This window comes from Frankia sp. RB5, from assembly GCF_059816245.1.
Genome location: NZ_JCBATA010000013.1, coordinates 1 through 57,671, shown reverse-complemented (window position 1 = coordinate 57,671; position 57,671 = coordinate 1). Strand labels below are relative to the sequence as shown.

Annotated in this window: 45 protein-coding genes and 1 pseudogene (1 of these 46 running past the window's edge); 24 read left to right on the top strand and 22 right to left on the bottom strand. The window is 71.5% G+C overall.

From position 1 onward, the window contains the following. Positions 1-852, bottom strand: the 5' portion of a protein-coding gene (locus AC6EXY_RS08980) for a RecQ family ATP-dependent DNA helicase (protein WP_101830875.1). 1,290 nt of this gene lie to the left of the window's left edge; the window shows 852 of its 2,142 coding nt (coding positions 1-852); its start codon is at positions 850-852; the stop codon falls past the left edge of the window. 240 nt (positions 853-1,092) lie between these two features. Here AC6EXY_RS08980 and AC6EXY_RS08975 point away from each other — a divergent pair, with 240 nt between their 5' ends. Beyond that, positions 1,093-2,190, top strand: coding sequence for a hypothetical protein (locus tag AC6EXY_RS08975; protein WP_101830876.1), 1,098 nt, complete (start codon positions 1,093-1,095; stop codon positions 2,188-2,190). Here AC6EXY_RS08975 and AC6EXY_RS08970 read toward each other — a convergent pair. From AC6EXY_RS08970 to AC6EXY_RS08940, 7 genes are all read right to left on the bottom strand, one after another. Beyond that, positions 2,187-3,959: a class I adenylate-forming enzyme family protein gene (locus AC6EXY_RS08970; RefSeq protein WP_243407306.1), complete on the bottom strand. Its 1,773-nt coding sequence runs from the start codon at positions 3,957-3,959 to the stop codon at positions 2,187-2,189. The genes AC6EXY_RS08975 and AC6EXY_RS08970 overlap by 4 nt on opposite strands. A 176-nt stretch (positions 3,960-4,135) precedes the next feature. Continuing rightward, on the bottom strand, positions 4,136-4,975 hold the full coding sequence (locus tag AC6EXY_RS08965) for an ABC transporter ATP-binding protein (protein ID WP_499816566.1): 840 nt from the start codon (positions 4,973-4,975) through the stop codon (positions 4,136-4,138). Then, on the bottom strand, positions 4,975-5,838 hold the full coding sequence (locus AC6EXY_RS08960) for an ABC transporter ATP-binding protein (protein ID WP_101830885.1): 864 nt from the start codon (positions 5,836-5,838) through the stop codon (positions 4,975-4,977). Before AC6EXY_RS08960 ends, AC6EXY_RS08965 begins: the two co-directional genes overlap by 1 nt. A gap of 107 nt (positions 5,839-5,945) precedes the next feature. Further along, on the bottom strand, positions 5,946-7,274 hold the full coding sequence (locus AC6EXY_RS08955) for a branched-chain amino acid ABC transporter permease (protein WP_101830878.1): 1,329 nt from the start codon (positions 7,272-7,274) through the stop codon (positions 5,946-5,948). Continuing rightward, positions 7,271-8,203, bottom strand: a complete 933-nt coding sequence (locus tag AC6EXY_RS08950) for a branched-chain amino acid ABC transporter permease (RefSeq protein WP_101830879.1) — start codon at positions 8,201-8,203, stop codon at positions 7,271-7,273. Before AC6EXY_RS08950 ends, AC6EXY_RS08955 begins: the two co-directional genes overlap by 4 nt. 28 nt (positions 8,204-8,231) lie before the next feature. Further along, entirely contained in the window at positions 8,232-9,401 is a 1,170-nt protein-coding gene (locus tag AC6EXY_RS08945) for a branched-chain amino acid ABC transporter substrate-binding protein (RefSeq protein WP_499816565.1), read from the bottom strand. A 271-nt stretch (positions 9,402-9,672) separates the two neighbouring features. Then, the gene (locus AC6EXY_RS08940; RefSeq protein WP_499816564.1) at positions 9,673-11,082 is read right to left on the bottom strand and encodes a CoA transferase; all 1,410 of its coding nucleotides are present in this window, start codon (positions 11,080-11,082) and stop codon (positions 9,673-9,675) included. 292 nt (positions 11,083-11,374) lie between these two features. Between AC6EXY_RS08940 and AC6EXY_RS08935 the strand changes: the two genes are divergently transcribed. Next, positions 11,375-11,977 carry a DnaJ domain-containing protein gene (locus tag AC6EXY_RS08935; RefSeq protein WP_499816563.1) on the top strand — a complete coding sequence of 201 codons (603 nt, stop codon included), beginning with the start codon at positions 11,375-11,377 and terminating at the stop codon, positions 11,975-11,977. Here the strand turns inward: AC6EXY_RS08935 and AC6EXY_RS08930 are convergent. Continuing rightward, complete coding sequence (locus AC6EXY_RS08930; RefSeq protein ID WP_499816562.1) at positions 11,951-12,970, bottom strand: asparaginase; 1,020 nt, start codon at positions 12,968-12,970, stop codon at positions 11,951-11,953. The genes AC6EXY_RS08935 and AC6EXY_RS08930 overlap by 27 nt on opposite strands. A gap of 164 nt (positions 12,971-13,134) precedes the next feature. Here AC6EXY_RS08930 and AC6EXY_RS08925 point away from each other — a divergent pair, with 164 nt between their 5' ends. Next, the gene (locus AC6EXY_RS08925) at positions 13,135-13,368 is read left to right on the top strand and encodes an FmdB family zinc ribbon protein (RefSeq protein WP_101830882.1); all 234 of its coding nucleotides are present in this window, start codon (positions 13,135-13,137) and stop codon (positions 13,366-13,368) included. Positions 13,369-13,374: 6 nt separating this feature from the next. Here the strand turns inward: AC6EXY_RS08925 and AC6EXY_RS08920 are convergent, their stop codons facing one another. The 5 genes from AC6EXY_RS08920 to AC6EXY_RS08900 all read right to left on the bottom strand — a co-directional run bounded on the left by AC6EXY_RS08920 (position 13,375) and on the right by AC6EXY_RS08900 (position 17,880). Then, positions 13,375-13,608: a hypothetical protein gene (locus AC6EXY_RS08920; protein ID WP_101830883.1), complete on the bottom strand. Its 234-nt coding sequence runs from the start codon at positions 13,606-13,608 to the stop codon at positions 13,375-13,377. A gap of 29 nt (positions 13,609-13,637) precedes the next feature. After that, positions 13,638-13,985 (bottom strand): hypothetical protein, encoded by a 348-nt coding sequence (locus tag AC6EXY_RS08915; protein ID WP_101830884.1) that lies wholly within the window; start codon positions 13,983-13,985, stop codon positions 13,638-13,640. Positions 13,986-14,762: 777 nt separating this feature from the next. Further along, a complete protein-coding gene (locus tag AC6EXY_RS08910; protein ID WP_101830414.1) occupies positions 14,763-15,221 on the bottom strand; it encodes a DUF2795 domain-containing protein in 459 nt (152 codons plus the stop codon). Positions 15,222-15,850: 629 nt separating this feature from the next. Next, positions 15,851-16,693, bottom strand: a complete 843-nt coding sequence (locus AC6EXY_RS08905; RefSeq protein ID WP_499816561.1) for a metallophosphoesterase family protein — start codon at positions 16,691-16,693, stop codon at positions 15,851-15,853. Beyond that, complete coding sequence (locus AC6EXY_RS08900; protein WP_499816560.1) at positions 16,690-17,880, bottom strand: BON domain-containing protein; 1,191 nt, start codon at positions 17,878-17,880, stop codon at positions 16,690-16,692. Before AC6EXY_RS08900 ends, AC6EXY_RS08905 begins: the two co-directional genes overlap by 4 nt. A gap of 513 nt (positions 17,881-18,393) precedes the next feature. Between AC6EXY_RS08900 and AC6EXY_RS08895 the strand changes: the two genes are divergently transcribed. From AC6EXY_RS08895 to AC6EXY_RS08870, 6 genes are all read left to right on the top strand, one after another. Beyond that, a complete protein-coding gene (locus AC6EXY_RS08895; RefSeq protein WP_480014307.1) occupies positions 18,394-18,819 on the top strand; it encodes a MarR family winged helix-turn-helix transcriptional regulator in 426 nt (141 codons plus the stop codon). A gap of 71 nt (positions 18,820-18,890) precedes the next feature. Then, positions 18,891-20,132 carry a CapA family protein gene (locus tag AC6EXY_RS08890; RefSeq protein ID WP_101830411.1) on the top strand — a complete coding sequence of 414 codons (1,242 nt, stop codon included), beginning with the start codon at positions 18,891-18,893 and terminating at the stop codon, positions 20,130-20,132. 189 nt (positions 20,133-20,321) lie between these two features. Next, on the top strand, positions 20,322-20,849 hold the full coding sequence (locus AC6EXY_RS08885) for a DoxX family protein (RefSeq protein ID WP_101830410.1): 528 nt from the start codon (positions 20,322-20,324) through the stop codon (positions 20,847-20,849). Between the two features lie 166 nt (positions 20,850-21,015). Continuing rightward, positions 21,016-21,837: an alpha/beta fold hydrolase gene (locus tag AC6EXY_RS08880; protein WP_243407218.1), complete on the top strand. Its 822-nt coding sequence runs from the start codon at positions 21,016-21,018 to the stop codon at positions 21,835-21,837. Positions 21,838-21,894: 57 nt separating this feature from the next. After that, positions 21,895-22,986: a GNAT family N-acetyltransferase gene (locus AC6EXY_RS08875; RefSeq protein WP_499816559.1), complete on the top strand. Its 1,092-nt coding sequence runs from the start codon at positions 21,895-21,897 to the stop codon at positions 22,984-22,986. A 460-nt stretch (positions 22,987-23,446) separates the two neighbouring features. Then, positions 23,447-25,378: a substrate-binding and VWA domain-containing protein gene (locus AC6EXY_RS08870; RefSeq protein ID WP_243407217.1), complete on the top strand. Its 1,932-nt coding sequence runs from the start codon at positions 23,447-23,449 to the stop codon at positions 25,376-25,378. A 112-nt stretch (positions 25,379-25,490) separates the two neighbouring features. Here the strand turns inward: AC6EXY_RS08870 and AC6EXY_RS08865 are convergent, their stop codons facing one another. After that, entirely contained in the window at positions 25,491-25,739 is a 249-nt protein-coding gene (locus AC6EXY_RS08865; RefSeq protein ID WP_101830406.1) for a DUF6158 family protein, read from the bottom strand. Positions 25,740-26,164: 425 nt separating this feature from the next. Here AC6EXY_RS08865 and AC6EXY_RS08860 point away from each other — a divergent pair, with 425 nt between their 5' ends. The 4 genes from AC6EXY_RS08860 to AC6EXY_RS08845 all read left to right on the top strand — a co-directional run bounded on the left by AC6EXY_RS08860 (position 26,165) and on the right by AC6EXY_RS08845 (position 32,279). After that, a complete protein-coding gene (locus tag AC6EXY_RS08860; RefSeq protein WP_499816558.1) occupies positions 26,165-27,742 on the top strand; it encodes a sensor histidine kinase in 1,578 nt (525 codons plus the stop codon). Between the two features lie 13 nt (positions 27,743-27,755). Further along, entirely contained in the window at positions 27,756-28,562 is an 807-nt protein-coding gene (locus tag AC6EXY_RS08855; RefSeq protein WP_101830404.1) for a response regulator, read from the top strand. A 229-nt stretch (positions 28,563-28,791) separates the two neighbouring features. Next, positions 28,792-29,451, top strand: coding sequence for a hypothetical protein (locus AC6EXY_RS08850; RefSeq protein ID WP_243407215.1), 660 nt, complete (start codon positions 28,792-28,794; stop codon positions 29,449-29,451). 476 nt (positions 29,452-29,927) lie between these two features. Further along, complete coding sequence (locus tag AC6EXY_RS08845) at positions 29,928-32,279, top strand: Hsp70 family protein (RefSeq protein ID WP_499816557.1); 2,352 nt, start codon at positions 29,928-29,930, stop codon at positions 32,277-32,279. 261 nt (positions 32,280-32,540) lie between these two features. Here the strand turns inward: AC6EXY_RS08845 and AC6EXY_RS08840 are convergent, their stop codons facing one another. The 5 genes from AC6EXY_RS08840 to AC6EXY_RS08820 all read right to left on the bottom strand — a co-directional run bounded on the left by AC6EXY_RS08840 (position 32,541) and on the right by AC6EXY_RS08820 (position 38,012). After that, positions 32,541-34,043: an HNH endonuclease signature motif containing protein gene (locus AC6EXY_RS08840; protein WP_499816556.1), complete on the bottom strand. Its 1,503-nt coding sequence runs from the start codon at positions 34,041-34,043 to the stop codon at positions 32,541-32,543. Between the two features lie 915 nt (positions 34,044-34,958). After that, positions 34,959-35,717, bottom strand: coding sequence for a dienelactone hydrolase family protein (locus tag AC6EXY_RS08835; protein WP_101833016.1), 759 nt, complete (start codon positions 35,715-35,717; stop codon positions 34,959-34,961). Between the two features lie 203 nt (positions 35,718-35,920). Further along, entirely contained in the window at positions 35,921-36,322 is a 402-nt protein-coding gene (locus AC6EXY_RS08830; protein WP_243407752.1) for a hypothetical protein, read from the bottom strand. A gap of 332 nt (positions 36,323-36,654) precedes the next feature. Then, complete coding sequence (locus tag AC6EXY_RS08825; protein ID WP_133150751.1) at positions 36,655-36,888, bottom strand: hypothetical protein; 234 nt, start codon at positions 36,886-36,888, stop codon at positions 36,655-36,657. A gap of 233 nt (positions 36,889-37,121) precedes the next feature. After that, positions 37,122-38,012: a hypothetical protein gene (locus AC6EXY_RS08820; RefSeq protein WP_499816554.1), complete on the bottom strand. Its 891-nt coding sequence runs from the start codon at positions 38,010-38,012 to the stop codon at positions 37,122-37,124. A 178-nt stretch (positions 38,013-38,190) separates the two neighbouring features. On the opposite strand from AC6EXY_RS08820, the gene AC6EXY_RS08815 reads away from it, so the two are divergent. From AC6EXY_RS08815 to AC6EXY_RS08805, 3 genes are all read left to right on the top strand, one after another. Further along, complete coding sequence (locus AC6EXY_RS08815; protein WP_499816553.1) at positions 38,191-39,081, top strand: ABC transporter ATP-binding protein; 891 nt, start codon at positions 38,191-38,193, stop codon at positions 39,079-39,081. Next, positions 39,048-40,607: a sensor histidine kinase gene (locus tag AC6EXY_RS08810; RefSeq protein WP_499816552.1), complete on the top strand. Its 1,560-nt coding sequence runs from the start codon at positions 39,048-39,050 to the stop codon at positions 40,605-40,607. Before AC6EXY_RS08815 ends, AC6EXY_RS08810 begins: the two co-directional genes overlap by 34 nt. A gap of 89 nt (positions 40,608-40,696) precedes the next feature. After that, the gene (locus tag AC6EXY_RS08805; protein ID WP_499816551.1) at positions 40,697-43,528 is read left to right on the top strand and encodes an FtsX-like permease family protein; all 2,832 of its coding nucleotides are present in this window, start codon (positions 40,697-40,699) and stop codon (positions 43,526-43,528) included. Between the two features lie 9 nt (positions 43,529-43,537). Here AC6EXY_RS08805 and AC6EXY_RS08800 read toward each other — a convergent pair whose 3' ends face one another. Both AC6EXY_RS08800 and AC6EXY_RS08795 read right to left on the bottom strand, forming a co-directional pair. After that, positions 43,538-43,918: a response regulator gene (locus AC6EXY_RS08800; RefSeq protein ID WP_101836229.1), complete on the bottom strand. Its 381-nt coding sequence runs from the start codon at positions 43,916-43,918 to the stop codon at positions 43,538-43,540. Between the two features lie 48 nt (positions 43,919-43,966). Further along, positions 43,967-44,679 (bottom strand): annotated as a pseudogene (locus AC6EXY_RS08795) (response regulator transcription factor). 476 nt (positions 44,680-45,155) lie between these two features. Between AC6EXY_RS08795 and AC6EXY_RS08790 the strand changes: the two are divergent. The 8 genes from AC6EXY_RS08790 to AC6EXY_RS08755 all read left to right on the top strand — a co-directional run bounded on the left by AC6EXY_RS08790 (position 45,156) and on the right by AC6EXY_RS08755 (position 57,497). Next, a complete protein-coding gene (locus tag AC6EXY_RS08790) occupies positions 45,156-47,489 on the top strand; it encodes an ATP-binding protein (protein ID WP_499816550.1) in 2,334 nt (777 codons plus the stop codon). Beyond that, complete coding sequence (locus tag AC6EXY_RS08785; protein ID WP_499816549.1) at positions 47,486-49,144, top strand: DEAD/DEAH box helicase family protein; 1,659 nt, start codon at positions 47,486-47,488, stop codon at positions 49,142-49,144. Before AC6EXY_RS08790 ends, AC6EXY_RS08785 begins: the two co-directional genes overlap by 4 nt. Before the next feature lie 44 nt (positions 49,145-49,188). After that, positions 49,189-49,773, top strand: a complete 585-nt coding sequence (locus tag AC6EXY_RS08780) for a hypothetical protein (RefSeq protein WP_499816548.1) — start codon at positions 49,189-49,191, stop codon at positions 49,771-49,773. Continuing rightward, positions 49,770-50,213, top strand: coding sequence for a very short patch repair endonuclease (locus tag AC6EXY_RS08775; protein ID WP_499816547.1), 444 nt, complete (start codon positions 49,770-49,772; stop codon positions 50,211-50,213). The genes AC6EXY_RS08780 and AC6EXY_RS08775 overlap by 4 nt, the downstream gene beginning before the upstream one ends. Next, on the top strand, positions 50,210-51,376 hold the full coding sequence (locus AC6EXY_RS08770; protein WP_499816546.1) for a DNA cytosine methyltransferase: 1,167 nt from the start codon (positions 50,210-50,212) through the stop codon (positions 51,374-51,376). Before AC6EXY_RS08775 ends, AC6EXY_RS08770 begins: the two co-directional genes overlap by 4 nt. An 843-nt stretch (positions 51,377-52,219) precedes the next feature. After that, positions 52,220-52,975 (top strand): response regulator transcription factor, encoded by a 756-nt coding sequence (locus tag AC6EXY_RS08765; RefSeq protein WP_499816545.1) that lies wholly within the window; start codon positions 52,220-52,222, stop codon positions 52,973-52,975. Between the two features lie 140 nt (positions 52,976-53,115). Continuing rightward, positions 53,116-54,882, top strand: coding sequence for a HAMP domain-containing sensor histidine kinase (locus AC6EXY_RS08760; protein ID WP_499816544.1), 1,767 nt, complete (start codon positions 53,116-53,118; stop codon positions 54,880-54,882). 89 nt (positions 54,883-54,971) lie between these two features. After that, positions 54,972-57,497: a mannosyltransferase YkcB-related protein gene (locus AC6EXY_RS08755; protein ID WP_499816543.1), complete on the top strand. Its 2,526-nt coding sequence runs from the start codon at positions 54,972-54,974 to the stop codon at positions 57,495-57,497. The last annotated feature ends 174 nt before the right edge of the window (positions 57,498-57,671 follow it).

The following is a 57,671-nucleotide window of genomic DNA, read 5'->3' as shown; positions in this document are numbered from 1 at the left end:
CACCGGCGGGGCCGCGGTGGCGGTCAGCGCCACCACCGTTGGCCGGCCAAGGTCCTCGATCACCTGGCCGAGGCGCAGGTAGTCGGGCCGGAAATCGTGCCCCCAGGAGGCGATGCAGTGCGCCTCGTCGACGACGAACAGCGACGGTCGCGCCTCCCGCAGCGCCGCGCGGACGTCGTCGCGGGCCAGCTGCTCCGGCGCGAGGAACAGGAACTCGGTGCGCCCCTGCCGGACGGCGTCGAACGCGGCCTGCCGCGCGGCCCGCCCGGAGTCCGAGTTTGCCGCGACCGCCGCGTCGCCCAGCAGGTCCGACAGGCGTTCGGACAGGCCACGGACCTGGTCGCGCTGCAACGCGATGAGCGGGGAGACGACGACCGTCGGGCCGGCGAGCAGCAGCGCGGGAATCTGGTAGACCGCCGACTTGCCACCCCCCGTCGGCAGCACGCACAGCGTGTCCCGCCCCTGGAGGATGGCCCGCATCGCGTCGAGCTGACCGTCTCGCAGCTCGGCGAAGCCGAATCCCTCGGCCGCCACCAGCCGGATCAGATCACCCGTCTCGTCCTCGTCGACAGGCGTCCCGGCATCCTCCGATGCGCCAGGCTGCCCGGGAACCGCGGGTACCTCATCGGCCCCGGACCGCTCCCGCGCGACCGGGACGCCCGGCCCGGCCACGTCGGACGGTGACGACGGTGACGTCCGGACCTGGTCGTCGCAGGAGGCGCCGGGAAGCGGCAAGGGCTGGTCGACGCGGGTGGGCGCCGGTGGCTGCGGGGACGGGGGACGGGAAGCGGCGCGGCGCCGCCCCCGGATCCAGGCGGTCAGCAGTCTCGCGGTGTGATCACGACGGTTCATGGTGACGGAGGGCGTACCCCGTCCGCGACGCGGACCACCCTCGGGCAACCACCAACGGGACAACCGTCACCCGATCGCGTCGAAACCCACGGCGCGTGCACAGACGACCCGTCCAGGCAATCCCGCCCGGTCGTCACATCGCACGTGGCAACTCACCCACCCCACCTGCGACTCCGGAAAGTGTTCGATCGATTACAGTCATGCCCGTTCCGGGTTGGTCGCCGCGAGAGGAATCTGTCCATGCGTAGCCGGAGGTTCCGACATCTCGCGGCACCACTCATCGCCCTGCTGGCTGTGACGGCCGTCGCCGCGGCCCTCGTCGCCCACGGGGTCGGCGGCCACACCTCGGAACGGCGTGGCTCGGGTTCCCTCACCGGCGACAGCGGCGGCGGCGCCCGGAACGGCGTGCCGCGGCTGGCGTTGACCGACCGTCTCCGGCAGGTGCCCGCGACACCGGTCGGCAAGCTGCGCTTCGGGCTCGGACCGGGCCTCGACAGTGCGCAGAGCTCCCCGCTCGCGCCCGACCTCGACTTCTACAGCACCTGGTTCAACGGGCCGAACGACCTGGGCTTCCTGCGGCTGTGGAAGAACGACCTGATCCCGGAGGTGTACCAGTCCGGCCACGGCATCCACCTGATCGTCTGGCTTGACGGCACCGGCGACGTCGGCACCATCCAGACCTCCCACGGTCAGGCCTGCGGCCGCGCGTACCCGCTGTCCAGCCAGTTCCTCGACAACGCCCGCGAGCTGGCATCGATCTTCTCCGGCTCCGCCGGCGGACCGCCCCTCTACGTCACCCTGTTCACCGAGTTCCAGACGTACCCGTGCCATCCGAACTCGTGGGGCGACTCCCCCGACACGACCAACTACTACCTGGCCCTGCAGGACCAGTACCTCGCCGCGATGCGGATCTTCCACGACGGTGCGCCGAACTCCCGCGTCTCCCTCGGCTGGGGCGGCTGGCAGGACCGCTGGGACGATCCGCTGACCGGTGGCGGCCACTCGATGATCGCGCACTTCGCCGACGTGATGCGGGCCTCGGACTTCGAGAGCTTCCAGGCCATGGGCGACGACCCGAACGCCGCCGACGTGATCGCCATGACCCGGGAGCTCGGCCAGTACGGTCCGGTGATGCTCGCCCACTTCAAGTCGGAGCACCAGTCCAGCTGGGAGTCCGACATGCGGAGCCTGCTGACCGGAGACGAGCCACGCCAGCTCAGCCAGGCCGGCCTTTTCGCGTTCAGCTTCATGGACGCCAACAACATCAACGCCTCGCCCGACGCGCTGTCCCTCGCCCGCGGCGCCATCCAGAGCCACGGCGTCCACTCGACTGGTTAGACGAGGTCCGAATCGGGCGACGTCGAGGTCGAAGCCTGCCCGACGGTCGAGGCATGTCGGGCGGTCGAGGCATGTCGGGCGGTCGGCGCCGCGAGCAGGGAGCGCAGCGCCCTACGATCGGTCTTCAGGGTGCTGGTGACGGGAAGTGCCTCGACGAGGTGCACCTCGCGCGGGTAGCGCAGCGGCCCGAGCCGGGCCCGGCTCCACCGGACGAGCTCCTCCGCACAGGCCGTCCCACCCGGCGCGAGCTGCACGAACGCGACGACCTCCTCGCCGTGGCGCGGGCTCGGCCGCCCCACCACCCCACAGGCCGCCACGTCAGGATGGCCGAGCAGGCCATCCTCGACGTCACGCGGATAGACGTTGACCCCACCCCGGATGATCAGGTCCTTCATCCGGTCGACGACGAACAGGTAGCCGTCGGCGTCGACGCGGCCGATGTCGCCGGTGTGCAGCCAGCCGTCGCGCAGCGCCAGGCCGGTCGCGGCCTCGTCCCGCCAGTAGCCGGACATCATCATCGGCCCGCGCACGCAGATCTCGCCGTCCTGGCCCGGCAGAGCGGGTGTACCGTCCGACAGCTCGACACGCACCCGAGCCCCGGGAGCGGCCCGTCCGACGCTGCCCAGCCGGGCGGCACCCGGCGGCGTCGTGGCGATGATGCCCGCGCTCTCCGTGCAGCCGTACCCCTCGACCAGCTCGACGCCGGGCAGCCGGCGACCCCACTCGAGCGCCGTCTCCCGCGGCAACGGCGCGCCGCCGCTGACCAACCGGCCCAGCGACGACATGTCGTACAGGTGCAACGGCTCCGCGAGCAGCTGCGCGATCATCGACGGAACGAGCGCGCTCACGTTCACCCGGTGCTCGGCGACCAGTTCGAGCCACCCCCGCGGGTCGAACCAGCGCATCAGGACCGAGGGTCCCGGCTTGCGCGCGTGCAGCGCCATCACGCTGATCGTCAGCCCGTAGACGTGCGACAACGGCAACGGCAACAGCCCGACGAGCCCCTCGTCCTCCGCCCCCGCCGCCGCACCGTAACCCCCAGCGGACAGCGCGTCATGCGACAGGACGACGCCGCGCGCCCGCCCGGTCGTCCCGCCGGTATAGAGCAGCGCCGCCATGTCATCCGGCCCCACGGACGAAAGCGGCCCCTCCTCGCCCCCCGCCACCTCGTCGAACCGCACCACCGGCGGTCCACCCCGCTCCTGCCCGGCGCCGGTCGAGCGTGTGTCCGGGTGATCAACACCGCCGAGGCCCCCAGCACCGCCGGGGCGACCCGCATCGCCGGAGTGGCCCGCGCTGCTGGGACGATCCGCATCGTCGGCGTGGCCTGCGCCAGGGTGACCTGCGGCGTCAGCGAGGATGACCGCCCGGACATCGGGGCAGGCGCGGGCGGCCGCGCGCGTCTTCGCCAGGAAGTCCGGGGTGGTGACGACGAAACGAGCACCGCTGTCGGCGATGACCCGGCTCAGCTCCGGCTCATCGAGCAGGAACAGCACCGGCGTGACGACTCCGCCGGCCCGCCACACACCGTGATAGGTGCTGATGACCTCGGGGCAGTTCGCCATGTGGACGACCACCCGGTCACCGTCGCGCAGCCCCAGGGCCCGCAGCCCGGCGCCGAACCGCCGCGCCTGCGCGAACCGCGCCGCGGCGGACTCCACCCGGCCCTCGAAGAGCAGCTCCTCGGCCCCACCGGTGCGCTCCTCGGCGATCTCCGCGAGCCGCCCCAGACTGACCCCGTCCTGCCGTCGCCCGGCCGTGCTCACCATCCGCCGCAAACCTCCTACCAGCATCGCGTCTCGTGTCGGCCGCTCTCGCCGCTCTCGCCGTCGTCCCCGCACCGACGGCCCCGATCCGCTAGCGCCCGAAGAGTTTGACACCTCGAAGCCTGATCGTCACCCCACCGACATCCCCGGCGGGTCACCTTCGGGCAGAACCTCCGCGGTCAGGACGAGGGTGCGTGGGTGGTGGTGTCCGGTGGGGCGGTGGTGTCCGGTGGGGCGGTGGTGTCCGGTGGGGCGGTGGTGTCCGGTGGGGCGGTGGTGTCCGGTGGGGCGGTGGTGTCCGGTGGGGCGGTGGTGACGTCCTCGCCGAGGTAGGCCTGGCGGACGCGGTCGTCGGCGAGCAGGCCGGCGGCGGTGTCGGCGAGGACGACGCGGCCGGTCTCCAGCACGTAGCCGCGACGGGCGATGCGCAGCGCCGAGGTCGCGTTCTGCTCGACGAGCAGCACCGCGACGCCGTTGCGGTTGATCTCCGCGATCACCTCGAAGATGGTGCGCACGATCATCGGCGCCAGGCCCATCGACGGTTCGTCGAGCAGGACGAGGCGAGGGCGGCTCATCAGTGCCCGGCCGATCGCCAGCATCTGCTGCTCGCCGCCGGACAGCGTGCCGCCCGCCTGCCCGATCCGCTCCCCCAGCCGCGGGAACAGCGCGAGCACCCGGTCCAGGTCCGCGCGTGCGTGCCGGCGGTCGCGGTAGGCGCCCATCAGCAGGTTCTCCCGGACGCTCATGCTCGGGAACACCCGCCGCCCCTCGGGCACGTGGCTGACACCGCGGGCGACCAGATCGTGCGCGGGGATCGTCGACAGCGAGCAGCCGTCGAGACGCACCTCGCCGGCGCGGGGGCGCAGCAGGCCTGAGATCGTGCGCAGGGTGGTCGTCTTACCGGCGCCGTTCGCGCCCAGCAGGGTGACGATCTCGCCCTCGGCGACCTCGAGGCTGACCCCGCGCAGGGCGGTCACCGCGCCGTAGGCGACCTCGACGTCCGTCAACGTCAGCAGCATCAGCGCAGCTCCTTCCCGGTAGCGCCGCCGGCGTCCGGGCCGTCGTCGCCGACGCCGAGGTAGGCCTCGATGACGGCCGGGTCCCGCTGGACCTCGGCGGGGGTGCCGCAGGCGATGACCCGACCGAAGTTGAGCACGGCGACGGACGTGGCCAGCGACATCACCAGGCCCATGTCGTGCTCGATGAGCAGCACCGACATGCCCGTCGCGGCGATGCGGCCGATCAGGCCGGCGAGGTCGCGCTTCTCGGCCGGGTTGGTGCCGGCCGCCGGTTCGTCGAGCAGCAGCAGGCTCGGGCCGGTGCCGAGGGCGCGGGCGATCTCCAGTCGCCGCTGCTCGCCGTAGGGCAGGGAGGCGGCCACCTCGTGCGCACGATGTGCGAGGCCGACCAGGTCCAGCAGTTCCAGGGCGCGGCGCACCCCGTCGCGTTCGGCGCGGCGCGCGGACGGCAGCCCGAGCACGGCGGACAGCGGCCCGTACCGCTGCCGCATCTCGATGCCGACCTGCACGTTCTCCAGCGCCGTCAGGGCGGGGAACAGCCGGATGTTCTGGAACGTGCGGGCCACGCCGAGACGGGTGATCGCGTGCGGGCGGCGGCCGACGAGCTGGGCCGGCCGGTCCGGGGTGGGCCAGAACGTGACCGTGCCGTGCTGTGGCCGGTAGGCGCCGGTCAGGCAGTTGAACAGCGACGTCTTGCCGGCGCCGTTCGGGCCGATCACGGCGAGGATCTCCCCGCGGCGCTGGCGCAGCGAGACGCCGTCCAGGCTCGTCACCCCGCCGAAGCGCAGGCACAGGTCCCGGGCCTCGACGACCAGATCCGCGGCAGCGTCCTCACCTGGCCCCGGCCGCCGCGCCCCGGGCACGGCCGAGCCGACGCCGCCCCCGGACGTGGACGACGCGCCCAGGCCACCGAACACCCTGCCGAAGCCCGCACCCACACCGCCACCGCCACGGTGGGATCCGCCCCGGCTCACGGGCGGACCACGGTCGGCGTGGCGGAGCCGAGGGAGTCGGCGGCGCCGACACCCGCCTCCGACAGCTCGATCTCGCGACGGCGGCGCCGCGACGGCACCAGACCCTGCGGGCGGAAGATCATCATGACCACGATGACGGCCCCGAAGTAGATGTACCGGTCGGCGGGCTGGACCTTGTCGCGCAGGTAGAAGGCGAGCCCCTGCAGCACCACCGCGCCGACGACGACGCCGAGCCGCGAGCCCATCCCGCCGAAGATGACCACCGCGACGACGAAGAACGACGCCTGCAGGCTGAAGCTCTGCGGGTTGAAGAACTGCTTGGACGCGAACAGCACCCCGGCGAACCCGGACACCGACGCGCCGAGCGCGAACGCCAGCAGTTTCATCCGCAGCGTCGCCACCCCGGTGGCCTCGGCGGCGATCTCGTCCTCCCGGATCGCCGCCCACGACCTGCCGATCCGGGACCGTTCCAGCCGCCCGAAGGCGACCATCACCCCGACCACGATGACCAGCAGCAGGTAGTAGTACGGCAGCGGATCGATGCCCCACGCGTAGTCGACGCCGGCCAGATGGACCGACAGATGGGGCACGCCGAACGCGCCGCGGGCGCCGCCGGTGATGCCGTCGGCGTTGTTGGCGACCAGGTGGATGATCTCACCGAAGCCGAGGGTGACGATCGCCAGGTAGTCGCCGCGCAGTCGCAGCGTCGGCGCGCCGAGGACGACGCCGGCCAGCGCGGCGAGGATCAGCGCGATCGGGAAGACGAAGAACGGGTTGAGCACGAACGGCGCGTGCCACGGCATCGCCGTCGACGAGGAGAAGTAGGCGGTCGCGTAGGCGCCGATCGCGAAGAACGCGATGTAGCCGAGGTCGAGCAGCCCGGCATAGCCGACGACGACGTTGAGCCCGAGCGCCAGCAGCGCATAGATCCCGATGTCGTTGACCATCGACTGCTGGGCCGCGGTCGAGACCACCAGGGGCGCGACGACCGCGACGGCGAGCAGGCCGCCGCCCACCGCGACCGTCCTGCCGCGACGGCCAGCGGCGGCGACCGACCGGCGCGCCGTCATGGTCAGCGTGGCGGCGGTGAGCCGCCGGCGCGGTGGCGCCGTCACCGCGGCGACGAGCCCGCGCAGCCGCGGGCCGAGGACCAGTACCAGCCACAGCGCGACGGCGAGCCCGAGGAAAAGCACGATCCGAACGTCGGCGATCGAGTCCCAGGCGGCTCGCAGCGGCTCGTCGGAGTCGCCGGTCGGCCCCGTGACGACGGCGGCGAGCAGGCCGAGCAGCACCGAGGCGCCGAGCGTGCGCGGGCGGGCGCTCATGCCGCCCGCCCCAGCCGCTCGCCGAGCAGTCCGGATGGTCGGATCATCAGGATCGCCACCAGGACTCCGAACGCGATGACGTCCTTGTAGGACGCCTGGAACAGGTAGCCGCCGTAACTCTCGACCAGGCCGAGCAGCAGGCCGCCGAGCATGGCGCCGCGCACATTGCCGATGCCGCCGAGCACCGCGGCGGTGAACGCCTTCACCCCGGGGACGAACCCCATGCTGTACGACGCGTTGAACGTCATCGCGTACAGGAATCCGCCCGCGCCGGCGAGCAGCCCGCCGACCACGAACGTGACGATGATGATCCGCTCGACGTTGACGCCCATCAGCACGGCGGTGTCGGCGTCCTGCGCGACGGCCCGGATGCCCTGGCCGAGGCGGGTGCCGGCGACGAGCCGGTCCAGCCCGACGAGCATCGCCACCGCGACGGCGAAGATCACCAGCGTCTGGGTGGAGACGGCGGCGCCGAACAGCCGGAACACGGTGCCGTTGTGGAACAGGTCCGGCAGGTCGACGTTCTGCCGGCCGAACTCCTTGCCGGCCAGGTTCACCGCGAACAGGGACGCGCCGATCGCGCTGATCAGGTAGGCCAGCCGGGGCGCCGCACGCCGCCGCAGCGGCCGGTAGGCGACCCGTTCGAGGGTGAAGGCGGCCAGCCCGCCGCAGGCCGCGCCGGCGCCGAGGCCCACCGCGACCAGCGCGATGGACCCGGCGCCGCCGGGCACCGATCCGTCCCCCGGCAGCAGCGCCCGGGCGGCGAACAGGCCGCCGAAGGAACCCAGCATGAACACCTCGCTGTGCGCGAAGTTGATGAGCTGGAGAACCCCGTAGACGAGCGTGTACCCGAGCGCGATGACCGCGTACAGCGAGCCGACCATCAGACCGTCGACACTCAGCTGCCAGAACTGGTCCAGAAAACCCATGCACTCGCCTCGTCCATCCGCACCGATGTCAGGATCTGATCAGGTTCGCAGTGTTCCCAAGGACACTGATGGAACCGTTCTTGACCTGGTAGATGAACACGTTCGAGCCCTTGACCTCACCGCTCGGCTCGAAGGTGACGGTCTTGGTGATGCCCGGGAAGTTCACGGCGCCGAACGCCCTCAGGACGGACTCCCGATCCGCCCCCCTGCCGAGCTTCTTGAACACGTCCGCCAGCGCCATCGTGGCGTCGTACGCCTCACCGGAGTAGGTGCCGGGCTTCGCGCCGTGGTTCACCTTCCGGAACGAGGCGACGAACGCGGCGGCCAACGGGTCGGAGTTCGCGTCGCCGCAGGGGCAGGTGAGATAGGTGCCCTCGGCCGCGGCCTTGCCGGCCTGCGCCACGTACTGCGGGTCGAGTGAGCCGTCACCGCTGGCGATCTTCCCGGTGAAGCCCTTTTCCTTCAGCGCCTTGGACAGCAGCGCGAGTTCGGCGTAATAGCCGGAGTAGTACAGGACGTCCGGCGCCGCCGCGACGATCTTGGTGGCCTCGGAAGTGTAGTCCTTGGTCGGGTTGATGCCGTCGTGGGCGACCGCGACCCGCCTGGCCCGCAGCTCGGCCTCCAGCGCGCCGGACAGGCCGGTGCCGTACTCGCTCCTGTCGTCCAGCGAGAAGACCTTCCTGGCCCTGAGCACGTCCGACAGGTAGCCGGCGGCGGCCTTGCCCTGCACGGTGTCCGGGGCGATGACCCGGTAGAACGTCCGGAAGCCCAGCTTCGTCAGCGAGGGGTTGGTCGCCGACGGGCTCACCGAGAGCAGGCCGGCCTGGGTGTAGGCGGGCTCGCTCGCCTTGGTGGCGCCGGAGAACATCGGGCCGACCACGGCGAGGACCTTCGCGTTGTCGATGAGCTTCTGGGCCGCGGTCGGACCCTGGTCCGGCGAGCCGCCGTCGTCGGACTCGACGAGCTTCAGCTCGAACGGGGAACTGTCGTCGGCATTCACCTCGGCGACCGCCGTGCGCATGCCGTAGAGGGCGTTCAGCCCAAGCTGCTGGTTATCGCCCGAAAGGACCCCCTGGAAGCCGATCGTGATCGTCTTCCGGCCGGACGACGATTCACCTCCACCGCTCCCACATGCCGCGGCGGACAACGCCACCGCCGCGGCCAGGGCGACCGCTCCCAGAAAGGGACGCCTACGCATGCGTTTCCTCCTCCGTTCGCCGGGCGCGACGCCGATGTCACCGCCCGACCCAGCCACCCTAGGCCCCACCGGCCGGCAGGTGCTCCGCCGAGTCGGCGGAAACCCGGTCCTCCGAGCGGATCGCCCGAAAGTGCCCCCCATGGATTGCTACACCGAGGGCACAAAAGTGGCGGTCAGGCGCGCCGCCGGTTCACCCGAAAACGGGCGGAGAGCAGTCGGGATATCCCCCCGCGACTCGGCGGAAACCAGACAGAAATCGAATGGAGGATTGTTACTGACGCACGGAATCCAGCCACACCGGATCGCTGGTGCCGAGCCGCGCCGGCGGACTGTTCCAGCGCGGCGCTACCCCCGCGACGGTGCCGGCCGGGCGGATGTAGGACAGCAGCCCGAACCCGCTCGCCGCCGTCTCGCGGTAAGGCGCGACGTCGTCCGCCGCCAGATCGGGATGACCGAGGGTGTCGTGATGGCCGAGCTCCTGCAGCCAGCGCCCGGTGCGGGCCAGCGAGACCCGGACGTGCCAGCTGCCGCCCTCGGTCGCCCGCCGGGTCAGCGCGTCGAGCACGCCGTACGCGGCGAGATACCCGGTCGCGTGGTCGAGCGCCTGGGCGGGCAGCGGCAGCGGCTCCGGCGAGCCCGCCGCCCGCGCCCCGGCGAGCGCGATCCCGGAGGCCGTCTGCACGAGGCTGTCGAATCCGCGCAGCCCGCTCCACGGCCCCCGCCGCCCGTAGGCGCTCACGGTGGCGTAGACGATGCCCGGGCGCAGCCGGGCGACGGCGTCCGGCCCGAAGCCGAGCCGGTCAAGCGCGCTCGGCCGGTAGGCCTGCAGGACCACGTCGGCCGTGGCGATCAGCTCGCGCAGGCGCCGTGCGTCGGCGGCGACCCGCAGGTTGAGGAAGGCGTTGCGCTTGCCGAAGCCCGTGTCGACCAGCGGCGTGGGCAGCTCCGGCAGATGCGCGGCGCCGACCCGCAGCACGTCCGCGCCGTAGCCGGCCAGCGTCCGGCCCGCGATCGGCCCGGCGACGACCCGGGTCAGGTCCAGCACCCGCACCCCGGCGGCCGGGCCGTCGTGCGGCCGCAGCGGGCGCGGCGGCCAGGGCGAGGTGTCGTCCAGCCGGGTGATCTCCACCAGCGGAAGTTCGGCCAGCGCCCGGCCCTGGCGGTGCGCCGACCACTCGTGCTCCGACCGGGCCATGCTCGCGCACAGCCCCATCGCCTGCAGTTCCGTCTCCAGCGGCGCGGCGTCGAGGCGGTGGATCACCCGGGCGACGCCAGCCCGGTCGTTCGGCGCGCCGAGCAGGTCGAGCAGGCCGTTGCGGTGGTGCGGGAAGCCGCAGTGCAACTGGATCCACCGCCCGTCGGCAGTGGGGTAGTAGCCCGAGATGGGGTCGCCCGGGTCGGCCGGGGGTCGCCCGTCCACCCGCAGGTGGCGCTCGCTGCGGAAGACGGCAGCGGCGTGCCGGGTGTCGAGGGCGAGGTCCGCCGCGCCCTGCCCGGTGCGGGCGGACAACAGCCGTCCGGCGCCGACCGCCGCGGCGGCGATCGACGCCCCCGCCAGCGTCGTCACCTGGAACAGGCTGGGCAGCACGTCGGGCGGTCCGGACACGGCCAGTCGGTCGGCGACCGCCGGTTCCCCGACCACTGACGCGACCTGCTCGACGATCCCGGTGGCCTGCGTCATCTCCCCTCCCGGATCGCGGAACGTGCGCATGGCGCGGCCCGTATCGCCTCAGCCCGGCCGGGCGGGTCAGATGCCCGGCGAAGTGGCGCCGCGATACCGGCCACCGTCACCCCACGCCATGAGGTGACCTCACGTGAGCAGCGACGATGATTGTTACTGGCGTAGGGTGCATAGAATGCTACTTTGCGCATCGGTGGCCGGGGGCGGTTACGCGCTCGCCTTCGGGCGGAGGTGCGCTCATTCTGGTCATCGTGGCCTGACCCGCCCCCGGATGACCGGAGGGATACCGCAGATGGGTGCGCAACCATCGCTGTACGAGGTACTGGGCGTACCGCCCGACGCCACCGCCGAGCAGATCCGTCACGCCTACCGGCTGGCCGCGCGGCGTACCCACCCGGACGCGGGTGGCCGGGCGCCGGCGTTCGCCCGCGTGGCCGTCGCCTACCGCGTGCTCGGTGATCCGCAGCTACGCCGCCGCTATGACCAGCAGATCAGCGGTACGGCACGGCAGGCGGCCGCGGGCGCATACCCCTCGAACGGGCCATCCACTTCCTGGCCACCGCATACCGGCGCCCAGCAGTCGGCGTCTCCACCCCAGGCCGGCGGTGACAGCGGCGCCGGCACCGGCACCCCGGCGGACCGGGGTCCACACCCGCTAGCCCCGGGCGCGGACCCCGTGGTGCGTCGCCGCTACTTCATCCTGATGGGCATCGCCCTGACGCTGTTCATCCTGGGCGGCGCCGTCGTCCGCCTGTACTCCCTGCCCGCGGCCATGATCATGATGGTGGTCGCGGCGATCATCCCACCCATCGCCGTCACCGTCGCCAGTCGCCCCCGCCGCCCGACGCCCCCCGACGACCACCACCCGTCAGGCGGGCAGCCGGACCCGCAGTGAGCCGACGGGGCGGCCGCCGCCGAGTACCGCCGGCGCGACCAGCACCGCCAGGCGCGCGAGATCCAGCTCCGGCCGGCCCGGCGACTCCATGCCGACCGCGGCGCCGAGCCGGCTCAGCGCGGCGAGCGCCACCGGCACGCCCGCCCGCTCACCGCCATCGGCGATCTTGATGGCGACGGCGTGGCCGTCCGGGGTGGCCACGACCGTGACGCCCTCGGCCCCGTTCTTCGCCACCACCCCCGGCGCCACCCGCATCAGCTCGGTGTCACTGCAGCCGGCTCCGCCGATCAGCTCCGGATGGCCGCGCATCGCCTCGACCACCCGGCGCTCGGCGCTGCCCGCCGCGCCCTGGACCATGGCCCGCACTCCCCGGGCAAGCCCGGTCAGGGACAGCGCGAACAGCGGCGCGCCGCAGCCGTCGACCGCCGTGCCGGCGATCTGTTCGCCGGTCAGCTCCTCGATCGTGCGCCGGATGATCTGCTGGAGCGGGTGGTCCGGCTCGGTGTAGTCCTCGATCGACCAGCCCGCGGCCACGCAACAGGCGATCATTCCGGCGTGCTTGCCCGAACAGTTCATCAGCACCGGCTCCGGGCGCCCACCAGAACGAAGGTGCGCCTGCGCCGCGGCGGAGCTCAGCGGCAGATCCGCCGGGCAGCGCAGCGTGTCGACCGGAACACCGGCCACGGAGAGGATCTCCAGCACCCGGGCGACGTGCGCCGCCTCGCCGCTGTGCGAGCTGGCCACCATCGCCAGCAGATCGGGGGGAATGTCGCGGCTCAGGAACACCCCGTCGAGCCCGGCGCGCAGCATCGCGGCCGCCTGCAGTGGCTTGACCGCGGACCGAGGCAGGACCGGATGCTCGGGCGCGCCGATCCGCAGCGCCAGAGAGCCGTCCCGGGCCAGTCCCACCACCGTCCCCCGGTGCACACTCTCGACGAAGGGCTCGCCTCCGCGCAGACCCCTGACGACCTCGGCGACCACCTTCGGACCCACCGGCGGCTCCATGGCGCACAGACTACGACGGCACCACGCACGACGGGGGCAGACCGGGCGGTACGGCCACGCACGCCCGGCGCAGGCCGCATGGACGAAACCCCGCCGTAACAGTGCCCGCCGTAACAGTGACGGCCTCCCCTGGCGCCGCATACCCTGGCTGTGTGCCTGCCTACGACTACCGCTGCCGGGTGTGCGACACCTCGTTCGAGATCCGCCGCGGCATCACCGAGTCCGCGCCGGCCAGCGGCGTGCTCTGCCCCGCCGGGCACGATGAGACGTCCCGGATCTTCTCCGCCGTCGCTGTCGCCGTCGGCCGTGGCGCGCCCGCCCCCGCGATGGCCGCCCCGGCCACGGGTGGCGGCGGTGCCTGCTGCGGCGGCGGCTGCTGCGGCTGACACCCGCTACCGACCGGGACGGCCCTTCACGGGCCCCCGCGCCGCCCGGCTACGCGGCCCGACGTCCACCTGCCGCTCCCGCTGCCCGCCGCCCGCGGCCGCCCGATCCTCGATCAGGCGCCGGTGCAGCAACCGCAGCGTCTCGTCTCGTTCAGCCTGATCCAGGCCGGAGACCAGGGTCCGCAACAGGCTGCCCGACGCGGGCCACAGGTCATCACCGCCGCGCCCACGCATCGCCATACCCTCGTCCTACCCACCCGCGCCGCTGGTCACGCGCCCGGCACCTGACCGCCCTCCGGGGGCTGTACCGCGGGCTCGGCGCGAGCGGTCCGCTCGTCACCGCGTCCGGTTCGCCTCGCGGCGGCCCGGCCGGCCAGGTCTCGGCGCAGGGCATCGCCCTTCGCGCCGACGGCTCGCAGGCTTGTGCGTGCCGTGCGGCCACCGTTGCGCAGCGTGTGCTCCCCCCGTGCCCGCAGCGCGTGGCCGTCGACGGCCGGCGGGCCGAACACGATGATCCACGCGATGGCGAGGGCCCACAGCGCGGCCAGTGCCCCGAAGGCCAGCACGCCGAACCCGCCGACCAGCGCGGACAAGGCCAGCAGGACGACGCTGGCCACCAACCCCCACCGCACCAGCCGCCCGAGGCCGACCGGCTCCGGCCCACCCGCCGCGCCCCTTCCCGACGCCGCACGACCCGTTCCCACCCGGGCTGTTCCCGGACGGGCTGTTCCCGGATGAGCTGATGCCCCGCGGGTCGGCCCCCAGCGGGTGGTCGGGCGACGCGGCGCCCCCGCCCCCGCCGGTGACGGTGCGCCCTGCCGGCCGGATCCGGCCGATGAGCGGGCTCTGCCCGGCCGGACGTCGGTCAGCCCGGCGACGGACGGGCCAGTGGCGGACGACCTCACACCGGACGACCTCACACCGGACGACCCGGCGGCGGACGACCCGGCGGCGGGCGGTCGGATGCCCGACAGCCCCGCATCGGTCGGTCGGGTGACGGCGGGGGGCACGGAAGAGGGCCGCGCGATGGCGGGATCGGCCGGTGCCGGAGAGGTCGGAGAAGTGGCGGGCGGGGAGGCGGAACGGCTCCGCCCGGTCGGGCGAGCGCCGTTCGCGGCGGTCCCGGTTCGGGAACCCGAGCCACGCTCGGTTGCTGTGCGTGACCGTCGATCCAGCACGGTGCGTCCCATGGTTGCTCTGTGCCCCAAGGGTGCCGGGGTCATGCCGTCAGTTCCATGATGCACGCCACATTCCCTGACCCTGGCTGTTTTCCCTGTCCTGGCAGGGTTTTCTCACCTGACCTGGCACTGCGGCCAGCGTGCGTCGGATGGTCGACAGCGGGATCCCCCGCCCGGGGGAGGCCGGCTGCGACCCCTTCCTCCCACCACGGACGGTCAGTATGCGGCGGAGGCTGATCGCATGGCCCGCCACAGTTCGCCGACCGAGGTGAACTGGACATCGGGCGGTGCGGCGGCCACCCTGCCCACCGCCCAGTCCGGGGCGTGCTGGTGGCGCAGGTGATCCATGATCTCCTCCCGCTCGGCGGGAAAGACCGCTCGGCCCAGCCAGCGCGCGAGCTCGGAACGATCGTCGAGCTCCAGGGGCGTCATGCCAGCGGGCGCCGACCCGGCGGCAGTGGATGCGGCGCGCGTCGCCGCCGACGCGGGGGCGGCCCGCAGCCGTGCGGCGTCCGGATGGGCCGTGTCCTCGTCGTGCCGCTCACCGGTCGGCTCGGTCGAGCGCCACTCCTCCAGCCGGGTGTCCCGACCGCTGCGCACGAGCCCGACCGTCTCGTGCGCCATGATCTCGTCGCGCAGCGGTCCGTGCTTGCTGCTTCCCCGATCGACTACCACGTGGCGCTCCCTTCCTGGACGGGCCCCACTGGACGGCGGCGGGCGGGCGGATCGCGGACCGCCCGCCGCGGCGGACAGCGCCCGATCTGTGGGGGTCGCGGCCGCGCCACACCACCCGCGCGGAACCACGCCACCAAGGTGGTGTGCGCGCTGGCGCACGAAGCAAACCCCGACGGACGACCTGGTTCACCTGGTGGGCCCGCTGGACAGGCCGCGGTCGTGGACCGGAGGACGGCCCATGGGCTCGGGCATCCGCCCGGCGGGCGCGCGGCCGCCCGGCAGTGCTCCCCCAATCGGGTTGCGGGACCCCGATCGGGCCCTGCGCCGACGAGACCGTGACGCCCGGACGGGCCATGCCAGTCGAGGTGGTCCACGCGGCTCGCCGGTGGCCCGGACGGCTGACCCGTTCGGGGCTCCCGCACCGCCCACCGACACCCAGATCGCGGATATATCGGGCAGGCATCCCCCGTTCGGGGCAGCACCTCACCCCGCCGGAAAGGTCCTTCCCCGCCCCCCGATCGGGCCATCGGCGGGTGGCCCGTGCACCGACCGCCGGCGCGCCCCACACGGCCGATCGATGCGCGGCGGACGGTCCACCGTGGGCCGAACGGGCGATACGGCGTAGGGAATCAGGTGGCGGTCGGCGCGACCAGAGCCGCCGAGCGCCACTCCCCCGCACTCCCTGCCGATTCCCGGTCAACGGTCGTCGGCACCCTGATCTCGTAGAGCGCGCAGGGCTTTCCGATCACAGGTCGAGCGACATTGCGAACCGGTACTCCGCCCGCCGTCGACCCGCGTTCCGAACCGGCATGAGCATGCCCGTGCAGGGCAAGATCCGCACCCCCCGCATCGACCGCCTCGGCGAGATGGTAGCTCCCAAGGAACGGATAGATCTCCGCTCGCTCCCCGATCAACGTCTCCGGTACCGGGGCGTAATGGGTCAATGCCACCCGAATATCACAGTCCAGTCCTTCCAGTGCAAACCGCAGGTCAGCCGACAGGTCCTTGGTATGCCGCACAAAGGCCTTCATCAGGGGCTCACCGAAGTCGCTTCCGCTCGCGCCGGCAAAGCCACCTCCGAATCCCTTGACTCCGGCGACTCCGAGCCGTACCCCGCCGATGTCGAGGACCGCTCCGTCGCCTTCGAGGACCGTCACGCCGGCGTCGGCGAGTATCTCGGTGATCTCACCCTCCGCGTCGCCGTGATAGTCATGATTGCCTAGCACCGCGAGGATCGGGATCTCCGCGTCCGCCACCTCCTCGCCGACCACGCGGGCCTCCGCGACCAGGCCGTGCTGGGTGAGGTCGCCGGCGAGCAGCAGCACGTCCGCGCGCCCGGCGAGACCGCGGGCGACCGGCGCGAAGCCGCCGCCGCTGTCCACGCCGAGGTGGATGTCACCGACCGCGGCGACGCGGATCGTGGGCCCCGGGGGCGTCCGCAGATGGACCGGCGCGGGAACGCCATGCGTCATGGGATGGTCTCCACATCCAGGTCCTCGGTGTCGGCGTCGACCGCGCCGCGGTAGATCAGGGTGACCTCGTTGCGGACCGCCCGGCCGGGCAACGCCTCGGCGACGACCTCGGTCACCGCCTGGCGGCGGGCGTCGGTGGCGACCTCGCCGACGACGAGCACGCAGCCCTCCCGAAGAACCACCTCCAGGCCGAGCTCCGCCACCCGCGGATCCGCCGCGAGAAGTTCGTGCAGGTCACCGGCCAGATACTCGTCCGCCTCGGTGAGGTCCAGACACGCGCCCGACCCGGGCCCCGCGCCGGCCCCGGACGCCCCGCCCGGGGCCCGGGCACCGCCCGCGGGCATCCGGCCGGCCGCGGCGGTGCCGATCGCCGGCCCGGGGGACGCGCGCGGGCCGTCCCCGCGGACTCGTCCCCGGCCCGCGCAGGCCGCCGCGCCACGCCGAGCCGGCCCGCTCGGGTCGGCCTCCGCCAGGGCGGCACCGGCCGCGTCGTCAGCGCCGCCGGCGCCGCCGGCGACGTCCGTGCTCGGACCGGCGCGCTGGCCGACCTGGGGTTCTCCGGCCGCGCCGCCAGCGGATGACGGGAATGCGGCGGGGGCCGGACTCATCGGCACATTCCGACCGGTCACCGGGACATTCCCGCCAGTCGGTGTCCGGCGGACGCCGCTGACCGCGTCGCCATCCGCCGGGGGAATGAGACTGAGTCGTGTGGCGACCAGCAACGCGGCCTCGGCGAACGGCGACGCCGCGGTGGATCGGCGCACCTGATCCCAGTCGACCTGTTCACGCATCGCCCGGATCATCGGCAACACCCGGGCCAGATCGCAGTACCGCTCCTCCAGCGCCAACAGGGTCATCTCGAACCAGTCGGTCGCCTCGAGGACGGGCATCCGGACCGAGTCGACCGACATCTCGCTGGAGCGTTCGAGCATCTGTGTGGTGACCGCGCGCCCGACCGGATGGTGGATCAGGTCGACGAGCACCTCGCCGTCGAACACCTTGGTGAGCCAGTCCTCGGGCGGATCGACCGGTCGAAGGCCGGCGGCGGCGAGAACGGCCACCGCCTGGGGAACATCCTCTTCCCGGAGCATGAAATCGACGTCGTGAACCGGCTCGGGGCCGCCGCGGGCCCAGCACGCGTAGCTTCCCCCGAGGGCGAACGGGATGTCCGCCTCCTTCAGGGTCACGGCGACCCGTTTCAGACTCTCCCGCAGACCTCTGGGCGCATCCTCCATACCGCTGCCACTACCCGCATGTGCCCTGTGATGCACCTCCCGTGCCGGGCGGCGTGTCGGCGGCTTGGCACTGTCACGTGCACGACATCCCGAATGGCTACCCCGAAGCGGTGACGAGCGTACTGCTCAAGTCCCACGATGTCTGGTTATCCGTAGTTATAATTTCACTACATGCCACAGGAGTTACGGCTTCGCCGCCAGTGCACCGCCCGATTCTGACACCCTGGCGACAACGAGCGCCGACATGAGCGATGATGACCTTTGCGGCGAACTCGTCGGCCGCCCACTTCGACACCGGATTGGAAGCGAACCCTGAACGCGCGCACACGATCCGACCAGTTGCCCAGGGGTGTCGGTGATGACACCAGCGCGCTGGAACATTCCGGCGAGCGCCTACCCGGGCAACGCGCCACAGGACCGGCGGCCTTGCCCGCGCAGCCGGCCGAGCCGCCCAGCACCAGCGGCGTGGTGGACATGTCCAGCCATCCCGGTCAGCTTGCCCGCAGACTGCAGCAGGTCACGTACCAGCTGTGGACGACGACCGTCTCCACCGAGACGACGCCGCCACAGTTCGTGGTCCTCAACAGCCTGCTGGCCGATCCCGACATCGATCAGCGGACGCTCGGCGAACGGGCGTCGCTCGATCGGTCCACGGTCGCCGACGTGGTGGCGAGGCTCGTCCAGCGAGGTCTCATCCGGCGGGTCCGCGACCCGCGCGACGGCCGGCGCAACGTCCTACGGCTGACCAAACGCGGTGAGTCGACCCACGGGCAGGTCGCGGATCGCATCGAGCAGATGAACGACAAACTGCTGGCGCCTCTGTCGCAGGAGGAACAGGGCGCGCTGCTGTCCATGCTGACGCGGATCGTCGACCAGGGCGGCCCGCGCTAGCCCGAGCGTCACACATCGACTACCCTCGGTAGCGGAAGGTTGTCGTTCAGACCCGACCCGCACCGAGGACGATGCAGCGACTCCGTCGGCACGGCACCCGGCGTCACCTCCAGGCGGCGGGCGCTCCGTCTCCAGACCCGTCCGCACATCGGCGACTCGCTGTCGTCGGGCTCGTTGTTCTCGCGGTCGGCACTGTCGGCATCACCGCCTCGTCCCCGCTCCACGGGCGCGAGGCCGCCCGGCCCGCCACCTCATCCCCGGCGGGTCGTCCCGACCGAGACGGGCCCGACGGCGGTGCGCGGGCAGCCATCCTGCGCGCCCTGCCCGGTGGGCTCCCCCACACCGGGCCTCCCAGGGGCGGCGCCACGCACGGCGACGTCGCCTACGGCGCGTCCGGCGCGTCAGCTGGGACCGCCGGGGCCGGTCGGGTGGGCGGACCCGCGGGCCTTGAACCCGGGGCCACCTCCGTCGTCCTCGTCGCCGCCGGCGACATCGATCTGTCCCGGGTCACCGATCCCCGGACCGCACTGGCCCGACTGCGCGGCTACGGCACCTCGGCCGACCTCGCCCTCTGCCGGCTCGTCGCGCCCGGCCCGCGAGCCGCCACGGACGCGCTCGCCGCCGTCGGCCTCGACCAGTGCGCCACCGACGCCGGCACCGACGCCGAGGCCGCCACCGAGGCGATAACCGTGCGCGACATGAGTGTCACGGTGCTGCGCTATCGCGACGACTCCGCCCTGACCGCGGACCGGGTCGCCCACGACGCCGAGCGGGCCCGGGACCACGGCGCCGACCTCGTCATCGTGCAGGTCCACTGGGGTCACCCCGGCCAGGCGACCGTCACCGCGCACCAGCGCGCCCTCGCCCGCGACCTGCTCGCCTCGCCCGCCGTGGACCTCATCCTCGGTGCCGGCAGCGGCGGTCCCCTGCCCGTCGAACGGGTCGCCGGGCGCTTCGTCGCCTATGACCTCGGCACCGCCCTCGGACCGACCGACAGGGACGCGGCCATCGGCGGCGCGGGCGCGGCGGACCCGGGCCCGGGTCGCGTCGGGCTGCTGCTGACCGCACAGGTGCGGCGCACCGCCCTCGGCTGGCTGGTCGCCGGCCTGACCTACACACCCACCTGGTCCGACCCGGCCGGCACCGCGTGCTGGCCGATCGCCGACGCCCTTGACGACCACGCCACATCGGCCTCGCTGCGGCGCCGCCTGAACGCGGCCTGGCATCGGGTCATCGCCGCGGAGGGGACGCTCGGCTCGACCGACGGCGTCAGGGTGGACCGCCTACCCCGCGACCTTGCCGCGCCGCCCTGAAGTGGCCGCCCTGAAGTGGCCGCCCTGAAGTGGCCGCCCACCAGCATGTTCCGCCCTGAGCGAACAAATTTGCTTAGATCTCATTAATTGCAATTAACGTGTGTTCCCCATCGACCCGCTACTGTCGGCGCTGCGACACCGGCGCGCTGGCCGGAGGCGCTCCAGGTATGCCCGTCTCGAGGAGGACACGTGACATCGCCTGACACCGCGGCCCTGGTGCTCCGGGTCATTGTGGGTCTCACCCTGGTCGCCCATGGCTACAACCATGTCCTCGGAGGCGGGGGGATCAAGGGAACCGCAGGCTGGTTCCAGAGCATGGGCCTGCGCCCGGGCATCGTGCACGCGTGGGCATCCGGCCTCGTCGAGCTCGGCGCCGGGTTCGGCCTCGTCTTCGGCTTCCTCACCCCGTTCAGCGCCGGCGCGCTGATGGGCACGATGGTCGTCGCGGGCATCACGGCGCACCGCACCAACGGCTTCTTCATCTTCCGGCCGGGCCAGGGCTACGAGTATGTCCTGATGATCGGGGTGGTCTGCGCGGCGATCGGCATCCTCGGGCCGGGCACGGCGTCGCTGGACCACGCGATCGGAATCGACACCGACCTCGACGGCTGGGTCGGTGGCCTGATCGCCGTCATCCTCGGCATCGGGGGCGCCGCCCTGCTGCTGGCCACCTCCTGGCGTCCGGAGCGCAAGCCGGCCGAGTCCACGCAGTCCTGACCGGGGCCGTCCCAGCGGCGGCGTAGGCGCCGAAGGGCGCGCGTCGCCATTGAGCGTGCTAATACTGGCCTACGTGCCTTCTGACTCGCTGACTCCGTCCCTGCGCATTCCGTCGGCAGGGCTCTCGCTCGCCGCCGACACCTTCGGACAGCCCACGGATCCCCCGGTGGTACTGCTACACGGCGGCGGCCAGACCCGCCATTCCTGGCGGCGCACGGCACGCCGGCTCGCGGACGAGGGCTGGTACGCGTTGTCGGTCGACCTGCGTGGCCACGGCGACTCCGGCTGGTCGCCCGACGGCGACTACTCGTTCGACCGTTTCACCGACGACGTCCAGGCGGTGCGCGCCGTCCTCGACCAGCCGCCGGTGTTCGTCGGCGCCTCCCTCGGCGGCATCTCCGCGCTGAGCGCCCTCGGCCGTGACACGGGGATCGCCCGCGGCCTGGTCCTCGTCGACGTCTCCCCGTTCCTCCAGCGCGGCGGTACCGGCCGGATCACGGAGTTCATGCAGGCCGCCCCGAACGGCTTCGGCTCGCTGGAGGAGGCCGCCGACGCGGTCTCCGCCTACCTGCCGCACCGCGAGCGCCCCCGCGACGTCAGCGGTCTGCGCAAGAACCTGCGGGAGGCGGACGGCCGCTGGTTCTGGCACTGGGATCCGGTCTTCGTCTTCCCGCCCGCGAACCACGCTCCCCACCGGCGGCTGGGCCGGCCGTCCGAGCAGTCGCTGTCCCGGGTGGCCGCGACCCTGCGGCTGCCGACCCTGCTGGTACGCGGCGGCCAGTCGGACGTGCTCAGCCGCGAGGACGCCCGCCGTTTCCTCGATCTCGTGCCGCATGCCGACTACTGCGACGTCGTCGGCGCGCACCACATGGTCACCGGCGACGACAACGCCGTCTTCGACGAGCGGATCATCGAGTTCCTCCGCCACCGGGTCCGGCCCCGCCTGGAGCTGACCCTGGCCCTGGGCCAGGTCAGCGAGACGGTGTAACACAGCCAGGATGTAGCACAGCCAGAACGCACGCGAAGCCGAGGAGCGCAGCCGCCGATGGTCCGTCACCCGCGCAGCACGCGCCCGGACGCGACCGACCGGCCGGCGGTGGTGGCCGGTCTGCTGCTCGCCGCCGGGGCGGGGCGGCGGATGGGGCAGCCGAAGGCCCTGGTGAAGATCGACGGCGAGACGCTCGCCGCGCGCGGGGTGCGCCTGCTCGCCGACGGCGGCTGCCGACCGATCGTCGTCGTCGGCGGCGCCGCCGCGGACCAGGTCGCCGCCACGATCCAACCGAGTGAGTCGTGCACTCTTTCCGATTTGTCCGGACAACTGGTCTGCTTTGGGTCGGACGGGCCGATGGACGTGCTGCTGGCCCGGGCCGAGGACTGGACCGAAGGCATCGGCGCGTCTCTGCGCACCGGGCTCGCCACCCTTGCCGAGGCGGTCGAGGCGGTCGAGGCGGTCGAGGCGGTCGAGGCGGTCGAGGCGGTCGAGGCGGTCGTCGTCACGCTGGTCGACCAGCCGGGGCTGACATCCGCCGCGGTCCGCCGGCTGGTCCTGGCCGCGACGCCAGGCGGTGGCCACGAGCACCGGCTGGCGCTGACCGCCACCTACCACGGCCAGCCGGGTCATCCCGTCCTGCTGCGCCGGCCGGCGTGGGCAGCGGTCGCCGCCCTCGCCCGCGGGGACGTCGGCGCGCGGGCGTGGCTGCGCGCGCATCCCGGCGAGGTCGGCCAGATCCCCTGCGACGACCTCGGCACCCCCGCCGACGTCGACACCCCAGCCGACCTGCGCGTTGCCGCCGACCGGGACCGCCGGCGGGGAGTGCGGCAGGATCGGGGCATGGAGCTGACTGTCATCGACAATCCCGACCGGCACCGGTACGAGGCGCGCACGCCCGACGGCGAGGTCGCCGGCTTCGTGCAGTACCAGCGGCGCCCGGACCGGATCGTCCTCGTCCACACGGAGGTCCGCCCGGAGTTCGAGGGGCAGGGCGTGGCCAGCACGCTGGCTGCCGGCACCCTCGACGACGTGCGCGCCCACGGCCTGGCCGTGGTCCCTCAGTGCCCCTACATCCGCGCGTACATCGAGCGCCATCCGGCCTACGCCGATCTGCTCGCCGACGGCGAGCGCCCACCGGCCGGCTGATCACCGGCGTTCCGCGGCCAGCGAGAACACCACAGCAACGACGTGGGAAACGGATGAACAACGCCGAACCCCGGCACTCCAAGATGAGCTGACGCAGGGCCCGCGACCGCGCACTATCGGCGGTACGTAAACCTACACGGGGAACAACGCCGCCGCATCCACTCCCAGCCGAAAGCTTCCACGGCACGCGGAGCCGGCTGGGCGGAAGCTTGACCGTCGCGCGGCGGGCTCGGCGAGAACTGCAGTCACATCATCGAGGTGGCGACGGGTCCGCACCAGACGCGACGCTCCCCGTGAAAGGACGTCCGAAGTGTCCGGCGCCCGTCATCGGTCCCCAGGTGGTGGTTCTCGCGGCGGCCCGCGCGGCCCGGTCGCGTGGATCTCCCCGATCACGCGGGTCCTTCCCGCCGTCCGGCCTCGCGGTCCGCGCGGGCGGGCGGGACGCGGCGCCCTCACCGGCGTGGCGGTCCTCCTCCTCGGCGGCCTGACGGTGACCGGCATCGGCTTCGCGGCCGCGTCCGTGCTGCACCGCGGCCCGCAGGACACCTGCGCCGACGGCACCCCCCGGACCACCCTGAACATCACGACCGCGCCGTCGCTGGCGACCCCCGTCAACCAGCTCGCCACCGCCTTCAGTCGGGCGCACTCCTCCGGAGCGGCCGGGGCCTGCGTGTCCCTGACGGTGACGTCGACACCGTCCGACCGGGCACTCGATGCTCTGGCGCACATGAACGGTTCCGACACGGCCAGTCCCGACGTGTGGATCCCCGAGTCCGCGGACTGGCTGGAACTCGGCCAGGAGTCAACCGCGACCGCCCAGCAGCTGCCGACCAGGGCGACGACGATCGCCGGCTCGCCGGTGGTCATCGCCATGCCGCGCGACAAGGCCCAGGTCCTGGGCTGGCCGGAACGGCACATGACCTGGGCCGACCTGTCCGCCGCCGCGACCACGCCCGGTTTCTGGGCGGCCCACGGCCAGCCTGGCTGGGGGGAGTTCCGCCTCGCCATGGCGAACCCGGAGAACTCCACCGCGGCGCTGCGCGCGGTCATCGGCACCGTCAGCACCGGGCGCGCCGTGGCCCCCGCCGAGATGACCGCCGGCACGTTCGACCAGGACCGGGGCGCGCAGGCGGTGGTGCTGCGGCTCGAGCACTCGATCTCCTGGCTGCCGCAGTACGACAGCCAGCTGTTCGCCGCCCTCCGCACCGGGAGCGCCGGGGGTGACGGGGTCGCCGGTTCCACCGCCTCGGTCGGTGCCGACGGGCAGGCGGACACCGCGCAGACGGGAGGCGGCCCGGCGCCGTCGGCGTTCCCCGCCCTGGAATCCGACGTGATCGCCTACAATCGCGGGCTGACGGCCGGCAACAGCACGTCACTGGCCGTCTCGCTGGTCGCGTCCTACCCGTCGGACGGGTCGTTCACGGCCACCGTGCCGTACGTCGTGCTCACCCGGACGTCCGACCAGGAGGCCAAGCACGCCGCGGCGAGCTCCTTCCTCGACTACGTCCGCGGTGACGCCGGCCGGCGGGCACTGACCACGGCCGGTTTCCGCACCCCTGCCGAGCTCGACGGCCAGGACGACCCGGGCGGCCTCGCCTCGACACTCAGCGTCGTCGACGGGGTCCGGGCCACCCCGCCGAAGCTGGCCAGCACGGATGCCTCGGACACCGTCCTGGGCACTGCCCGCCGTTTCTTCCGGCATGCCCGTCAGCGCGCGGCCACCCTGGTCGCCCTCGACACCTCCGGGTCCATGGCGCTGGGGACCTCGGGGTCCATGGCGCTGGGGCGCATCGACGATCCCGGCCGGACCCGGCTGCGGACGGCGGCCGACATCATCCAGAACGGCCTCGCCCTGTTCGACGGGGACAACCAGGCCGAGCTCTGGCAGTTCTCCGGCGAGCTGCCCGGCGGGCACCGTGTCCTCGCACCGATGGCCCCGCTCGACTCCCCGGGACGTGTCGGCACGCACCGCGACGACCTGACCGCCGCCCCCGGCTCGCTGCGCCCCTCCGGGGTGACGGACCTCTACTCGACGATCGTCACGGCGGTCCGCGACCGCACCCAGCACCACGTCGCCGGACGGCTCAACGAGGTCATCGTGCTCACGGACGGCGACGCCACCGACGCCGACGCGGGCACAGCCGCGGGCGGCGACCGGCGCCGCACCGTGGCGACCAACGAACCGACTCTCGACCAGGCGGTCGCCTCGATCCGGGGGGCGTTCGATCCGCGCCACCCCGTCCAGCTCATCATCATCGCCTGCGACCCGGCCGCGGACATGACCTCACTGCAGCGGCTGGCCGACGCCGGCGGCGGCCGTGCCTACCGCGCCCCCGACGCGAACGCCCTGTTCGGCATCTACGTCGACACCCTCACCCAGACCACCAGCTGACCGCCGACCCACCAACCCCGTCGACGTGTCGACGACCCCCCCGTCAGACGACCCCCCCCCGTCATCCGACAGGGCCGCACGCCGCGGCCCGTCATCCCGCCGCGGAACCCGCTCAGACCGGGACACCCGCGGCGCGGCGGCGGCCCGCGCGCGTCCGGCGCGGGTCCGGGCTGACCGCGTCCGGGAAGCGGCGCAGGTACTCGCGCTCCAGCTCCAGCATGCGGGCGGTGTGCGTCTCGAACGCGTCCTCGCTGCCGCCGATGAAGGCGTCGTGCCGGGTGCGGTGCAGGTGGCGGAGCTCCCGGACGAGGTCAGCGTCACTCAGCTTCGGTGCGGGGATGCCCGCCGGTCGATACGTCATGCCAGAGGTCTACCCGTGATGGGTGCGCCGGGCACGGTGCCGACAGGCCGGATCCTCACAGCGGAGGTGGTATCGGTGTGGGATCCGGACCGGGACCGGGCGGCACGGGATCCGGACCGGGACCGGGCGGCACCGGATCGGGGCCCGGGGCCGGCGGCACGGGATCGGGATCGGGACCGGGCGGCACCGGATCGGGGCCTGGCCCCGGCGGTACCGGGTCGGGTGGCATCGGCGCGGGGCCCGGACCGGGCGGCGGAAGCACCGCGACGACGGGGTTCGGCTGCTCCCGGGGGGTGGGAACGGCGTTGCGGCAGATGGTCTCCATGGGGTGGAACTGCCCGTCCGGCGGGCGTCGCACACCGGACGCGACCGGATCGGTCGCGGGGGGTGGCCGACACCGTGATCGATCACTACCGTTGCGAGCTATGACCGGGTTGGCCGGAACCGCGGGGCCACCCCGGGCCGTCGTCCAGCGCACCGAGCAGCGGATGGCCCGCATGATCGGCTACGCGCGGGCCGCCTGCGCGGCGTTCGTGCTCATCCCGCTGTTCGGCTGGACGCGGCTGCGGTATCCGGGGATCGCCGCCGGTGTGGCCGCGGGGGCGATCGGCGAGGCCGCCTGGTTCGTCTGGCGGGTCTGGCCGGGCAACCGGCTGTCCCGGCGGCTGGTACTCACGGACGTGGCGTTCTGCGTGGCGCTGATGCTCGTCGGCTCCCGCGCCGCCCGACCCCACGACCGCAACAAGATCATGACGGAGCTGGTGCCGTTCAGCCTGGTGTCACCGGCCGGCGTCGGCTTCGCGCTGGGCCTCGGCGTCGCCGGGATCGCCGCGGTGGTCGTGCTGATGGCCGCCTGGAGCCTCGCCGTGCTGCCGGACGTCACCCTCAAGCTGTGCTCGGACCTGCTGGGCTTCGCACTGTGGTACGTCGTCGCGCTGCTCATCGCCCGCGAGCTGCGCGCGCTGTCCGAGCGGACCGCCCAGGCCCAGGAGGCGGCCGAGGCCGCCTCACGTCTCGCCGTCGAGCAGGAGCGGGAGGCGGAGCGCCTGCGCCAGCGGGAGATCACCCACCGGGAGATCCACGACTACCTGCTGCCGATCGTCGACCACGTGGCCGGCGGCGGCACGCCCAGCCCCGCCCTGATCCGGGAGGCCAGGCGCGGCGCGCAGCGCGCCCGGCGCATCATCATGGACCCTCGCGGCCTGCGGTCCACCCCCCGCGCTCGGCCTGACACGGACGACGCGAGCCGACCCGACGCGAGCAGACCCGACGCGGGCCGACTCGACGCGGGCCGACCCGACGCGAGCACGACCGACGCGAGCGCAACCGCGGGCAGACCCCACTCGGACGGCACCTCCGCGGGCAGACTCGACGCTGGAGCGACCGCGGGCGGGCTCGGCGCCGACGGAGCCCACGCGGACAGGTTCGAGACGCACCGGGTCCACCCGGTCAGGCTCGACGCGTACGGAGTCATCGCGGTCGGCTTCGACGCGGACGGACTCGACGCGGACGGACTTGCCGGAAGCCAGGCCAGCACGGACACCCTTCGCGCGGCCCGGGCTCGCGCGGACAGGCTCGCCGCGGACACGGTCGAGGACGGCGGGCTTGAGGCGATGATGTCCGCGGTCGTCGACATGTTCGCCGACGAGGGACTGCCGCTCGTGCACTTCGTCGCCGTGCGCGACGAGCCGCCGGAGCCGGTCCGCGAGGCGGTGGTCGCGGCGACCCGCGAGGCGCTGCGCAACGTCGTCCGCCACGCCGGCCCGGTCGAGGAGGTCAGCCTGTTCGTCGAGGGCGACGCGGACGGGGTCCTCGTCGTGGTGCGTGACCGCGGCGTCGGATTCGACCCGGCGACCGTGCGGCCCGGTGGCGGCCTCGCCGGCAGCTATCCGGCGATCCTGCGCCACGGCGGCCGGGCGGAGGTGCACGCCCGGCCCGGCGGCGGCGTCCGGGTGACACTGCGCTGGCCGGCACCACCGGACGCGGAGCGGGGCGCACGGTGAGCGGGGGATGGGAATGACCGGACAGCGGCGGCCGATCTCGGTGGCGATCATCGATGATCATCCGATCGCCACCGAGTCGCTGGCCGCGCGGTTCGCGGGTGCCGGATTCTCGGTGCTGGCGCCCGCGCCGAGCCTGGAGGCGTTCGACCGTGCCGCCAGCCCCGACGTCGTCGTCTGCGATCTGCACCTGCCCGGGGTCTCGGGCGCCGCCGCTGTCACCGATCTGCGCCAAGGCGGTCTGCGGGTGCTGCTGACGTCCGGGGTCGCCACGCCCGACGAGGTTCTCGACGCGATCGCCGCCGGTGCCCACGGCTTCGTCGACAAGACCGCGCCCGCCCACCAGTTCGTCGCCGCGGTGACGGCCGTGGCCGCCGACGGCCATCATGTCTCCGCCCGGCTGGCCGGCTACCTGCTGCGCGACGCGGAGCGCCGGCCGCTGTCCCGCGACGAGATCGACGGCGGTGCCCGCGATCTGCTGCGCGGACTCGCCCAGGGCGACCTGCTCGACGAACTGTGCGCCGAGCAGGGCCTCACCGCCCCGGACGCGAACCTGCGGCTCGTCCGGATCTTCGACGCCGCCCGGCGCCGGCGCCGCCTGCACCGCCCGTCCCCGCGGGAGGCCGAGGTCATGGTGCTCGTCGGCTGTCGCGGGCTGTCCCACCGGGAGGCGGCCCGCGCGATGAACGTGAAGGTCAGCGTCGTCGCCGACTACCTGCGCACGGTGCGGGCGAAGTACCTCGCGAGCCATCCCGACGCCCCGCCGACGATCCCGCCCAGCACCGCCGCCGCCCTCTGGGCCCGCGAACTCGGCTTCGACTGACCCGCGCGCGAAGTTGTGATCTTCGCGGCCGTCCTCGCGCGGCAGGTCGTGGCAGCGTTGCGGCAGGCTCACGACAGTTTGTGTCGCGAACGGGGGGATAAACCGGACACGACACGCGGTGTTCGCGACACGATGCCTCCGTCTCCCGCGCACGCTTCCCACCCACGGGAAGTCCGCCGCGGACCCTCCCCGCACCGCCCGTGAATCAGGCGGCGAGCCCCTCGTTTTCGTGGGATTGCCGGCGGCGCCCGGCGCCCACACCCTCGTCGGGATGGGTACCGGCAGGTCGGACGGCGAGCAGACGCGAGCCGGCCGACTGCGTGCGGCCTTCCTCGCCTCCTTCCTCACCGCCGAGACCCTGTCCGCCGACACCCCGTCCACCGGGGCCCCGCCCGCCGAGGCCCTGTTCACCGACACCCCGTCCGGCACCGCGGCCATCGACAGGGCCGGTGTCGAGACCGAGGCGCTGCCCGTCGCGGGGCTGACGCTGATCCGGTCGCCAGGTCTCGACCTGCCCGGCCCGTTCGACCGGGGCACAGCCGACGCCGCGATGCTGCACGGACGGGCCGTCTGGCTGGGCGAGCCGGACGCCGTGCTGTACCGCGTGGACGACGAGCGCTGGCTGCTGCCCACCCCGCGCCGGGCCAGGGAGCTGGCCCGCGACCCGCCGGCCGCACCGTCCGGGGAGGCGCTGGCGGGCACGGCCGTGCGGATCACGCGGCGCGGGCCCGTCGTGGCGCGGCTGCGGATGGTCCCCGGGGAGGGCGCGGCGCTGCCTGTCGACCTCGTTGCCCGGCTCGACCTGCTGGTCCGCGCCCGGGTCGACGACCTGGCCGGCGTCGTGGCCGACCAGAGCAGGCCGTGGTGGCGACCGAGCCGACCGAGATGACGCCAGGGCGAGGACCAGGTCAGCGGGGCGAGGACCAGGCGGGCGGGGCGAGGACCAGGCCATCCCGGGCGACGACCAGGCGGGACCTGGCCGGCTGGATCCGCCGGAACGGCCAGGGCATCGACGGGGCCGCCACCGGCGGAATCCCCTGAAGATTCGGGGATGGTTTCGCCGCCGGGGATCCCGCAGGATGAGTTCAGGGATCACGCCGGTGCGGACGGGCCGGGGCGCCTGGCTGGGGGGGCGTAGACGTCGGGGGCCGCATCGGGGGCGCACCGGCGTGGTTCCGCGGGCCGCCGGTCATCGGGGGAGACCGGCGGCCCGGCTTGTCCACGCTCCGTACCAGAATCGCAACCACGGGCCGCGACCGGATACCGACGATCCGTCCCGATCGTGACGGATATAGCGAGGGTGCCGGCAGGGCCGCCGTCGGCGCCGCTACGATCTGCCCACCGGAAACGTGGACAGGGGGTGCCGTGGGCGAGCCGATCCTCGCGATCGACTACGGTACCTGCAGTGCCAGGGCCGCCCTGACGGTCGATGGTCGCATCGAGCCGGTCCGCGAGCCAGCAAGCGGCTCGGCGAGCTGGCCGGCGTCCGTCTTCGTCGATGGTGGCAGTCTGATCGTCGGCACCCTGGCCGAGCGCCGCAAGCGGATCTGGCCGGCCGCCTACCGCGGCGAGATCAAGCGGGACCTGACCCGCGACGGCGCCGTTCCTCTCGACGGTCGCGGCTACCCGGCGCACACCCTCGTCACGGCGACGATCGCCGCGCTGAAGGCCGAGGCGCAGACGCAGCTCGGCGGCGAGGCGCTGTCCCGGGCGGTGATCACCGTCCCGGCCAGCTACGACCCGGCCGGCCCGCTGCGCCGGCTGATGATCGCCGCGGCGGAGGCCGCCGGTTTCGTCGACGTCGACCTGCTCGCGGAACCGGTCGCGGCCGCCTGGTCGCCGCTCGACGGCGCCGCGCCCGAGCCCGGCTCGCTGATGCTCGTCTTCGACCTGGGCGGCGGCACGTTCGAGGGCGCCCTGGTCGCCGCCGGCGCCGACGGCCGGCACGAGATGCTCAGCCACGCCGGCCTGCACGACTGCGGCGGCCGGGACCTCGACCAGATCCTGTTCGACGAGATCCTCGGCCTGTACGGCCCGGGGCTGGAGCCGCTGCTCAACCCGCCGCCGATCGGCGAGATGTACCAGACGACGGCGAGCCGCACACGCCACGAGCTGCTCGACTTCGCCCGCGCGGTCAAGCACCAGCTCAGCGACATCCCGATCGTGGAGGACGTGTTCAGCCCGGCGGGCCTGCTGGTGAGCATGCAGCGCGACCGGTTCACCCAGCTCGCCTCGCCCACCCTGGCCCGCACCATGGCCTGCTGCCAGCATCTGCTGGAGGTCGCCGGCTACAGCCAGGACAAGCTCGGCGGGGTGCTGCTCGTCGGCGGCAGCTCACGGATGCCGCTGGTCACCGACGTCCTGACCGGGCGGCTCGGCGTCGGCACCGACTGGCCGGCGCAGCAGATCTTCACCCCGGTCGACCCGGAGCTCGCCGTCGTCCTCGGTGCCGCGGCGTGGGCGTCGTCGGTGTCGACCCGGCGGACCACCGCGGCGCGGCCGAACCCGGTGCTGCAGCCCGCCCGCTGGGACATCCCGGGCGAGCGGGCGACGATGGTCCGCTGGCTCGTCGAGCCGGGCGAGCGTTTCGACGCCGGCGCCGTGCTGGCCCGCGTCCGGCTCACCGACGGCTCCCTGTTCGACCTGGCGATGGACGCCCCCGGCAGCCTCATCCACACCCACGCCGCCCCGGGCACCGCCGTGCGTGACGCCGACTGGCTGGCCACGACCCTGCCCAGCGGTCCGGCCCCGCTCGGCGCCGCGGGCGCGGGCGGCGGTTCGGCGAGCGGCGCGGACCTGCGCGGCTTCGAGCGCAGCAGCCGCGCCTCGCTGCGCGTCGAGGTCACGCCCCGAGCCACCCTCAAGGGCCACGAGCGCGACGTCACCTCGGCGGCGTTCTCCCCCGACGGCAAGCTGCTCGCCACGACCAGCAAGGACGGCACCCGCCTCTGGGACGTGGCCACCGGCCGCACCGCGCTGACCCTCACCGGCCGCAAGAGCCTGGTCGTGCACGACTGCGCCTTCTCCCCTGACGGCGACCTGCTCGCCACCACCGGCAGCGACAAGACCGCCCGCCTCTGGGATGTCGGCACCGGCCGGCAGACCGTCACCCTCACCGGCCATCGCGGCCCGGTCTACGGCTGCGCTTTCTCCCCCGACGGCAGCCTCGTCGCGACCACCGGCACCGACCGCACGGTCCGGCTCTGGGGGGCGATGTCCGGCAAGAACATCGCCACCCTGCAGGGCCATCGCGGCACCGTCTACGGCTGCGCCTTCTCCCCCGACGGCCGGCTGCTGGTCTCCGCCGGCGCCGAGAGCACACTGCTCTGGGACGTCTCCGTCGGAGAGATCATCATGAGCCTGCCCGGCCACACGAACTTCACCGGCGGCTGTGCCTTCTCCCCCGACGGCGCCCTGCTCGCCACCGCCGGCAACGAGGGCACCCGCCTGACCGACGCCGCCAGCGGCACGACGGTCGCCACCCTGCCCGGCTCCGCCCAGAGCTGCGCCTTCTCCCCCGACGGCCAGCTGCTCGCCACCGCCAGCACCGACGACACCGCCCAGCTCTGGGACGTCGCCACCGGCTCCGCGATCGCCACCCTCACCGGCCACAGCAGCACCGTCATGAGCTGCGCGTTCGCCCCCTTCGGCCTGCTGCTCGCCACCACCGGCACCGACATGACCGCCCGCCTCTGGGACATCATCTACACGCCGTAGCGAGCGCCTGGGAAGTCGGCTGCTTGTAGGCGTCCGGGTCGAACCGCGATGCCCGGCCACCCCGCGAGCCGATCTCCCGCGGTTCTCGACCTGGTCGGCCCGCACAGGACATCGCTGTGGCGGATCCCGCGCCGACGAAGGCAGGCACAGTTCGCCTGTACGCCTTGTCCGCAAGCATGTGGTCCCCGCCCGATCACGCCCGACCAGCCCGTCTCGGCCCGCCCCGTCCACCGGCGGGGAGCCCGCCGGACCCGACTCTGATCATTGACGGTGGAGGTTGGGAAGCGGGCGGCTGTAGGGGTTTCGGCGGCGTCGGCGGTGGGGGTCGATGTGGGGGGGTGGGATGAAGGACGGCCGCCCGTCGGATTCGAAGATGATCGTCCACTTGTCGTGGTGGACCTGCCGATGGTGCTGTCCGCAGAGCAGGACCATGCTCGACAGTGCGGTGACTCCGTCGTTCTCCCACTCCGGCGCGTGGTGGCATTCACACCAGCTGGGTGGGCGGTCGCAGGACGGGAACGCGCATCCGCGGTCGCGGGCGACGAGGGCGCGGCGAATGGCGGGGGTGGCAGTGCGGCTGGCGCGGCCGACGTCGATGGGGACGCCCTCCGCGTCGAGGATGATCCTCGTGATCTCGGCGTCGCAGGTCAGGCGGCTGAGCACCCCGCGGGGCAGCGGCAGCCCCCACTCCGTGGTGGCCGGGTCGAGGCCGCTGCCCACGAGGGCACTCCAAGGCACCAGCACAGTCAGGTGCGGGCGCACCCCACCGGAGATCGGCACGGCCGCGCCGCTGAGGAGCCGGGTGGCGAGGTCGATGAGGGCGTCGGCCTGGCGGCGCCGGGGGCTGCGGGGGTCGGGGATGCCGTCCGCGGCGGGGCGGGGAGCGGCGAGGCTGTCGAGCGCGGTGCGCAGAAGCGCGGCACCTTCGGCGTCGAGCTCACCGCTGATCAGGGTGGTGCCGTGGGCGGTGTCGGTGAGGCTGAGCCGGCGGACCCCGGCGGGATCAGGGGAGGGGCGATCGTCCTCGTCGCCGCGCCCCAGGCCACCACCGCCACCGGTGGCGCTATCGTCTCCGCCGCTGTGGGATGGGTCGCCGGGCTGGCCGGTGCGGCTGTCGGTGTCGGGATCGTCTCCGCCGGGGGAGGTGTCGACGCGGGTGAGCTGCTCACGGATGCGGGCGGCGAGCTTGACGAGCCGGAAGGGATCGAAGATGGGGGCGTAGTCGAGCAGTGTCTGCTCTGCGGTGGCGCGTTCGGTCTCAGTGACGTCGCGGGGAAGAGCCTTCATGGCGTCCCGGATGACGTAGGCGTGTTCGACGGTGATCGCCCCGCGGGCGAGGGCCTCGCCGGTGGCCCCGCAGGCACCGTCGTGGATCGCCAGGGCCAGGTCGACCTGACGGCGGGACTCCCGGGTGGTCAGCGCGAGGCGGTCCCGCAACAGGCTGGCGACGTCGAGGGCGCCGAGGCGGCCGGCCAGGCCACGGACCTGAGCCTCGACGATGAGTCGGCCGCGCAGCGCCGCCGTGCGGCCTCCCAGCCGGCCGGTGCTCTCGAGGAGGGTGTCGAGTTCTCCGTCGGAGAGCTGCCAGGGCTCGTCGGACAGCAGCGCGTCGACGAGTTCGCTGAGCATCGCGAACCTGCCGGGCATCCCGCCAGCGGCGCCGTCCGAGGTCGGGGCGTAGCCGACGGAGGTGGACGGAGAGGAGGCGGCGGCCATGAGCGGATCGCCGGCCGTGGGAGCGGAGGGCTCACCGACCGTGGCCATCGGGGCCGGACCGGAGTCAGGCGGCTCTGGTGGTGGGTCGGGGTCGGGCGGATGGGTTACGGGGCAGGTACTCTCGCTGAGCCGGGTGTCGATGACCATGGACCAACCGTAGATCGGGCAGCCCGGACTGTCGAACAAGTGTTTGAATCTGTGGACAGCTGGAACACGGCGGCCCGGCTGTGGATAAAGCGCGCAGCGGGCCGTGGCGGGCGTCAATGGGTTGATCACCTAGAAGGTGCGAGGACTCGACGCAGGCCCGGGCGCATGGGGAAAGGACCCGGTCGCCGCGGGTCGGGTCGGCCGCGAACCCAACCCAGCCCAGCCCGACCTCGGGCTTGCGGACAAGGCATACAGCTCGAAGGCGAACCGTGGCTGTCCGCGTCGGCGTGAAGACACGGCTGCGCCTGCTTCTCGGTGACGCTGGCCTGCTGCCCGAGCAGACGCAGTGGCCGGTGCGTGATCCGCGCAGCGGCCGGCTGGTGGCCCGCGTCGACTTCGCCTGGCCGGGCGCGCGCCTAGCTGTCGAGGCGGACGGGGTCGGCCCCCTTGGCCTGCCGGCGGCCCCGCATCGCGACCGCGCCCGTCAGAACGACCTGGTCCGCCTCGGCTGGAACCTCCTGCGTTTCACCTGGTGGGACGCACTTTCCGCGCCGGCGCGGGGGAAGGCCTCGACGTGCCACTTTCACATGGCTCCCTGTCCGATTCGTCCCGTTGAAACTGGCAGAACCTCCCGTTCCCACGCAACGCCTGCAGCGGACAGGCGCCGGCGGCCGGCTCTGCGGGTGGGAAGCCGGCCATTGGGATCCGCCGCACGATCTCCCGTGCGGCCTACCAGGCCGAGAACCACGGGAGACGCAGCTCGCGAGGGGCCGGACTCCCGGTCCGATCCGGACGACTACAAGCAGCGGCACGCGGTCATGCGCGGGGGAGTTCGCGGGCGAACAGGGCGGTGACCTTGGCGAAGTGGTTCTCGGCGGCGGCCTCGTCGTAGGCGCCGGTGTGGTCGCGGACGGCGAAGCCGTGGCCGGCGGGGACGTCGTCGAGCTCGTAGCGGACGCCGGCCTTCTCGAGCGCGGCGACGAGCATGTCCCGCTGCTCGGGGGTGCAGCTGCGGTCGTTCTCCGCGACGCCGAAGTAGAGGCCGGCGGTGATCGCGCCGGCGCGCAGGTGCGGGCTGGTCGGGGCGTCGGTCGCGATGCCGCCGCCGTGGATCGAGGCGGCGGCGGCGATCCGCTCGGGCAGCTCGCCGGCCATCGTGAACGCCATCAGGCCGCCGCGGCAGTATCCGACGGCGCCGACGCGGTCGGAGCGCAGGTTCCCGGCCTCGGCCAGGACGTCGAGCAGCGCCTCGGTGTCGTGCACGACACCCTCGGGAGACGCCTCGCCGAGCATGGCCATCAGTCGGGCCCGTTCGTCCGGATCACCGAAGACGGTTCCCAGGTCGAAGGAGAGCCGGCCGGACCGGTAGAAGTAGTTCGTCAGCGCGACCGCGTAGCCCTCGGCCGCGAACCGGGCGGCCATCTCCTGCATCACCGGCCGGACTCCGCCGGCGTCCGGGTAGAGGATGACGACCGGCAGCGGCGCCGCCTCGCTGGGTTGGGCGTCGTCCGGGATGTGCAGGTAGACGTCCATGACGCCGTCGGCCGTACGGATCTCGAGTGGAGTGACAGGCACTCGGTTCGCCTCCCGCTGTGTCGGTGTCCCGGCGGCGTGACCAGCCGGGACGGGCCCTTGACAGCAAACAGCATCCTCCAACGCGCCGGTGGAGGCATCGGCGGCGGGCCGCGTGGGCCAGACGGAGCGGGGAGGCGCGGAGCGGGGAGGCGCGGCGCGGGGAGGCGCGGGGCGGGGAGGCGCGGGGCGGGGCGAGCGAGGCGCTAGGCGGAACGGGCCGGTTCGGTAGCGGGGGCGGCGTCCGGCGCGGCGGGGGCGTCGGCCTCGGGCGCGGCGTCCGGCGGCGGGCAGGCGAGGCGGAAGTCGCGCAGCACGGCCTCCGGCGCGACGCCGCAGCCCAGCTCGTAGGTGCCGAGCTGAACGAGCTCCCAGCCGCCCGTGCCCCGGTGCAGCACGCCCTCGGCGCGGTCGACGTCCTCGACCGTCGGGTGCAGCTCGGTGTAGGCCCAGGTCGGGTCGCTGCTCGCGAGCACCGTGCCGGTGACCTCGTACTGGTTCGCCGGGACGGCGGAGGTGTACGGGCTGGCCTTCACCGCCCGCACGATCGCGGCGGCGTCGGCGGCCGACGGGGGGACGGTGTCCGACTCACGAACGGATGTGGCCACGACGGCTCCGCTTCTCGGGGACGCTGTCGTCGTCGAGGACAACGGGGCCGACGAGCCAGGGCAGGCGAACGCGGTTCCCACGGTGACGACTCCCGCGGTGACGAGGGTGACTGCGGGCAGGACCACCCGGCGCGCGACCCGGACGCGGGCGCGGTGACGGGAGGCCTGAGGACGACTGTGTCGAGCCATGCGAAGCACGTACCCAGTTTGGCGGGATGAACCCTCACATGGGAGGCACTTCGGCGGTCACCCTGCCGACAGATCACACTGTGACCCCCGGACTTCCTGCCAGCGTCATCTTCGTGCCACCTATGGTATCCGGCTAGGTCATCTCAGGAGCCGGACACGCCCGTCTCACCGGACACGCTGGCCCCACCGGACACACTGGCCCCACCGGACGCGCTGGCCCCACCGGACGCGGGTGACGCGGCGGGCGCGGGAAGCCTGCCGAGGTCCCCGATGGTCGCCGTCACGGTGTATGAGGCCCAGTCCGCGGCGGTCTGGCGGCCGAACAGGACCTCCCGGCGCCGGGCCGTCCCGCTGAAGCCGCACCACCGAGATTCCATGATCATCAATGGCGGTGGCGTCGACCCGAACACCGAGGATGGGGCGGACTTCCCGTAGCGGGGAAGCGCCTACGGGGTCAGCGGCACCGTGTCGCGAACCCCGCCTGTCGCGTCCAGTTTGTCACCCTGTTCGCGACACGGGCCGCCGTGAAGGTGTCAGAACGCTGCCACGACCCGCCACCGCGACAGAGCGACAGAGCGACACGAAGATCACAACTCGAGACGCCGCGGTTCTAGGCGTCGGAGGTACGCAGGGCGGCGACGCTGGCGGCCGCGAGCCACACCGGCCCGAGCAGCCCGGCCGAGTAGGGCAGGCCGACGGCGAGGGTGGCGCCAATCGAGACGGTGGCGAGCACCGCGCTGACGACACCGAACCACCGCGGCAGCACCCTGGTCCGCAGCGCCAGCACGGCGGCGCAGGCCGCCGCGGCGATCACTCCCCACCAGGCGGCGTACTGCATCTGGCTGACCACCAGGCCGAGGACCTCGACGTCCGTCCTGGTGTAGAAGCTCGCGTCGATGCCACCCGGGATGCCACCGGCGAGGGCGTGCTTGAGACCGAAGCTGAACATCAGGCAGCCGAGCGCCGCGGTGAACGCCATCCGCATCGCGGTCACGGCGATGCTGTCAGGAGCGCGCCGCGCGGCCAGCCGGCCGAATCCCGCCGTGAAGACCAGCAGCGCCAGCACGCTGGCGAAGCCGACGGATGCCCCGATCATGATCGCGTGCCGGTGGTCGGTGGCCTCGGCGATGATCGCGGCGCTGCCCGCCCTGGTCGCCTCCTCGCTTGGATCCCAGCCGAGGACGAACGAGCCGGCCGCGCCGCCGACCGCCGCCACCAGACCAGCCCAGGGCCAGCGGGCCCGCCGAGTGGCGTGGGCACCGCGCCGCCCCCCGGACGCGCCGTCCGGCTCGCCACCGCGCCCGTCCGACCGCTCGTCGAACCGCTTGTCGAACCGCTCGTCGATCCCGTCGTCGACCCTGTCGCCGATCCCTTCGATCTGGTCGTCGAACCGGTCGTCCAACCGGTCGGAGGCCGGCGGGCGGTGGCCGTGCGGTTCGGAGTACCGGCCACGGTCGGCCATGCCCCCGCCGTGCCGGCTGGAGGTACGCAGAGAGTCCATGATGATGTTCCTCGTTCTCGTGATGGTGGCCCCCGGTCGGCGGCGTCAGTAACGATGCGTGTCGAGGGACGAGTCCGGCGACGGTGGCAACCTGCGCGTTCGAGGGGATGCCACCACCACCGACCGGACGGATGGTGGCCGTCTGTGCACGGCTCGACGATCGGGGTGGAATCGGGCCATGGAAGACGCCGCGATGCCCGCGGGCACGGGCACAGCCGCGGGCACGGGCACGGCCGCGGGCACGGGCACGGCCGCCGGCGCGGCTGCCGGCTCGGGCGCGGAGGCCAGCCCTCCAGCGGACGCCGAGGTGATCCGACTGGTCGCGGCCCAGCGGGTGTTCGACGCGGGCGGCGCGGCCGTGCACGCCCTGCGGGGCGTCAGCCTGGCGGTGCGTCGCGGCGAGTTCGTCGCCGTCATGGGCCCGTCCGGCAGCGGAAAGTCGACGTTGCTGCGGGTCGTCGCGGGGCTTGACCGCCTCGACGCGGGCACGGTGACTCTGGCCGGCACGCCGCTGGCCGACCTGTCGGCGACGGCGCTCGCCCGGCTGCGCCGCCGGCACGTGGGCCTCGTCTTCCAGTTCTTCCACCTGCTGGAAGCCATGACCGTCACCGAGAACGTGCAGCTCGCGGCGCGGCTGTCCGGGCTGTCACGCCGGGCGTCGGTGCAGCGCGCCCGCGAGCTGCTCGACGTGCTCGGCCTGCTGGAACGCGCCGAGGCGAGGCCGGCGGCGCTGTCCGGGGGGCAGCGGCAGCGGCTCGCGATCGCCCGTGCCCTCGCGGGCGACCCGACGGTGCTGCTCGCCGACGAGCCGACGGGCGCCCTCGACTCGGCCGGCGCCGCGGAGATCCTCGAGCTGTTCCACCGCCTGAACGACCGCGGCCAGACGATCCTGCTCGTCACCCATGACCGGCAGGTCGCCGCCGGGGCCCGGCGGATCATCCACCTCCTCGACGGCCAGCTCGACCCGCTCGCCCCGCCGCCGCTCGCCCCGTCCCCGCCCGTCCCGTCACGGCCCGTCCCGTCACGGCCCGCACCATGCCCACCCGTCCCGCCGCGGGCAGTGGGATGAGGCGGCTGCGGCGGCGCGCGGAGTGGATCCTGCTCGCGGGGGCCGACCTGGTCTGCGTCGGTCTGCTGGCGGTCGGCGCTCTGGTGGTGGCCGTGCTGGTGCTCGGGCAGACGCCGCGCGGTCAGACGGCCCGGATGGTCGGTCCGCTGCTGGTCGGCGCGGCGGCGGCGGTGCTCGCGGCGGCACCGGCGCGCCGGGCGCTGCGGGCGGCGGTGCACCGGGCGCTGCGCCGTCCCGGCCTGCCCGCGGACGATGCGCTGCGGACGTTCGGCGAGCAGGCCAGCCGGGGTGTTCCGTTGGCCACGGCGCTGGCAGATCTCGGCGACGGGCTGCGCCGGCAGCTCGCCCTGCGCCGGGTGGAGATCTGGACCGGCGCGCAGGGCCGGCTGACGGCGGCCGTCGGCGTCCATCCGCCCGCGCCGACGACGCTGACGCTCCTGCCGGCCGAACTCGACGCGCTGGCCCGCACCCGGGTGGCCGGCCCCGGCTGGCTCGGCCTGTGGACTCCCCGGCTCCTCGCCGAACCGGCCGCCGGGGAGCGTCCTCTCGACGAGCCGCGCCGCTGGGCGTCGCACGACCGCGAGGTGCGGATCGTGCCAGCGCGGGCGGGCGGCGTGGTGCTGGGTCTGGTCGTCGTCGATCGTCCGTCTGGCGCGGCGCCGTTCAGCGAGGCGGAGGACCGGCTGTTCGCCGAGCTCGGCACCCGGCTCGGCACGGTGCTGCACAACCACGAGCTCGACGCCGGCCTGCGCGACGCCCTCGACGAGCTGCGCCAGGCCAACGACGAGCTGCGCGTCTCCCGGGCCCGGCTGGTCGCCGCCGCCGACGCCGAGCGGCGCCGGATCGAACGCGACCTGCACGACGGTGCCCAGCAGTATCTCGTCTCCCTCGCCGTGGGGATCCGGCTCGTGCGCGACCTCGTCGCCGAGGACACCGACGCCGCCGTCGAGCTGCTCGGCGCCCTCGGCGAGCAGATCACCGAGACGATCGGCGAGGTCCGGGACCTGGCGCACGGCATCTACCCGCCGCTGCTGCGCTCCGCCGGCCTCGCCGAGGCACTGCGCGCCGCCGGGCAGCGTTCACCCGTCGGCGTCACCGTGCGGGCAGCCGGGATCGGCCGTTACTCGCCGGAGATCGAGGCGGCGGTGTACTTCTGCTGCCTGGAGGCGCTGCAGAACGCGGCCAAGCACGCCGCCGCGGGCACTGACCGGGCCGTCCAGGTGGTGGTGACGCTCGCCGAACGGCCCGACGCGCTGCAGTTCGGCGTCGCCGACGACGGCGTCGGGCTCGATCCCGACCTGGCCCGCGAGGGCCACGGCATCACCAACATGCGCGACCGCATCGGCGCGATCGGCGGCTCGCTGCACTGGGAACCCCGCGACCTGGCCACACCCGGCGCCGACGCCGGCGCCGGCGCCGACGCCGATGGCGGTGCCGGTGCCGGTGCCCGTGCCGCTGGCGGTGGCGGTGGCGGTGGCGGTGTGGTGGTGCGTGGGCTCGTCCCACTCCCCTCGGTGCCTCGGTGATGGCGTTCCCACGTCGCGGACACCCGACAGGCGGGACGAGGCCTGGCCGGGAACCGCGAGGCGCGGTACCGATAGCCGCGGTCACGCTGGTGGCGCGGGTGGAGCTGCGCCGCCGTCTCGGTGCGCTGCTCGTCCTCGGCGTCCTCACCGGTGTCGTCGCCGGCCTGGTCGGGGGCACCGCCGGCCTGCTGCGGCGCACGGCGACCGCGCCGGCCCGGCTGGAACGGGCCTCGTCGCTGGCGGACCTGCAGGTCTCGTTCGCCCCCGATTCGGCCCTGGCCGGCCGGGTGCTCGCCGCCGTGCCCGGCGTCGTCGTGTCGTCGACGCTCCAGGCGATGGTCGGCCGGGTGGAGGGCCACGCCGCGGACGGTCGTGGCGTCATCTACCTCGGCGCTCTCGGGCCCGCACCCATAGCAGGTCTCACCGGCAGCTCGGCTTCGGGATTGCCGTCCACCTCGACGTTGACCCCGACGCCGCCCGGTTCAGCGCCGGCCCACGCGCCGGTGGTCATCCGCGGCCGGCCGGTTGTCGCCACCGCACCTGACGAGGCGGTGCTGCACGAGCGCACCGCCGCGGCGCTCGGCGTCCGTCCCGGTGACCGGCTGACGCTGCGGATGCTCACCCGTGCGGACTACCTGCGTTTCGACACCGGTATCGGCATCCCACACGGCCCGCTGGTAACCCTCACCGTGACTGGCCTGACCCGAATGGCGGGGCCGGGTGCCACCCAGACCCCGCTGTGGCTGTCGGCGGGGGCCACCACCCGGGTGCGTCCGGTCGGGCTGAGCGTGCGGATGTGGCTGCGGGAGTCGCCGCCGTTCGCCGCGGTGGACCAGGCTCTGGCTGCCGTGGCCGCGTCCCTTCCGCCGGAGCTGGGCGCCGACGAGTTCCCGCCACTGCTGGTGCACCGGCCCGCCACCGAGCCGGACACACGGGTCGCGGCGAGTCGGCAGGTGCTCGTCGCCGGTCTGCTGGTATTCGCCGTGGTGGTCGGGCTGGCCGGGCTGGTCGTCGCCGGTCAGGCTTTCGCCCGCCATCACGCGGCGACCGCGCACGACCAGCACGTCGAGGAGGTGCTGGGCCTGCCGGGAGTTGGCCGGGTCGCCGCCCGGGTGCTCGCCGCCGGCCCCGCGGCGCTGCTCGCCGGGCTGCTCGGCGCGGCGGGCCCCGCGATCGGCGGTCTGCTGGAACCGCTGGGTGCCCTCGCCTCCCTGGAGCCGCATCCCGGCTACGCACCGAGCCTCGCCGCGAGTGCCATCACCGGCCTGGCCGCGACCGCCGCCACCCTGATCCTCACGGCGGCGACCGCCACCCGCGCCAGCCGCCACGGGTTCGACAGCCCATCCTCGGCCGCCAACCCCGCGGGTGCCACGGGTGCCACGGGTGCCGCCAGTGCCGCGGATCCTGTCGCCGCAGCCGGCGCCGCCAGCGCGGCCGGTTCCGTCGCCGACAGCGGCGCCGCGTCGGCGCGCCGTCCGCGGGTGGGGGCGGCGTCGTTCGACGTCTCCGTTCCCCGCACAGCCACCCGCAGGCCGGTGCGTGCGTTGGCCAGCAGGTGCCCGGTCTGGCTGTGGGTGGGCGTCGTGTTCGCTCTGGGCCCGGCCGGCTCGCTGCCAGGCACTCCGGCCACGTCAGCCTCACCGAGCGGACGGGGCGCTCGCCGGCCCGCCCTCGCCGGGGCCGCGCTGGCGGTCACCGGCCTGGTCGCCGCGACCACGATCGCGGGCGGAATCGACCAGCTGGTCGCCAACCCGGAACGCTACGGCTGGCGCGGAGCCGACCTGCAGGTCGTCGACGTCCACCCCGAGGTGGAGGCACGGCTGCGCGCCGATCCGCACGTCGCCGAGGTACGCGTCCTCGCCCAGTCGACGGTCCTCGCCGGCCAGGACTGCGGCACGCCCCGCACCGAACCACGCCACGCCGCCGCTTCCGCCCCGACTGCCGCTTCCGCTCCGACTGCCGCTTCCGCTCCGGATGCGACTCCGAGTTCGGCGTCAGCGTCGACTCCGACTCCGACTCCAGCGACGGCGTTGGCGTCGGCGTCGGCGTCGGCCGCGGCTCGTGCTGGCGGCACGTGCCGCGAGCTCACCGCCTACAGCTTCGATGCCCCAGCCACCGGCCCGGCCGCGCCGAAGCGCGCCGCGGCGAACCGCATCGGATGGACGATGCTCGCCGGCCACGAACCACGCCGCGCCGGTGAGATCGCGCTCGGCCTCCGAACCGCCGATGACCTCGGGCTCGGTGTCGGAGACGTCGTCATCGTGGCTGCCAGGAGCGGCGAGCCACACCGGCTGACCGTCGTAGGCACCGGGATCGGACCTGTCCTCGGCGACGACCGGCTCGGTGACAGCGTGCTGCTGCCGGCCGCAGGGTTCACCGACCTCGCCCGCACCAGCCCCTGGCGCAGCGCCCTTGTCGCGGTGGCGTCCGGAGTATCGACGCGGGCGGCGGCCGCCTCGCTCGGCGATCTGGAGCTCGGCCTGCGCGCGCCACCCGCCGAGGTCGCGAACCTCGCCGGCATCGGACGTCTGCCGCACCTGCTCGGGGCGGCGCTGGCGATGCTCGCGCTGGCCGCCGTCGCCCACGTGGTGCTCGCCGCCGGCCGCGACCGCCGCGAGGAGTTCACGATCCTGCGTGCCCTGGGCTTCTCCTGCGTCCAGACCGCCGCCGTCGCGGTGACGATGTCCTGCGCGCTGGCGTTCCTCGCCGTGCTGCTCGGCATCCCGCTCGGCCTCGGCGTCGGCAGACTCGTCTGGTGGGAGATCGCCACCGCCACCGGCATCGCGACCGATCCGGCCTTCCCGGCCGGGACGCTCACCATCCTCCCCATCGCCGCGCTGGCCGCCAGCGCCCTGCTCGCCCTGGTCGCCCGACGCGCCGATGTCCGTCTCCACACCCTCGCCCCGGGACGCGAGGAGTGAGGAGTGAGGTCAGGCTGACGGCAGGCCGAATCGGTGCCAGAGGCCGCGCAGCTCCGCGGAGCCGAGATCGGCCTTGTGAAGGTACGGACACCCACTGGCGGCGACGGAGGACGGCAGGTCAGCACGGTCGTAGGTCGAACACAGGACGATGACGGCGGCCGGGTCCCTCGCCACGATCCGCGCCGCGGCACCCACCCCGTCCAGCTCTCCCGGCAGGTTGACGTCCATCAGGACAAGATCCGGCGCAAGCTCCCCGGCCGCAGCGACCGCCTCCGCACCAGACGCCGCCTCTCCGACGAGCACGAATCCCGCGGTGCGACGCACCACGGCCGCCGCCGCAAGCCGGAACGGCCGCTGATCGTCGACGACCAGCACTCGCACCTCGGACATGAGCCGAGTCTGTCCCCACCCGTCCGCGCGGCCCAGGGTGCGACCACCTCACTGCGGGGGTGTGGCCACCCTCCCATCGTCACTACCCGCCTTCACTGCCCACCGTCGTGCAGGAACATCAGGACCGCTTTGACCCGCCGGTTGAGATCCGGCTCGTCCGTCAGCCCGAGCTTCGAGAAGATCGCGTTGCTGTGCTTCTCCACCGCCCGTTCGGACAGCACAAGGCTCGCGGCGATGGCGGCGTTGCTCCACCCCTGCGCCATCTGCCCCAGCACCTCACGCTCCCGCGGGGTGAGCCGATCCAGCGCACTGCCACTACGCCGACTCCCCGCCGCGACCAGACCCTCGACCACCGCCGGGTCGATCACCGACTCCCCCGCCGCCACGGCCCGGATCGCCCGCACCAGGTCATCCACGCCAGCGACCCGCTCCTTGAGCAGATACGCCCGCCCGGCCGCACCCCCGTCGAGCAGCGCGATCGCGTACGACGCCTCGGCATGCTGGCTGAGCACCACCACCCCGACCTCGGGCCGCTCCCGCCGCAGCCACGCGGCCACCCGGATGCCCTCATCCGTCCGCGACGGCGGCATCCGAATGTCCGTGACCACCACATCCGGCCCGACCCGCTCGACGGCCGCCTCCAACGAGCCCAGATCCGTCGCCGTCTCCACCAGCTCAACCCCATCGGCCCGCCCGATCATGGCCGCCAGCCCCTGCCGCAACAACGCATTGTCCTCAGCCAGCACCACCCGAACAGCCACGAGCCCGACTCTAACTGGTGCGAAAGTCAACTCCCCGTCTTTGACCCTGGCTCAGGGAGGCGCAGCCGAAAAGCAGTCGATCGGCCGCCAGCCCCGCGCTGCGGCTCCCGCAACCATCACCACCGAGAGTCGCTACATAGAGCGAAGCAACCCACTCCCCTCGGTCACCACTGGAACACGCTACGCAGCAAGGAGTATCGCCGGATGACTACTGCCCTCGCCCCGCTCCTCATCAACATCCCTGCCAGAGCGCCCCGACAGCTCCTCTCTAACCCCTACTGATCTTCCAGAACGGGCCAGCTACCTGCACCTTTGTGTACAGCACGAACTGAGTGCTACACATGTTCTTCTCAAAGTCACTCAGTCGCCTGGGCACTGCACCCATGGAGATCAGTAGACGCGCGAAGGATGCGGCGGGCCGCACCAAGGGTGTCTCACAGAGAGTAGCGCCAGGGACTAGTCGGGGGAAGGTCAAAGTGGCAGACGAAGAGCCTAGATTCACTAAGGAGAGCATCGATGTCACTCCGCACCCCCGCCTTTTGGCTGTCCTCGGTGACATCGAGTTTGCACCCTGGCAATGCCTGGCCGAGCTGATCGACAACGCATTCGATGACTTCCTCACCAGGGCACCGAAAGACGCCCCGCCGCGAGTCGCCATAAGCCTCCCCAGTCGAACCTCAGACCATCGGGATGCCCAGGTTTGGATAAACGACAACGGCCGCGGCATGAGCATGGAACACCTAACCAAGGCACTATCCGCCGGGTGGTCGAGTAACGCACGCTATGGGAAACTGGGTCTGTTTGGCATGGGCTTCAACATTGCCACGGCACGACTCGGCCATACAACCACAGTACGAACAACCCGCGCAGGGGACCCCGAATGGATAAGTGTCACCCTCGATCTTCGCGGAATGGCGACAAAAGGAAACTTCATCGTACCAGCTATCCGCGAGCCGAAAGACGATCCTAGCGAGCATGGTACGCAAGTAATTGTTAGCGACCTACGACAGGATCAACACGAGCTACTCTCCCGCCGGCAGTCGAAGATTCGAGAGGTCCTGGGAGATATCTACTCGTACCTCCTGCGCCAGCGAGGGTTCTCGCTACTCGTCGATGGGAAAGCCGTTCAGCCGCTGCTGCCGTGCATCTGGGAGAAACACCGGTATGTAGTCCACGGTGGGCAACGATATCCAGCATATATCGAGATCGACAAAGAGCTCACACCCCTCAACGCTTGCCACTCATGCGGACGCTGGCAAGACCTAAGTACATCCGAATGCGAGGAATGTGGCAGCGCCGACCTCGAAGAGCGACAGCGGCGAATAGTTGGATGGCTCGGCATTCAACGCTACTCCCACAGGTCCGACTTCGGAATCGACTTTCTGCGCAACGGAAGAAAAATTCTATTTAGAGATCTCCGACTATTTTCCTGGGAAGATCCAAATGAGCCGGGAGCGCGCCCCGAGGCCGAGTATCCCATCGAAGTCCCTCCCGAAGGACGGATAGTCGGCGAGATCCATATCGACCATGTTCGCGTAAACTATCAAAAAAATGCATTCGAATATAATACAGTCGACTGGAAGCACGTCGTCCGCTTCCTGCGAGGCGAAGGCCCGCTGCGTCCGAAAATTGCACGCGCAGCCGGGTACCCGAGCAACGAATCCCCCATTGGGCGATTGTTCACCGGATACCGACGCATCGATCCGGGGTTGAAATGGCTGGTTCCCGGCGACGGATCACACGCAATCCATGAAAAGGCCAAGGAGTGGGGAAAGCTCTTCCGCAGGGGCGACGCCGAATACCAAGATGATCACATCTGGTACGAGGCTGCCAAGCAGCATGACAGACCGAAAGTAGTAGTGCCAACCGACACAGCCAACCCGGCGCCCAACCAGCACGTAGACGTTCGCACGCGTCTAGATATTCCCGATGCCGGCCAATCGAGCCCTGATAATGCCAATTCGGCGCCACCTCGAGAGACCGAAGATGAAAAGCAGCTCCGATACAGGAAAGCCGGCGAAATACTTCTAGACATCTCAGGCGAGTACTCACTGCCAGGGTTCGGAACCGCCCTGAGGGTCACCGTATATGGGCTCAATGGTATTGAGATAATTGATACTCGCGCCGAGCATGTCCCGGTCTATGTGCAGCAGCAACGAGGCTCAGAGGTACACGTCTTCGTCGATTTTGACCACAAGCTATTCACTGACTTTGGCGGGGATCCGCGAGAGTACGCTGTACTAGGAATTGCCGAGCACATCCGGGATCGACGAGGAAGCCATCAATCGCTGAGCTCCGTCATCGCGGAGCTCAAAGAAAGATGCCTACCTGATCAGAGACTCACCCCGGCGGCTCTCGGAATCGCCTCACAGGAGCTGTTGTACCGTATCCGATGGGCGATGAAGCGCGTAGTCGCTGGAAATTCCGAAGGATACTGGGCATACGTGGCCGAGGCCGAGCAGGCAGCAGCCGAACAGCGCTTCGCTCGTGAGGGCCTAGATGTCGACTGGCATCAAGCCCGCGAAAATGGCGAGTGGATACAATACGCATCCTCCGCTGCGATGTCACGCCTAATTCAGCAACGTCCTGCCGATTTTCTGGATGGCAAGGTCTTCCGCGCACCCTATGCAACCTTCAACGATAGCCACGCGCGGGCCCTCACGGTAAATCGGCTTATAGGGTACCTGAACGACGCCGGTCAACTCGCGGAACATCAGACCCGGCGGCGCCCAGATGAGCTAAACCGTGGCCGTCTGAGCTGCCGCCTCCTAGAGACAGAACTGGTCGAGCGCCCAGAGGGTACAGGGTGACCATCTCCTTCGTCGACCCGGTGCACCTGATTCTCGGTGGCGAGCGCCGCTTCCCAATCCAGGTGGAACGTCTGCTGGGTATTCTGGGCTACACCGATGTCATCAATATCGATGGCTCGGGAGACATGGGTGGAGATCTCCTCGCAAAAATCGCAGGAACGTCCTGGGTGTTTCAGGCCAAATGGCAGCGGCAGGGAGCGGTACCCCGCGGAGCCGTCGATGAGCTGTCCAGAGCCATGGATCACTACAGATCAGACCGCGGGGTTGTGGTAACAAATGTAAAGCCAAGCCGCGATGCCGTTGCCCGCGCGCAGGTCCTTGCACGAACAGGCCAGAGAATAGATTTCTGGACCGGCTCTGACCTTGTAGAGCTTTGGCGTACTGCCAGCTATTCTAGCCGGATCCGTCTTCGAAGCTACCAGAGCGAAGCAGTTGCCGCCGTAATTGAAGATCTTGATACTGAAGGTCGCGGGCTTCTCGTGCTAGCGACGGGTCTTGGAAAAACTGTGATCGGCGGTGAGGTTATTTCCCGTCATCTCTCTTTGGACCCTCATGCGAATATTCTTGTTACCGCTCATACGAAGGATCTAGTCTCTCAACTTGAACGGGCACTCTGGCGGCATCTACCCAAAGATGCCAAGACACAGGTGCTAAGCGGAGACGAAAAGCCGAGCGATCTCAGCGGCGTCACTATCGCAACCGTATCAAGCGCACTTAGCGCGGCCCTGGCCGGCTATCGTCCGGCACTCGTCATGATCGATGAAACACACCATGTTGGCGAGGACGGACAGTACGGGCGGCTGCTCGAGGAACTAAAGATGTCCAGCCAGTTCGGCGTGACAGCCACACCCTGGCGAGGCGATAAGTATGACATTGAGAATCATTTCGGCCCCGCTTCTTACAAGTTGGGTATCGGCGACGGGATGCGGCTAGGATACCTCGCCCAAGTCGACTATCGCCTGTTCCTGGACAACATTGATTGGAATATCATCCGAGACGCTTCTCGGCGGTCCTACTCGATGAAGGAGCTCAACTCGAAGCTCTTTCTGCCTCAGCGCGACGAGGCTATTGTGGATGAGCTCAATGCAGCTTGGAAGTCTACCCTGGATCCACGGGCGATAGTCTTTTGTCAGACGAAGGAACATGCGGAACGAATGGCCAGCCTGCTGCGCCGTTCTTCAGATTGGCACAACACTCAAGCGATTCACGACGGCCTGCGGATTCGCGATCGTCAGTTGCGACTGCTCGACTTCCGATCGGGTAAGGTACCGATTCTTACTGCTGTCGATATCCTCAACGAGGGAGTCGACATTCCAGACGTTAACATTATCTGTTTCGCCCGCGTTACTCATAGCCGACGCATCTTTATCCAGCAGCTTGGGCGCGGCCTTCGTCTGCGGGAAGGAAAGCACAAGGTAGTCGCACTCGATTTTGTAAGCGATCTTCGTCGAGTCGCCGCGCTCCTCAACCTACGCAGGCAGACAGCAACAGATGAAATTGAGGTGCTTCCGGATGTTCCACAATCCACGATATCTTTCAGCGACGCGCAGGCGGAGTCTCTGCTCGAGCAGTGGATTTTGGACGCTGCGGATCTAGAGACTGCGAACGATGACGCTCGTCTTCAGTTCCTCGACCCGAGTCTGCCAGCAACATGAGCGTTGCGGATTCGCGGAGAGTACCGAAGGAGCAGATCGCTGCGGTGGTCGTGGCTCTGTACGCAAGAGCCGACAGGCTTGGTTGGACATATCTTCCTCCAGCCTCCCGTACCGCGCTGTATGACGAATGGGTTAGGGATCCAGAGATCGGTGGAGTTCTGGTGAGGTACATGAGCAGCGAAAATGCACGCTCATGGATCAAGGACGGGCCGATGAAGGAGTACGCTCGAGCCAAACTTGGTGCAGGTCGCTACGCGAAGTTCGGCGCGACGCTTTTTGGGCCTAGACCCGAGCAGCTTGTCGGGCATGTACTCGGCGCCACAGCAATCGTAATCGAGGGTAGTATTGGTGTGAAGCCATTTCACTGCCTTGCCAGCCTCAATTCTGCTACGGTATACGTCTGTTGGGATTCTGGACAAAACCTTCGCCATCTGGTGTGGGCATGTATAAACTACCTCGCCGGTAATCCTGACGGGGAATGTTATATTGTCATTCTGGAGTCGCTTGAGTTGCCTACGACTCAGATCGAGAGACTCAGACACTCGCGCATTTCAAAACGCTGCTCTATTGGATTTGGCTACTATCGCATCAATCCAGGCCCTTCGGGGAATGATCCGGTGGTCGCATGAATCGCGATCCCAAGATTAGTTCGCGAATCATGTCCGCGGTAAAGAGCAGCGGGACACGGCCTGAGCTTTCCTTGCGCAGGGAGCTTCATCGCCGGGGCCTTCGATTCCGTGTCTCTAGTTCTCTGACTGGCAAGCCAGACATAGTTTTTGGGCCGTCGAGAGTTGCTTGCTTCGTAGATGGTGATCGATGGCACGGTAACGGCTGGAAAATTCGAGGATTCGCATCCTTCGACGAGGAGTTTCGGCATGCGAACTCCGAATTCTGGAAGGCAAAGATCCGACGGAATATGGAGCGTGATAGGGAAGTCACTGAGGCGCTAGTAGCCGATGGTTGGAACGTGATCCGAATCTGGGCCTCAGACATCGAGCGCGATCTCTCAGGGGCTGCGGACCATGTGGAATCCATTGTGCGGGAACGCCGCGGAGGGAAGAATCAGTGACGCGCTCCCTTACGTCTATCGAATTGTTCGCGGGCGGCGGCGGAATGGCGGTTGGCACCAGCAGGGCGGGCTTTGAACACCTCGCACTTGTTGAATGGTATAGACCCGCAGCGAGCATCCTTCGACACAACGCCGGCGATGAGCTGGGACTGTGGCGCGAGGAAAGCGTACATGAACAGGACGCCAGGATTTGGATCCAGCAGACCGATGTGTCAGCTGGCGAGGTAGATCTTGTCGCCGGCGGGCCCCCATGTCAGCCCTTCTCCTTGGCAGGCGTTCATGCTGGCGATAATGATAACCGAAATATGTTCCCAGCCGCACTCGAGGTAGTTCGCCAACTTCAGCCAAAGCTCGTCATTTTTGAAAATGTTCCCGGATTGACGCGCCCAACGTTCGCGCCGTACTTCTCTTATATAAAAAGTCAGCTGGAGAGACCGACGATTCAGCCAAGAGACGACGAGCTATGGACGGAACACAAGCAACGCATTGAAAGGTCCCGAATTCAGGATTTCGGTTACCATGTCGACCAGCACCTACTTGACGCCGCAGACTTTGGGGTAGCTCAGAATCGGCGTCGGGTTTTTCTCATCGCCGTGCGGAACGACCTCTCGGATTGGGATAGCTGGCCAGCGATTGACGGCAGCCATTCCCGCGATGCACTTCTGTATGACCAGTGGGTGAGCGGTGACTATTGGTCAGAACACGAGCTATCTATGCCAGAGCTTCCCGAGGGGCTGGAATCTAGGGTGCGGGATCTAAAAGAGGCGGGTCGCCCAAGTGGTGGTCGGTGGCGAACCATCCGTGATGCAGTCTCTAGATTTCCGGTACCAGTTGATGGTCAGGAGTCACCTATCGTCTCCAACCATCGGGGTATTCCTGGCGCTCGAGCGTACCCTAAACATTCCGGGAGTCCGTATGACTGGCCCGCAAAGGCTATTAAGGCTGGTGTTCACGGTGTAAGCGGAGGTGAAGCTATGATTCGTTTTGATGATGGCTCGCTTCGCTATCTCACGGTCCGCGAGTCAGCTTGGCTCCAAGGCTTTCCGGACGAGTATGTGTTTCCAGGTGCGCGATCGCGTAGCATGGGGGCAATTGGGAATGCAGTCGCGGTCCCTATGGCAGAAATGTTGGCAGGGACCTTCCGATCTAGGCTCAATCTTTGATTGGCATCCATCGCGGATTGGCCGCTTCGAGTCCCGGCGTACGCTCTTCGTGGAGCTGTAGATTGCTGATGTTGGACGGTAAGGAGTAGGGCGGTCACCCAATCTCCTATGGCGGCTACTCCCAGATCCGCATGGCCGCCGCCAAACGCCTTTTGCGGCGCACACCCGGGCAGGTCGCAACTCCACCAGTCTGGCAGCGCAGGTCCGTGAGTCGCGTTGGCGGAGAGGTTCGGCTATGCGGACGATGTACGCGAGGATTTGCCGCAGGTGGTCCACGTCCCGCAAGGAGATAAGAAGAAAAGCGCCAAAGCCAGTTAGCCCACGCACGAGGTCGTACTCAGCACGTTCAGGAAGCTGGCCGGCGATGGTCGGCCATCGACCCGACCAGGATCTCCAAGAGCAGCTTGCCTTCTTCTGCGGTGGCCAGGGATGGGCGGCCGACCACTCCCGTTGCAGTGTAAGCCGCCATGCCGTGAACCAGGAGATGGGGCCGTGGCCCGCCGCCATCGTCGGCGCCTGCCAGTCGGGCCGGATGGGGGCCCTGCCTGCGACGTCAAGACGCACCCGGGCCGTTCATGGGCATTGAGCAGGTCCGCAGCCTAGCACTGTGTCCAGCCATGTACCATTCGATGAGCGGCGCAGCGTCCCTCCCTGAGCATTGAGCATCTGCCGGATGAGGGCCCATTGCCTGGCAGCGAGCTACCCTTCCCATGCCTGATCATATCCTGACGCCTTGTCCTGGCTGTGCCTGTCGCGCACTATGGCTCCGCCAGCCGAGCCCTCACAGGAAGTTCACAGCTGGGGCTCAGGTGGGGGCTAGGGAGGTGGGGGAGGCTGTCCTGCATGCAACCGGTGCGGGTACTCGTGGTGGATGACGAGAGGACGCTGGCGGAGCTGCTCTCCATGGCGCTGCGCTACGAGGGGTGGGAGGTGCGCAGCGCCGGCGATGGCCGCACCGCGCTGCGGCTCGCGCGCGAGTTTCGGCCGGATGCGGTCGTGCTCGACATCATGCTGCCCGACATGGACGGGCTGGAGGTGCTGCGGCGGCTGCGGGCGGAGAGTCCGGACGTGCCCGTGCTGTTCCTCACCGCCCGTGACGCCGTCGAGGATCGCGTCGCCGGACTGACGGCGGGGGGTGACGACTATGTCACCAAGCCGTTCAGTCTGGAGGAACTGGTCGCGCGGCTGCGCGGGCTGATGCGGCGGGCGGCGCGCAGCGCGGAGACGGCGAACGGGGCCCGGCTCGTCGTCGGCGACCTGACGATGGACGAGGAGAGCCGCGAGGTCGAACGGGACGGCGTGGCGATCCACCTCACCGCGACCGAGTTCGAGCTGCTGCGCTTCTTCATGCGCAACCCTCGCCGTGTCCTCAGTAAGGCACAGATACTCGACCGGGTGTGGAACTACGACTTCGGCGGTCAGGCGAACGTGGTCGAGCTGTACGTCTCCTACCTGCGCAAGAAGATCGACGTCGGCCGTCCACCGATGATCCACACGATGCGCGGCGCCGGCTACGTGCTGCGGCCCGCCGAGCCTGGCCAGCCGGTCGCCGGTCCGCGCCGTGACGCCGCCTCAACCGCCTCGGCAACAGGAGGCTGATCTCCTTGGCCGCCGCCCACCCCGTTGACGCGGCGCGCGCCGGGACCGCCGACACGTCCGGTAGGTCCGGTAGGTCCGGCCGCGGGCAGCGGGCGGGCGGCGGATCATCGGGCCGGCAGTTGGCGCCGTCCCGGTGGTCGTTGCGGACAAGGCTGATCGCCCTGCTCACGGTGCTGCTGGCGACGGTGTCGCTAGCGATCGTGTTCGTCACCGCAGTGGCGCTGCGCGGCGTCCTGGTCAACCAGCTCGACCACAAGCTCGATAACGCGGGGATGCGGTGGCAGCGCGTCACCCGAGCGTTCGGCGACTACCTTCCCGGCCAGGCACCGCCCGAGATCGGCCCCGGCGCTCCCGGCGGTGGACCTGATCCCGGGACGGGTTATGGATACGGCTACGGATACGGGTCAGGCGCGGGCTCCGGCTCAGGCGTCGGTTCAGGACGGCGATCAGACGTGGACCCGGGGTCAGGCGCGGACTCGGGGTCGTCGGGGAGCGTGCAGCCGACCTCCCGGACCAACGCGACGCCCGCGGTCTCCGTCGGAACCCTCTACGGGGTCAGCGAATCCGAGGTCGTCGACCGGTTCTTCACCGGGCCGATGGAGCCGGGCACGCTGGCGGCCGTCATCGACGACACGGGCACCTATGGCAAGGTCCTCGAGTCCCTCGACGGCGCCAAGGCCCTCACCGTCGGTCAGGCCGCCACGATCGCCGGCGTCCCCCTCGACGGCGCCAAGTACACCCGCAGCGTCGGCGCCGACGAGTACCGCCTGGTCGCCGTCACCACAGAGAACGGCCTCACGCTGGTCACCGGGCTGCCGATGAAGCAGGTCAACGCGACGCTGACCAAGATGGCGGTGATCGGCGGCATCGTGGCGCTGGCGGGAGTGGCCGCGGCGGCGATCGCGGGGACGGCGATCGTCCGGGTCACGCTGCGCCCGTTGCGCCGGGTCGCGACGACCGCGGGCCGAGTGGCGGAGATGCCGCTGGACCGCGGCGAGGTGGCACTGTCCGTCCGGGTGCCGGAGGTCGACACGGATCCACGCACCGAGGTGGGCCAGGTCGGCGCGGCGCTCAACCGGATGCTCGGGCACATCGACAACGCCCTCGCCGCCCGGCACGCCAGCGAGACGCGGATGCGGCAGTTCCTCGCCGACGTCAGCCACGAGCTGCGCACCCCGCTCGCCGCGATCAGCGGCTACGCGGAGCTCACCCGCCGCACCCACGAACCCGTCCCGGCGGACGTCACCTACGCGATGAGTCGCGTCGAGTCGGAGAGCGCGCGGATGACGGCGCTGGTCTCCGACCTGCTGCTGCTCGCCCGGCTCGATTCCGGACGGCCGCTGGAACACGAGGCGGTCGACGTCTCCCGGTTGATCGTCCATGCCGTCAGCGACGCGCACGTCGCCGCGCCGGACCACCGGTTCGCCCTCGACCTGCCGGAGGAGCCCGTCACCGTCACCGGCGACGCGGCCCGGCTGCACCAGATCCTCGCGAACCTGCTGGCAAACGCCCGCTCGCACACCCCGCCGGGCACCCAGGTCACCGCCAGCCTCGCCGTGACGGACACCGAGGCCATCATCGCCATCGTGGACGACGGCCCGGGCATCGCCCCCGACCTGCTTCCCCAGGTCTTCGAGCGGTTCGCCCGCGGCGACAGCTCCCGGTCCCGCGCCGCCGGCAGCACCGGCCTTGGTCTCGCGATCGTCGCCGCCGTCGTCGAGGCCCATCACGGCCGAGTCGAGGCCACCAGCCGTCCCGGCCGCACCGCCTTCACCGTCCGCCTTCCCCGCGCCATCCCCTATGGGGCCGCGCCCACCTCGTCGTCTGACGCACCGGCTCTCACCGCCGGCGCGTCATCGGCGGGGCAGCCATCCGATGCCGCGGGAGCGTTCGGCGCGGGCGTCTGACCGAGGAGGCGGCGTAGCTGTCGACCTTCACAGGCAGCGCACAGGTGGAGCACAAGGAGACGAAAGGTCAACGGCCGAGGGTAATCCTCATGTCGCCCATTCTCACCGACCCGGTGCCGCACACCGGGGGTCGTCGCGCCGACGGGCAGCGCCGCAGGATGCCGTGGTCCAGGACTGATCCCGCTCCGCCACCCGAGCATGACGCCCACGACGCCCACGACGCACCCACCGAGGCCGGGCCGGCCGCGACCGACGCGCCGCCCGCCGAACCTCGCGCCACCGGGCGGGCCGCCGACCCCCGGTGGGTGCACCCGGCGCTCGCGGTGCTGCTCATCGGCACCGCGGTGCTGTACCTGTGGGACCTCAGCGCCTCCGGCTGGTCGAACGCCTTCTACGCGGCGGCGGTGCAGGCCGGCTCGGTGAGCTGGAAGGCGTTCTTCTACGGCTCCTCAGACGCCGGCAACTCGATCACCGTGGACAAGCCGCCCGCGTCGCTGTGGGTGATGGCGCTCTCGGCGCGGATCTTCGGGTTGAACTCGTGGAGCCTGCTCGTCCCCGAGGCGCTCATGGGCGTCGGCTCGGTGGCGCTGCTGTTCGCGACGGTGCGCCGGGTGCTGTCCGCCCCCGCCGGCCTGATCGCCGGCGCGGTGCTGGCGCTGACCCCGGTGGCGGCGCTGATGTTCCGGTTCGACAACCCGGACGCGCTGCTGGTGCTGCTGCTCGTCGCCGGCGCCTACGCGACGCTGCGGGCGATCGAGTCGGCGAGCACGACGTGGATGGTGCTGGCGGGCGTGTTCGTCAGCTTCGCGTTCCTGACGAAGCTGCTGCAGGCGCTGCTGGTCGTGCCGGTGTTCGCGCTGGTGTATCTGGCGTGCGCGCCGACGACGTTCTGGCGACGGGTACGCCAGACGCTCGCCGGCGGCCTCGGGCTGCTCATCCCCGCCGGGCTGTTCGTCGCGATCGTCGAACTGGTGCCGGCGTCATCACGGCCGTACATCGGCGGGTCGCAGCACAACAGCCTGCTGGAACTCACCCTCGGCTATAACGGCCTCGGCCGGCTCACCGGCAACGAGACGGGCAGCGTCGGCGGCGGAGGCGGCGGGCGCGGCGGCTTCGGGCGGGCGTTGCAGAACGGCGTGACGGGCGGCCTGACCGGCGGCGGCACGGGCACCGGCGGAGGTATCGGCGCCGGAGCCGGCATGGGCGCGGCGGGTGCGGCCGGTGGCACGACCGGGGTACCGAACGGCACCGGCGGCGGTGCCATGAACTTCATAGGCCAGGGCGGGCCGGGCGGCGGCGGACCTGGCGGTCGCGGCGGCGGCATGTGGGGATCCACCGGCTGGACCAGGATGTTCGGCGACGAGGTCGGCGGTCAGATCGCCTGGCTGCTGCCGGCCGCGCTGATCCTGATGGTCGCCGGCCTGTGGATCACCTGGCGGCGGCCGCGCACCGACCGGCTGCGGGCGGCGTTCGCGCTGTGGGGCGGCTGGCTGCTCATCACCGGGATCATCTTCAGCCAGATGAAGGGCATCTTCCACGCCTACTACACGGTCGCCCTCGCCCCCGCGATCGGCGCCCTCGTCGGGATGGGCGCGGTCCTGCTCTGGCGGGAACGTCGCCACCCTGCCGCCGCGCTGGCCGGCGCGGTCACCATCGGCGTGACGACCGCCTGGTCGTACACGCTGCTCAACCGCGCCCCCGACTGGCACCCGTGGATCCGCTACGCCGTGCTGGTCACCGGCATCGTCGCCGCGCTCGGCTTCCTCGCCGGCGTCCGGCTGCCGCGGCGCGCCGCGCTCGGCGTCGCCGCGGTGGCGCTCATCTCCGGCCTGCTCGGCCCCGGCGCCTACGCGGTGGCGACCGCCGGCACCCCGCACACCGGCTCGATCCCCTCGGCGGGGCCCGCGGGCGGCGTCGGCTTCGGTGGCCCGGGCGGCTTCATGCGCCGCGGCAACGGCGGCTTCCCCGGCCTGGGCGGCCAGATGCCGAATGGCGCTCGGCAGGGCACCGGCCAGGGCCAGAACCAGGCGGGCGGCCAGTTCCCCGGCGCAACCGGCGGCGGCCTGGGCTTCCCCGGCCGGGGCTTCCCCGGCGGCCAGGGCTTCCCCGGCGGCCAAGGCTTCCCCGGCGGCACCGGCCAGGGCGGCACGGGCACTGGCCAGCAGGGCGCCGGCGGCCAGACCGGCACGCGCGGCGGCGGCATGGGCGGCCTGCTGGACGCGGCGACGCCGAGTGACGCGATCGTCAAGCTGTTCAAGGAGAACGCGTCGTCCTACACCTGGGTGGCCGCGGCGGTCGGCTCGAACAGCGCCGCCGGTTACCAGCTCGCCACCCGTGAGCCGGTGATGCCGATCGGCGGCTTCAACGGCAGCGACCCGTCGCCGACGCTCGCCCAGTTCAAGCAGTACGTCAGCGAGAAGAAGGTCCACTACTTCATCGGCGGCCGTGGCTTCGGCCGACAGAACGGCGGCAGCAGCGACTCCAGCAGCATCGCGAGCTGGGTCGAGGCGAACTTCACCGCGAAGACCGTCGACGGCGTCACCCTCTACGACCTGACCGCCCCCAAGGCGTCGACGACCAGCACGTCCGCCGACACCACGACGCGCACTGCCTGATCCCGCGGTCGCACCACCGGCCGTGGGGGGGCCCCCCCCGCGCCCCCGCGGGCGGGGCGGGCCCCCCCGCCCACCCCCCCCCCCCCCCCCCCCCCCCCCCCCCCCCCCCCCCCCCCCCCCCCCCCCCGCGGGCCCACGCGACCCACCACCCGCGCCGAGGCAAGGAGCCGGCGC

Excerpts from the sequence above, each read along its gene's own strand:
- AC6EXY_RS08975 (WP_101830876.1), top strand. The coding sequence starts at position 1,093 with ATGCGTAGCCGGAGGTTCCGACATCTCGCGGCACCACTCATCGCCCTG.
- AC6EXY_RS08970 (WP_243407306.1), bottom strand. The coding sequence starts at position 3,959 with ATGGTGAGCACGGCCGGGCGACGGCAGGACGGGGTCAGTCTGGGGCGG.
- AC6EXY_RS08965 (WP_499816566.1), bottom strand. The coding sequence starts at position 4,975 with ATGCTGCTGACGTTGACGGACGTCGAGGTCGCCTACGGCGCGGTGACC.
- AC6EXY_RS08955 (WP_101830878.1), bottom strand. The coding sequence starts at position 7,274 with ATGAGCGCCCGCCCGCGCACGCTCGGCGCCTCGGTGCTGCTCGGCCTG.
- AC6EXY_RS08950 (WP_101830879.1), bottom strand. The coding sequence starts at position 8,203 with ATGGGTTTTCTGGACCAGTTCTGGCAGCTGAGTGTCGACGGTCTGATG.
- AC6EXY_RS08945 (WP_499816565.1), bottom strand. The coding sequence starts at position 9,401 with ATGCGTAGGCGTCCCTTTCTGGGAGCGGTCGCCCTGGCCGCGGCGGTG.
- AC6EXY_RS08940 (WP_499816564.1), bottom strand. The coding sequence starts at position 11,082 with ATGACGCAGGCCACCGGGATCGTCGAGCAGGTCGCGTCAGTGGTCGGG.
- AC6EXY_RS08935 (WP_499816563.1), top strand. The coding sequence starts at position 11,375 with ATGGGTGCGCAACCATCGCTGTACGAGGTACTGGGCGTACCGCCCGAC.
- AC6EXY_RS08920 (WP_101830883.1), bottom strand. The coding sequence starts at position 13,608 with ATGGCGATGCGTGGGCGCGGCGGTGATGACCTGTGGCCCGCGTCGGGC.
- AC6EXY_RS08905 (WP_499816561.1), bottom strand. The coding sequence starts at position 16,693 with ATGACGCATGGCGTTCCCGCGCCGGTCCATCTGCGGACGCCCCCGGGG.
- AC6EXY_RS08890 (WP_101830411.1), top strand. The coding sequence starts at position 18,891 with ATGCAGCGACTCCGTCGGCACGGCACCCGGCGTCACCTCCAGGCGGCG.
- AC6EXY_RS08875 (WP_499816559.1), top strand. The coding sequence starts at position 21,895 with ATGGTCCGTCACCCGCGCAGCACGCGCCCGGACGCGACCGACCGGCCG.
- AC6EXY_RS08865 (WP_101830406.1), bottom strand. The coding sequence starts at position 25,739 with ATGACGTATCGACCGGCGGGCATCCCCGCACCGAAGCTGAGTGACGCT.
- AC6EXY_RS08860 (WP_499816558.1), top strand. The coding sequence starts at position 26,165 with ATGACCGGGTTGGCCGGAACCGCGGGGCCACCCCGGGCCGTCGTCCAG.
- AC6EXY_RS08855 (WP_101830404.1), top strand. The coding sequence starts at position 27,756 with ATGACCGGACAGCGGCGGCCGATCTCGGTGGCGATCATCGATGATCAT.
- AC6EXY_RS08840 (WP_499816556.1), bottom strand. The coding sequence starts at position 34,043 with ATGGCCACGGTCGGTGAGCCCTCCGCTCCCACGGCCGGCGATCCGCTC.
- AC6EXY_RS08825 (WP_133150751.1), bottom strand. The coding sequence starts at position 36,888 with ATGGAATCTCGGTGGTGCGGCTTCAGCGGGACGGCCCGGCGCCGGGAG.
- AC6EXY_RS08820 (WP_499816554.1), bottom strand. The coding sequence starts at position 38,012 with ATGGACTCTCTGCGTACCTCCAGCCGGCACGGCGGGGGCATGGCCGAC.
- AC6EXY_RS08815 (WP_499816553.1), top strand. The coding sequence starts at position 38,191 with ATGGAAGACGCCGCGATGCCCGCGGGCACGGGCACAGCCGCGGGCACG.
- AC6EXY_RS08810 (WP_499816552.1), top strand. The coding sequence starts at position 39,048 with ATGCCCACCCGTCCCGCCGCGGGCAGTGGGATGAGGCGGCTGCGGCGG.
- AC6EXY_RS08800 (WP_101836229.1), bottom strand. The coding sequence starts at position 43,918 with ATGTCCGAGGTGCGAGTGCTGGTCGTCGACGATCAGCGGCCGTTCCGG.
- AC6EXY_RS08775 (WP_499816547.1), top strand. The coding sequence starts at position 49,770 with ATGAATCGCGATCCCAAGATTAGTTCGCGAATCATGTCCGCGGTAAAG.
- AC6EXY_RS08765 (WP_499816545.1), top strand. The coding sequence starts at position 52,220 with ATGCAACCGGTGCGGGTACTCGTGGTGGATGACGAGAGGACGCTGGCG.
- AC6EXY_RS08755 (WP_499816543.1), top strand. The coding sequence starts at position 54,972 with ATGTCGCCCATTCTCACCGACCCGGTGCCGCACACCGGGGGTCGTCGC.